Source organism: Prauserella rugosa (genome assembly GCF_000719975.1).
In the GTDB taxonomy this organism is placed as follows: domain Bacteria; phylum Actinomycetota; class Actinomycetes; order Mycobacteriales; family Pseudonocardiaceae; genus Prauserella; species Prauserella rugosa.
Window position 1 is genome coordinate 288,358 of sequence record NZ_JOIJ01000004.1, and the last position, 54,995, is coordinate 343,352.

58 protein-coding genes and 2 pseudogenes (1 of these 60 running past the window's edge) are annotated in these 54,995 nt (G+C 69.8%); 35 read left to right on the forward strand and 25 right to left on the reverse strand.

From position 1 onward, the window contains the following. Positions 1-216 precede the first annotated feature (216 nt). The 4 genes from IF64_RS0108075 (at position 217) to IF64_RS0108090 (ending at position 3,239) form a co-directional block, all read left to right on the forward strand. Positions 217-957, forward strand: coding sequence for a class I SAM-dependent methyltransferase (locus IF64_RS0108075; protein WP_030531406.1), 741 nt, complete (start codon positions 217-219; stop codon positions 955-957). Between the two features lie 210 nt (positions 958-1,167). After that, positions 1,168-2,493, forward strand: coding sequence for an MBL fold metallo-hydrolase (locus IF64_RS0108080; protein WP_030531407.1), 1,326 nt, complete (start codon positions 1,168-1,170; stop codon positions 2,491-2,493). Between the two features lie 117 nt (positions 2,494-2,610). Then, entirely contained in the window at positions 2,611-2,886 is a 276-nt protein-coding gene (locus tag IF64_RS0108085; protein ID WP_051757557.1) for a hypothetical protein, read from the forward strand. Positions 2,887-2,891: 5 nt separating this feature from the next. Continuing rightward, a complete protein-coding gene (locus IF64_RS0108090) occupies positions 2,892-3,239 on the forward strand; it encodes a type II toxin-antitoxin system PemK/MazF family toxin (protein WP_030531409.1) in 348 nt (115 codons plus the stop codon). 15 nt (positions 3,240-3,254) lie between these two features. Here the strand turns inward: IF64_RS0108090 and IF64_RS27650 are convergent, their stop codons facing one another. Then, entirely contained in the window at positions 3,255-3,767 is a 513-nt protein-coding gene (locus tag IF64_RS27650; protein WP_211252541.1) for a hypothetical protein, read from the reverse strand. 206 nt (positions 3,768-3,973) lie between these two features. Here IF64_RS27650 and IF64_RS0108100 point away from each other — a divergent pair, with 206 nt between their 5' ends. Next, the gene (locus tag IF64_RS0108100; protein WP_051757558.1) at positions 3,974-5,410 is read left to right on the forward strand and encodes an MFS transporter; all 1,437 of its coding nucleotides are present in this window, start codon (positions 3,974-3,976) and stop codon (positions 5,408-5,410) included. A gap of 33 nt (positions 5,411-5,443) precedes the next feature. Here the strand turns inward: IF64_RS0108100 and IF64_RS0108105 are convergent, their stop codons facing one another. Then, positions 5,444-6,013 (reverse strand): TetR/AcrR family transcriptional regulator, encoded by a 570-nt coding sequence (locus tag IF64_RS0108105; RefSeq protein WP_030531412.1) that lies wholly within the window; start codon positions 6,011-6,013, stop codon positions 5,444-5,446. Between the two features lie 137 nt (positions 6,014-6,150). Between IF64_RS0108105 and IF64_RS0108110 the strand changes: the two genes are divergently transcribed. Further along, complete coding sequence (locus tag IF64_RS0108110) at positions 6,151-7,662, forward strand: MFS transporter (protein WP_036875970.1); 1,512 nt, start codon at positions 6,151-6,153, stop codon at positions 7,660-7,662. A gap of 75 nt (positions 7,663-7,737) precedes the next feature. On the opposite strand, the gene katG is transcribed toward IF64_RS0108110, so the two are convergent. Both katG and IF64_RS0108120 read right to left on the reverse strand, forming a co-directional pair. Continuing rightward, positions 7,738-9,942 (reverse strand): catalase/peroxidase HPI, encoded by a 2,205-nt coding sequence (gene katG / locus IF64_RS0108115; RefSeq protein WP_030531414.1) that lies wholly within the window; start codon positions 9,940-9,942, stop codon positions 7,738-7,740. Positions 9,943-9,972: 30 nt separating this feature from the next. Beyond that, the gene (locus IF64_RS0108120) at positions 9,973-10,401 is read right to left on the reverse strand and encodes a Fur family transcriptional regulator (protein ID WP_030531415.1); all 429 of its coding nucleotides are present in this window, start codon (positions 10,399-10,401) and stop codon (positions 9,973-9,975) included. Between the two features lie 225 nt (positions 10,402-10,626). Here IF64_RS0108120 and IF64_RS0108125 point away from each other — a divergent pair, with 225 nt between their 5' ends. The 6 genes and pseudogenes from IF64_RS0108125 to IF64_RS0108145 all read left to right on the forward strand — a co-directional run bounded on the left by IF64_RS0108125 (position 10,627) and on the right by IF64_RS0108145 (position 15,894). Next, positions 10,627-11,649: an iron-siderophore ABC transporter substrate-binding protein gene (locus IF64_RS0108125; protein WP_030531416.1), complete on the forward strand. Its 1,023-nt coding sequence runs from the start codon at positions 10,627-10,629 to the stop codon at positions 11,647-11,649. A 3-nt stretch (positions 11,650-11,652) separates the two neighbouring features. After that, positions 11,653-12,669, forward strand: a complete 1,017-nt coding sequence (locus IF64_RS0108130; RefSeq protein ID WP_425468466.1) for a FecCD family ABC transporter permease — start codon at positions 11,653-11,655, stop codon at positions 12,667-12,669. Between the two features lie 122 nt (positions 12,670-12,791). Beyond that, complete coding sequence (locus tag IF64_RS0108135) at positions 12,792-13,805, forward strand: FecCD family ABC transporter permease (RefSeq protein ID WP_030531418.1); 1,014 nt, start codon at positions 12,792-12,794, stop codon at positions 13,803-13,805. Between the two features lie 125 nt (positions 13,806-13,930). Next, positions 13,931-14,824: pseudogene (locus IF64_RS27885) on the forward strand (ABC transporter ATP-binding protein); the annotation flags it as partial. 87 nt (positions 14,825-14,911) lie between these two features. Then, positions 14,912-15,454 (forward strand): annotated as a pseudogene (locus IF64_RS27890) (MSMEG_1061 family FMN-dependent PPOX-type flavoprotein); the annotation flags it as partial. 107 nt (positions 15,455-15,561) lie between these two features. Continuing rightward, the gene (locus IF64_RS0108145) at positions 15,562-15,894 is read left to right on the forward strand and encodes a hypothetical protein (RefSeq protein WP_030531420.1); all 333 of its coding nucleotides are present in this window, start codon (positions 15,562-15,564) and stop codon (positions 15,892-15,894) included. Positions 15,895-15,990: 96 nt separating this feature from the next. Here the strand turns inward: IF64_RS0108145 and IF64_RS0108150 are convergent, their stop codons facing one another. After that, the gene (locus IF64_RS0108150) at positions 15,991-16,710 is read right to left on the reverse strand and encodes an ABC transporter permease (RefSeq protein WP_030531421.1); all 720 of its coding nucleotides are present in this window, start codon (positions 16,708-16,710) and stop codon (positions 15,991-15,993) included. Between the two features lie 45 nt (positions 16,711-16,755). After that, complete coding sequence (locus tag IF64_RS0108155; protein WP_030531422.1) at positions 16,756-17,655, reverse strand: ABC transporter ATP-binding protein; 900 nt, start codon at positions 17,653-17,655, stop codon at positions 16,756-16,758. Positions 17,656-17,817: 162 nt separating this feature from the next. On the opposite strand from IF64_RS0108155, the gene IF64_RS0108160 reads away from it, so the two are divergent. The 3 genes from IF64_RS0108160 (at position 17,818) to IF64_RS0108170 (ending at position 20,177) form a co-directional block, all read left to right on the forward strand. Further along, a complete protein-coding gene (locus IF64_RS0108160) occupies positions 17,818-19,020 on the forward strand; it encodes a sensor histidine kinase (RefSeq protein ID WP_036875973.1) in 1,203 nt (400 codons plus the stop codon). Next, positions 19,017-19,619 carry a response regulator transcription factor gene (locus IF64_RS0108165; RefSeq protein WP_030531424.1) on the forward strand — a complete coding sequence of 201 codons (603 nt, stop codon included), beginning with the start codon at positions 19,017-19,019 and terminating at the stop codon, positions 19,617-19,619. The genes IF64_RS0108160 and IF64_RS0108165 overlap by 4 nt, the downstream gene beginning before the upstream one ends. A 129-nt stretch (positions 19,620-19,748) precedes the next feature. Further along, a complete protein-coding gene (locus tag IF64_RS0108170) occupies positions 19,749-20,177 on the forward strand; it encodes an HIT family protein (protein ID WP_030531425.1) in 429 nt (142 codons plus the stop codon). Positions 20,178-20,258: 81 nt separating this feature from the next. Here the strand turns inward: IF64_RS0108170 and IF64_RS0108175 are convergent, their stop codons facing one another. Beyond that, positions 20,259-20,747: a DinB family protein gene (locus tag IF64_RS0108175; protein WP_030531426.1), complete on the reverse strand. Its 489-nt coding sequence runs from the start codon at positions 20,745-20,747 to the stop codon at positions 20,259-20,261. A gap of 97 nt (positions 20,748-20,844) precedes the next feature. Continuing rightward, complete coding sequence (locus tag IF64_RS0108180; RefSeq protein WP_030531427.1) at positions 20,845-21,471, reverse strand: class I SAM-dependent methyltransferase; 627 nt, start codon at positions 21,469-21,471, stop codon at positions 20,845-20,847. Between the two features lie 120 nt (positions 21,472-21,591). Here IF64_RS0108180 and IF64_RS0108185 point away from each other — a divergent pair, with 120 nt between their 5' ends. After that, entirely contained in the window at positions 21,592-22,173 is a 582-nt protein-coding gene (locus IF64_RS0108185; RefSeq protein WP_030531428.1) for a helix-turn-helix domain-containing protein, read from the forward strand. A gap of 3 nt (positions 22,174-22,176) precedes the next feature. Here the strand turns inward: IF64_RS0108185 and IF64_RS0108190 are convergent, their stop codons facing one another. Continuing rightward, the gene (locus IF64_RS0108190) at positions 22,177-23,037 is read right to left on the reverse strand and encodes a LysR family transcriptional regulator (RefSeq protein WP_030531429.1); all 861 of its coding nucleotides are present in this window, start codon (positions 23,035-23,037) and stop codon (positions 22,177-22,179) included. A 100-nt stretch (positions 23,038-23,137) separates the two neighbouring features. On the opposite strand from IF64_RS0108190, the gene IF64_RS0108195 reads away from it, so the two are divergent. Together IF64_RS0108195 and IF64_RS0108200 are read left to right on the forward strand one after the other, a co-directional pair. After that, positions 23,138-24,316 (forward strand): YbfB/YjiJ family MFS transporter, encoded by a 1,179-nt coding sequence (locus IF64_RS0108195; protein WP_030531430.1) that lies wholly within the window; start codon positions 23,138-23,140, stop codon positions 24,314-24,316. A 29-nt stretch (positions 24,317-24,345) separates the two neighbouring features. After that, positions 24,346-25,365 carry a nitronate monooxygenase gene (locus tag IF64_RS0108200; protein WP_048808179.1) on the forward strand — a complete coding sequence of 340 codons (1,020 nt, stop codon included), beginning with the start codon at positions 24,346-24,348 and terminating at the stop codon, positions 25,363-25,365. 25 nt (positions 25,366-25,390) lie between these two features. Here IF64_RS0108200 and IF64_RS0108205 read toward each other — a convergent pair whose 3' ends face one another. From IF64_RS0108205 to IF64_RS0108240, 8 genes are all read right to left on the reverse strand, one after another. After that, positions 25,391-26,269, reverse strand: a complete 879-nt coding sequence (locus IF64_RS0108205) for an ABC transporter permease (protein ID WP_030531431.1) — start codon at positions 26,267-26,269, stop codon at positions 25,391-25,393. Then, positions 26,250-27,047, reverse strand: a complete 798-nt coding sequence (locus IF64_RS0108210; protein ID WP_030531432.1) for an ABC transporter ATP-binding protein — start codon at positions 27,045-27,047, stop codon at positions 26,250-26,252. Before IF64_RS0108210 ends, IF64_RS0108205 begins: the two co-directional genes overlap by 20 nt. 19 nt (positions 27,048-27,066) lie before the next feature. Beyond that, positions 27,067-28,086, reverse strand: a complete 1,020-nt coding sequence (locus IF64_RS0108215; RefSeq protein ID WP_048808178.1) for an ABC transporter substrate-binding protein — start codon at positions 28,084-28,086, stop codon at positions 27,067-27,069. 434 nt (positions 28,087-28,520) lie between these two features. Continuing rightward, entirely contained in the window at positions 28,521-29,447 is a 927-nt protein-coding gene (locus IF64_RS0108220) for a dioxygenase family protein (protein WP_246134852.1), read from the reverse strand. A gap of 10 nt (positions 29,448-29,457) precedes the next feature. Then, positions 29,458-30,567 (reverse strand): maleylacetate reductase, encoded by a 1,110-nt coding sequence (locus IF64_RS0108225; RefSeq protein WP_030531435.1) that lies wholly within the window; start codon positions 30,565-30,567, stop codon positions 29,458-29,460. Beyond that, entirely contained in the window at positions 30,564-32,375 is a 1,812-nt protein-coding gene (locus tag IF64_RS0108230) for an FAD-dependent oxidoreductase (protein ID WP_030531436.1), read from the reverse strand. The genes IF64_RS0108225 and IF64_RS0108230 overlap by 4 nt, the downstream gene beginning before the upstream one ends. Positions 32,376-32,528: 153 nt before the next feature. Then, positions 32,529-33,461, reverse strand: a complete 933-nt coding sequence (locus IF64_RS0108235; RefSeq protein WP_084705734.1) for a helix-turn-helix domain-containing protein — start codon at positions 33,459-33,461, stop codon at positions 32,529-32,531. Continuing rightward, complete coding sequence (locus IF64_RS0108240) at positions 33,458-34,498, reverse strand: AraC-like ligand-binding domain-containing protein (RefSeq protein ID WP_345968962.1); 1,041 nt, start codon at positions 34,496-34,498, stop codon at positions 33,458-33,460. Before IF64_RS0108240 ends, IF64_RS0108235 begins: the two co-directional genes overlap by 4 nt. A 239-nt stretch (positions 34,499-34,737) precedes the next feature. Between IF64_RS0108240 and IF64_RS0108245 the strand changes: the two genes are divergently transcribed. The 5 genes from IF64_RS0108245 to IF64_RS0108265 all read left to right on the forward strand — a co-directional run bounded on the left by IF64_RS0108245 (position 34,738) and on the right by IF64_RS0108265 (position 39,194). Beyond that, on the forward strand, positions 34,738-35,691 hold the full coding sequence (locus tag IF64_RS0108245; RefSeq protein WP_030531439.1) for a VOC family protein: 954 nt from the start codon (positions 34,738-34,740) through the stop codon (positions 35,689-35,691). Positions 35,692-35,705: 14 nt separating this feature from the next. Continuing rightward, complete coding sequence (locus IF64_RS0108250; protein ID WP_036876050.1) at positions 35,706-36,695, forward strand: alpha/beta fold hydrolase; 990 nt, start codon at positions 35,706-35,708, stop codon at positions 36,693-36,695. Positions 36,696-36,853: 158 nt separating this feature from the next. Beyond that, positions 36,854-38,032 carry an acyl-CoA dehydrogenase family protein gene (locus IF64_RS0108255; RefSeq protein ID WP_030531441.1) on the forward strand — a complete coding sequence of 393 codons (1,179 nt, stop codon included), beginning with the start codon at positions 36,854-36,856 and terminating at the stop codon, positions 38,030-38,032. Then, complete coding sequence (locus IF64_RS0108260) at positions 38,032-38,541, forward strand: flavin reductase family protein (protein ID WP_030531442.1); 510 nt, start codon at positions 38,032-38,034, stop codon at positions 38,539-38,541. Before IF64_RS0108255 ends, IF64_RS0108260 begins: the two co-directional genes overlap by 1 nt. After that, positions 38,538-39,194 (forward strand): alpha/beta hydrolase, encoded by a 657-nt coding sequence (locus tag IF64_RS0108265; RefSeq protein ID WP_246134851.1) that lies wholly within the window; start codon positions 38,538-38,540, stop codon positions 39,192-39,194. The genes IF64_RS0108260 and IF64_RS0108265 overlap by 4 nt, the downstream gene beginning before the upstream one ends. Here the strand turns inward: IF64_RS0108265 and IF64_RS0108270 are convergent. The 4 genes from IF64_RS0108270 to IF64_RS0108285 form a co-directional block, all read right to left on the reverse strand. Then, positions 39,191-39,703 carry a GNAT family N-acetyltransferase gene (locus IF64_RS0108270; RefSeq protein WP_030531444.1) on the reverse strand — a complete coding sequence of 171 codons (513 nt, stop codon included), beginning with the start codon at positions 39,701-39,703 and terminating at the stop codon, positions 39,191-39,193. The genes IF64_RS0108265 and IF64_RS0108270 overlap by 4 nt on opposite strands. 61 nt (positions 39,704-39,764) lie before the next feature. After that, positions 39,765-40,949: an acyl-CoA dehydrogenase family protein gene (locus tag IF64_RS0108275; protein ID WP_030531445.1), complete on the reverse strand. Its 1,185-nt coding sequence runs from the start codon at positions 40,947-40,949 to the stop codon at positions 39,765-39,767. A gap of 13 nt (positions 40,950-40,962) precedes the next feature. After that, entirely contained in the window at positions 40,963-42,135 is a 1,173-nt protein-coding gene (locus IF64_RS0108280) for an acyl-CoA dehydrogenase family protein (protein WP_030531446.1), read from the reverse strand. 25 nt (positions 42,136-42,160) lie between these two features. Continuing rightward, complete coding sequence (locus IF64_RS0108285) at positions 42,161-43,354, reverse strand: CaiB/BaiF CoA transferase family protein (RefSeq protein ID WP_048808174.1); 1,194 nt, start codon at positions 43,352-43,354, stop codon at positions 42,161-42,163. A 131-nt stretch (positions 43,355-43,485) separates the two neighbouring features. On the opposite strand from IF64_RS0108285, the gene IF64_RS0108290 reads away from it, so the two are divergent. The 3 genes from IF64_RS0108290 to IF64_RS0108300 all read left to right on the forward strand — a co-directional run bounded on the left by IF64_RS0108290 (position 43,486) and on the right by IF64_RS0108300 (position 45,406). Beyond that, the gene (locus IF64_RS0108290) at positions 43,486-44,346 is read left to right on the forward strand and encodes a LysR family transcriptional regulator (RefSeq protein WP_048808173.1); all 861 of its coding nucleotides are present in this window, start codon (positions 43,486-43,488) and stop codon (positions 44,344-44,346) included. Positions 44,347-44,499: 153 nt separating this feature from the next. Next, complete coding sequence (locus IF64_RS0108295; protein WP_030531449.1) at positions 44,500-44,961, forward strand: hypothetical protein; 462 nt, start codon at positions 44,500-44,502, stop codon at positions 44,959-44,961. A 7-nt stretch (positions 44,962-44,968) separates the two neighbouring features. Next, the gene (locus tag IF64_RS0108300) at positions 44,969-45,406 is read left to right on the forward strand and encodes a hypothetical protein (protein WP_048808172.1); all 438 of its coding nucleotides are present in this window, start codon (positions 44,969-44,971) and stop codon (positions 45,404-45,406) included. Between the two features lie 58 nt (positions 45,407-45,464). On the opposite strand, the gene IF64_RS0108305 is transcribed toward IF64_RS0108300, so the two are convergent. Both IF64_RS0108305 and IF64_RS0108310 read right to left on the reverse strand, forming a co-directional pair. Further along, positions 45,465-45,668 carry a hypothetical protein gene (locus IF64_RS0108305; protein WP_030531451.1) on the reverse strand — a complete coding sequence of 68 codons (204 nt, stop codon included), beginning with the start codon at positions 45,666-45,668 and terminating at the stop codon, positions 45,465-45,467. 92 nt (positions 45,669-45,760) lie between these two features. Next, positions 45,761-46,192: an Hsp20/alpha crystallin family protein gene (locus IF64_RS0108310; RefSeq protein ID WP_030531452.1), complete on the reverse strand. Its 432-nt coding sequence runs from the start codon at positions 46,190-46,192 to the stop codon at positions 45,761-45,763. 648 nt (positions 46,193-46,840) lie between these two features. Between IF64_RS0108310 and IF64_RS25310 the strand changes: the two genes are divergently transcribed. The 4 genes from IF64_RS25310 (at position 46,841) to IF64_RS0108330 (ending at position 50,142) form a co-directional block, all read left to right on the forward strand. Then, positions 46,841-47,380, forward strand: a complete 540-nt coding sequence (locus IF64_RS25310) for a class I SAM-dependent methyltransferase (protein ID WP_051757560.1) — start codon at positions 46,841-46,843, stop codon at positions 47,378-47,380. A 127-nt stretch (positions 47,381-47,507) separates the two neighbouring features. Next, entirely contained in the window at positions 47,508-48,839 is a 1,332-nt protein-coding gene (locus IF64_RS0108320) for an MFS transporter (protein WP_051757561.1), read from the forward strand. 17 nt (positions 48,840-48,856) lie between these two features. Then, entirely contained in the window at positions 48,857-49,255 is a 399-nt protein-coding gene (locus tag IF64_RS0108325) for a carboxymuconolactone decarboxylase family protein (protein WP_030531454.1), read from the forward strand. Next, positions 49,252-50,142: an NAD(P)-dependent oxidoreductase gene (locus IF64_RS0108330; protein WP_030531455.1), complete on the forward strand. Its 891-nt coding sequence runs from the start codon at positions 49,252-49,254 to the stop codon at positions 50,140-50,142. Before IF64_RS0108325 ends, IF64_RS0108330 begins: the two co-directional genes overlap by 4 nt. Here the strand turns inward: IF64_RS0108330 and IF64_RS0108335 are convergent. Beyond that, positions 50,121-51,077 (reverse strand): AraC-like ligand-binding domain-containing protein, encoded by a 957-nt coding sequence (locus IF64_RS0108335; RefSeq protein WP_030531456.1) that lies wholly within the window; start codon positions 51,075-51,077, stop codon positions 50,121-50,123. The two genes, IF64_RS0108330 and IF64_RS0108335, sit on opposite strands and share 22 nt — an antisense overlap. Before the next feature lie 376 nt (positions 51,078-51,453). Between IF64_RS0108335 and IF64_RS0108345 the strand changes: the two genes are divergently transcribed. Beyond that, positions 51,454-52,041, forward strand: a complete 588-nt coding sequence (locus IF64_RS0108345; protein WP_030531457.1) for an alpha/beta fold hydrolase — start codon at positions 51,454-51,456, stop codon at positions 52,039-52,041. Positions 52,042-52,076: 35 nt separating this feature from the next. Here the strand turns inward: IF64_RS0108345 and IF64_RS0108350 are convergent, their stop codons facing one another. Then, a complete protein-coding gene (locus IF64_RS0108350; protein ID WP_030531458.1) occupies positions 52,077-52,661 on the reverse strand; it encodes a TetR/AcrR family transcriptional regulator in 585 nt (194 codons plus the stop codon). 83 nt (positions 52,662-52,744) lie between these two features. On the opposite strand from IF64_RS0108350, the gene IF64_RS27070 reads away from it, so the two are divergent. From IF64_RS27070 to IF64_RS0108370, 4 genes are all read left to right on the forward strand, one after another. Then, entirely contained in the window at positions 52,745-52,912 is a 168-nt protein-coding gene (locus IF64_RS27070; protein WP_157575504.1) for a hypothetical protein, read from the forward strand. Positions 52,913-52,919: 7 nt separating this feature from the next. After that, positions 52,920-54,338, forward strand: coding sequence for an amidohydrolase family protein (locus tag IF64_RS0108360; protein WP_030531459.1), 1,419 nt, complete (start codon positions 52,920-52,922; stop codon positions 54,336-54,338). Between the two features lie 64 nt (positions 54,339-54,402). Further along, positions 54,403-54,819, forward strand: coding sequence for an SRPBCC family protein (locus IF64_RS0108365; protein WP_084705725.1), 417 nt, complete (start codon positions 54,403-54,405; stop codon positions 54,817-54,819). A gap of 73 nt (positions 54,820-54,892) precedes the next feature. Further along, positions 54,893-54,995, forward strand: partial view of a hypothetical protein gene (locus IF64_RS0108370; RefSeq protein WP_030531461.1) — the start only. 413 nt of this gene lie beyond the right edge of the window; 103 of the gene's 516 nt are visible here — the first part of the coding sequence; the start codon lies at positions 54,893-54,895; the stop codon falls past the right edge of the window.

Consider the following 54,995-nt stretch of genomic DNA (forward strand, 5'->3'; position numbering starts at 1 on the left):
CACGGCGCCGTGTGGCTATTCATAACAGGTACGCATCAACCTGGGTGATGTTCGATAACTGAGGTGCCTTACGGTGGGGAACCCGAACAGGCACAACGCGTGAAATAAAGCCCAGGCACTGGGGTCGGATGCGCTGAAGGTGTCGCTCTGCGGCGTTGTCACCTGATCAGTCGCACAAGCCCACCCCCGGGGTCCGGCATACCGGAAGGGGCACGTTTGACACAGCAGGTCACGACACAGGACGGCCAGGGCGCGTTCGCCGCGGCGACGGGTCGCAGCCTCGAGAGCGACAACGCCAAGCCCCGGTACATGGAGTACCAGCGCGAACTGATCCGGCCGTACGCCGGACGCTCGGTGCTCGAGATCGGCGCGGGCGACGGAGAGTTCGTCTCCGGTTACCACGACGCCGAGCGCTACGTGGTCACCGACGTCGACCCCGAAGCCGTGCAGCAGATGAAGGCCCGGTTCGCCGACCGCAAGGACGTCGAGGTCCAGCAGTTCGACGGCGACGGCAGCGGCCGCCTCGACGAGCCCGTCGAGACGCTGCTGGCGATCAACGTGCTCGAGCACATCGAGGACGACGCGGGTGCGCTGCGCAGCCTGTCCCGCTCGGTGACCCCCGGCGGCAAGATCATCCTGTTCGTGCCCGCCTACATGCAGCTGTACGGCGAGTTCGACCGCATGGTCGGGCACTTCCGCCGCTACACCCCGCGTACCGCGGCCGAGGCCGCACGCCGCGCGGGACTGTCCGTGGAGGTCTCCAAGCCGGTCAACTTCCTGGGCGCGTTCGCCTGGTGGGCCGCGGTGCGCAAGGGCGGCACGGGTTCGCCGAACCCGAAGCTGGTCTCGCTCTACGACCGCTACGTCGTGCCCGTCACGAAGGCCATCGAGAAGAACGTGCGCGTGCCGTTCGGCCAGTCGGTCCTGCTCGTGGCTCGGACGCCGACGGAGTCGTGACGCGGCACCGGCCGCTCCGGTCTCGCGACCCGGCGCTTCACGGCGCCTTTGTTTCACCGCGAGACAACAGAATTCACGGGATTCACTGCGACGCGGGCGGATTCGGCGGATCGGTTCTCGCCCCTCCCCGGCCGCTCCCGCTGCTACCGTTCGTGGAGTACCGCCCGGCTCTGCCGGCGCATCGAACGGGAGCGGAGGGGCACACCGCCGATGGAGATCATCACCATCGACACGCCGTCGCTGGGCGATCGCAGTTACCTCGTGCACGACGGGCGGGTGGCGTTCGCGGTCGACCCACAACGCGACATCGACCGAGTACTCGCGTTGTTGGAGGACCGCGGCGTCCGCCTGTCGCACGTGTTCGAGACGCACATCCACAACGACTACGTGACGGGCGGCCTGGCCCTGGCGCGGCTCACCGGGGCCGCCTACCACGTCAACGCCGACGATCCCGTCGGCTTCGAACGCACCCCCATCTCCGACGGCGACGTCGTCGAGGTCGGCTCGATGCGCGTCCGCGCGCTCGCCACGCCGGGGCACACCTTCACGCACCTGTCGTATGCGGCGACAGCCGACGGGGCGACACCGGTGGTGTTCACCGGCGGATCGCTGCTCTACGGCTCGACGGGCAGGCCGGATCTGCTGGGGCCAGAGCACACCGAGGACCTGGCACACGCCCAGCACGCCTCCGCGCGCAGGCTCGCCGAGGAACTGCCCGACGACACCCGGATCATGCCCACGCACGGTTTCGGCAGCTTCTGCTCGGCGACGCCGACGTCCGGGGACTCCTCGACGATCGGCAGGGAGAAGCAGGTCAACCCGGCCCTGACCGTGGACGAGGAGTCGTACGTCGAGTCGCTCATCGCGGGCCTCGACGTCTACCCGGCCTACTACGCACACATGGCGCCCGCCAACCTGGCCGGCCCCTCGGAGCCGGACCTGACCCTGCCCGACCGGGCGGACGCCGCCGAGCTGCGCAGGCGCATCGACGCCGGCGAATGGGTGGTCGATCTGCGCACCCGCACGGCGTTCGCGGCGGGACACGTGGCCGGCACGCTGAACTTCGGCATCGACGGTGGGTTCGCGACGTACCTCGGCTGGCTGCTGCCGTGGGGTACGCCGTTGACCCTACTGGGCGAGACCGTCGAGCAGGTGGCCGAGGCCCAGCGGGAGCTGGTGCGGATCGGCGTGGACCGACTGGAGGCCGCCGCGACCGGCAACGTGCGCGAGTGGGCGTTCGGCGGTGAGCTGCGCAGTTTCGAGACCGCGTGCTTCGCCGACCTCGCCCAGGTGCGTCACCACCGGCCCGTCGTCGTGCTCGACGTGCGGCGCCGTTCGGAGTGGGACGAGGGGCATCTCGACGACGCGGTGCACATCCCGCTACACGAGTTGCTGGACCGGATGGACGAGATCCCGGACGGCGAGGTGTGGGTGCACTGCAAGTCCGGCTATCGCGCGGGTATCGCGGCGTCCCTGCTGGACGCGGCGGGCCGGCGGGTCGTGTCGATCAACGACGACTTCGCCGCCGCTGCCTGAGCGTCGTCGAGGGCCACCGAGGCCACCAAGGCCACCGAGACCGTCGAGGCCACCGTGGTGGCACAGCAGGCGACGGGTGGATTGCCACCCGCATCCCACCCGGAGTAGGATGACGGTATGACCACCAGGGCTGCCGAGCGTGAGGACCGCGAGCAGCGCACGTCGCGCACCACGAAGGTGAGCGTCAGCCTGCCCACGGTCGACATCGCGTTCGTGGACCGCTACGCCGCCGAGTTCGAGATCGGTTCACGGTCCGCGGTGCTGCACAAGGCCATCGAGCTGCTCCGCGCGTCCCAGTTGTCCGATGCGTACGCGGACGCCTGGGACGAGTGGGAGTCCTCGGACGAGGCCGAGATCTGGGAGTCGTCCACCGCCGACGGCCTCGCGCACTGACGCCCATGCGGCGCGGTGACGTCTACCTGGCCGATTTCGAGCCTGTCCGCGGCACCGAGGCGAACAAGCGCAGGCCGGTGATCGTCGTGAGCAACGACGGTGCGAACGACACGGCCGCGCGGCTCGGTCGCGGCGTGCTCACGGTCGTACCGGTCACGTCGAACACGAAGCGGGTCTACCCGTTCCAGGTGTTGCTGCCCGCCGGGGAATGCGGTTTGCAGACCGATTCGAAAGCGCAGGCCGAACAGGTCCGGTCGATCGCGGTGGAGCGCTTCGGCGCCCGCCTCGGAAGGCTGACGCCGAAGCTGCTGCAACAGGTGGACGAGGCGCTGCGCGTCCACCTCGGACTGTGACGCGCCTCCGCGTGCCTACGCGGCTGCCGCGCCCGCCGTACCCCAGGCAGCGGCGTTCGAGGCAGACGTGACCGCGGCGGCTTCCGGCGCGGGCGACTTCCCGTCGGGGAGTTCGAGGAACGCCGCGCAGGAGACCGCGACGTACGCGCGTTCGGGAGCGCGGTAGGCGACCTCGGCCCACCGGTTGTCGGTGACCTGTTCACCGTCGGAACCGACACAGCTGTAGGTGCCGCCGACGACGTAGGGCGCGCACGGCTCCGAGCCGGACTGCACACAGGTGGTGTAGTTGTCGCAGGTCAGGGTCGTCAGTGCCGACGCGCCGACCTCCGGTCCGGTGCGCACGTTCAACCGGCACTCGTTCACCTCGGCGGCGTGGACCAGTGCGGGCCGGGCGCTCTCGTCCCGCTCGACGGCGGACGCGCTCTCCTGTGCGGATGCCGCGGTCGCCCCCGTGGCGGCGATGGTGGCCACACCTGCCAGCAGGACGGCGAGTCGCGACGGTCTTCTCCTCACCTGGATGCCTCTCACCTGGATACCTCCTCGTCGGCGTGCGAGGGTCGGCGGACATCGCGATCCGCCTCGCCCCGCGCGTGATCAACTGTCATGGTGGGTATCGGATGTGGTGGGGTTCCCCTCGATCGCCGAACCGGCTGGTTCGCCGGTTTCCCTCCGACGACCGAGGGGTACGCGCCAACGCCCGAGCCGACCGTCGACCACGAGAGCAGGAAACCGACTTGTCCTCCCGAACCGCCGAGTCCTCCGGACATGCCGACGCCGACGAGCCGGCGGAGGAGTCCGTGACCAACGGACCCGACGACCCGGCCGGCGAGCCCGACACACGCTCGGATCGGACGATCGTGCTCGGGCTCATCGCCGATCCCGACATGCCGGAGGCGATCGCCGATCACCTGGCCGAGACACTCCCCGACGAGCTCGGCGAGGGCTGGCGGATCGAGGTGGACGCCGACCCGGTCACGGCGTCGTTGAAGGGCACATCCGAGATCCTCGAGCAGACGGCGCATCTGTGCGATTCGCACGGCTGGACCTACGCCATCTGCATCACCGACCTGCCGGTGCGTTCGGAGGACGGCCCGGTCGTGGCGGACGTCGACCACGACCGCGGGGTCGCGGTCATGTCCGTACCGGGGATCGGCGGATTCCAGACCCGCAGGCGGATCCATCGCGTGGTGCGGCAGGTGCTGGACGACCTGCACGAGGACTACGGCGAGCGGCACGAGCCGGGCGAGTCGCACGTGGAGCACCGGCACGGCTTGAGCAGCGGCGTCATCCGCGGCATCGCGCCGATCCGGCGGAAGGTGGCGACGCTCGAGGACAGTCACCTCGACGTGCGGTACGTGACTCCGGGCAAACGCGGCGTACTGCGCCTGCTGTCGGGGATGGTGCGCACGAACCGGCCGTGGCGGCTCGTGTTCGGACTGTCGCGCGCGCTGGCGGCCGCGGTCGCGACGAGTGCGTTCGGACTGTCGTCGAGCACGATCTGGATGGTCGGCGACCAGTTGGACATCGGCTTCAAGATACTCACCACGTTCACGGCGATCGCGGCGTTGGTGATCTGGCTGATCGCCGCCCACGATCTGTGGGAGAAGCGCGACAACACCAGATCGGATCCGGAGCTGGCGCGGCTGTACAACGCCTCCACCCTGCTCACCCTCATCATCGGCGTGGTGGTGCTGCAGGTGATCCTGTTCGCCGTCAACTTCGCGCTGGCCGGGCTGATCCTTCCGGCCTCCCTGCTGACGAGCATGCTCGGCAGCGAGGCGACCGTCGGCACGTATCTGGCGGTGGCGTGGGCGTTCACCACGCTCGGCGGGATCGCCGGGGCACTCGGCTCGAGTCTGGAGTCCGACCAGGCGGTCCGTCAGGCGGCCTACGGCTATCGCGAGAGCCAGCGCCGCGCGGAGCACCAGGAACGCGAGCAGCAACGCGAGCGCGACGAGGAAGCGGGCGAAGAGGCGGCGAGACAAGCCGTCCGCGACCAGGCCACCGACGAGGAAAACACTGACGAGAAGAACGGTGACGGGGAACGCGCCGCCGAGGAGAACACCGCAGCGGAGAGCGCCGCACAGGAAAACACCGGCGATTCCGGCGAGCGAGCACGCGACGACGCGGCGGCCGATTCGTCGGACGGTCGGCAGCGCGAGGCGGGCTGACCGCACCCGCCGGGCGCGTGCTCCGTCGCAGGCCTACGCGTCGCCAGCGAGTCGGGTGATGGCCGCGGCGACCTGATCGCCGTCGGGGATCGTCGTGGGCGTGAGCACGAACTGCACGGCCAGGCCCACGATCATCGAGTAAACCACCGCGCCGAGCCCGTCGGCGGTGGCGGCATCGATCTCGCCGGCGTCGCGGTTGAGCACCATCGCGGCGAGTTCCACCCTGGCCTGTCTTCCTGCGTCCGCGAGGGCGTCCCGGATGTCCTCGTCGAACTCTGCCTGCCCGTACGCCTGCACGGTGGCGATCACCAGTTCACGATGCTCCGGCAACGACGCCAGCAGTTCCCGCATCGCCACCCGGAGCCGCTGCACCGGGTCAGCTCCGGCCGTCGCCCGCACGGCGCGTTCGATCATGTCGCCCCACTCGTTCTGCGCCTCGAGTGCGGCGAGGTTCATGAGCGCGTCCTTGGAGCCGAAGTGGTAGCCGATGGACGCGAGGTGCGAACCGGCCGCCGTGGCGATGTCGCGCGCGGTCGTGCGCGAGTACCCCTTCTCGACGAGGCAGCGCCGCGCGCCGGCCAGAAGATCCTCACGTTGGCTCATGGCGTACCACTATGCCGCCTCCGACCGGGGCTTCGACGAGGCGGCTCCGGGCTCCACGGCAATTGATGGCCTTGACCTGCTCGTTTTTACGTACGTACATCTTGCGCTCGATTTTGACGTACGTACAATCAAATGGCATGCGCACCGACTCCACCACCGCCCGCAGCTGGTGCGGCCTCGTGGTCCTGCTGCTGCCCGCATTGCTGACGTCGATGGACATCTCGGTGCTGTTCGTGGCGGCACCCGCGATCACCGAGGCGCTCGAGCCGACGTCGGGGCAATGGCTGTGGGCGATGGATATCTACGGCTTCGTGATGGCCGGACTGCTCGTCACGATGGGCGGGCTCGGCGACCGGTTCGGACGGAAACGCCTCCTGCTCGCAGGCGCCGCGTTGTTCGGTGTGGCGTCGGCGATCGTGGCCTACGCGCCGAACGCCGAGCTGCTCATCGTCGGCCGGGCCATGCTCGCGATCGGCGGCGCGACGCTCGCACCGTCCACCCTGGCGCTCATCCGCACCATGTTCACCGACGAGCGGCCACGCCGGATCGCGGTCGGCGCCTGGACCGTCGCGTTCTCCGGAGGATCGGTCGCGGGGCCGATCGTCGGCGGGATGCTGCTCGACCAGTTCTGGTGGGGAGCGGTGTTCCTCATCAACGTGCCGGTGATGGTGCTGTTGCTCGTGGCGGGGCCCGTGTTGCTGCCCGAATCACGCAACCCCACCCCGGCACCGTTCGACCTCGCCGGCGCGGCCCTGTCCCTGACGACCGCGCTGGCCGCGGTGTACGCGCTCAAACGGGTCGCCGACGGCGGGGCCGATCTCTTGGCCGCCGCGGCGGCCCTGCTCGCGCTCGCAGCCGGCGCCGGCTTCACCGCGCACTCCCGGCGCGCCGCCCACCCGCTGTTCGACGTCGGACTGCTGCGCAAGCCCCCGTTCGCGACGGCGATCGGTGCGAACACCGTCGTCGCACTGGCGACCACCGGTCTGGGTGCGCTGGCGTTCACATTCCTGCAGCTGGTGCACGGTCTGTCCGCATTGGAGTCGGCGCTGTGGGCGCTTCCCACCTTCGCGGGCGCGATCGCGGGCTCGGCGGCGTCTGCCGCGCTCGCGGGCCGGATGCCCCCACCGGTTCTCCTCGCGACCGGACTCACGGTCACCGCCGCCGGACTCGGCGTCGTCGCGTTCGGCGAGCCCGCCACATCACTGGGGGTGTTCCTCGCCGGCTACACGGTGCTGACGACGGGGGTCGGCATGACGGCCACCGCGGCGAACTCGCTCGTGCTGACGACGGCTCCACCGCAACGAGCCGGCGCGGCCTCCGCGCTCTCGGAGACGAGCACGGAATTCGGTGGTGCACTGGGGATCGCGACGTTCGGCACCGTCGCGAGCGCCGTCTACGCGTCGGGGATCGCGGACGCGGCGGCCGGCAGGGTTCCCGCGCACGCCTCCGACACGGTCGCCGCCACGCTCACCGCCGCAGGAGGTCTCGACGAGCCGCACCGCACCCTCCTCCGCGAGGAGGCGCTGGCCGCCTACACCGACGGGCTCACGGCCGCCGCGACGGCGGGGCTGTTCGCCGCGGCACTCGCCGCCGCGGGTGCGCTCACCGCCGGCCTGCGACAGCGAGAACCCTCCGGCGTCGCGCGCTGAGCGGCCTGCGACGCGAAACGGCCCGCCGCCGGGAATCCCCGGACGACGGGCCGTTTCGCGTGTGTCAGGCCGGGATCAGGCCTTGACGTCGAACCGGTCGAGGTTCATGACCTTGTCCCACGCCGCGACGAAGTCCTTGACGAACTTCTCGTTCGCGTCGTCGGCGGCGTACACCTCGGCCACCGCGCGCAGCTCCGAGTTCGAGCCGAACAGCAGGTCCACGCGGCTGGCGGTCCACTTGGCCTCGCCGGTCGCGCGGTCCTTGCCGACGAACTCGTCGGAGGCCTCGGTGGTGGGCTCCCACTCGGTGCCCATGTCGAGCAGGTTGACGAAGAAGTCGTTCGTCAACGTCTCCGGGTTGGCCGTGAACACACCGTTCTTCGAGTCCTGGTAGTTCACGCCCAGCACCCGCAGGCCACCGAGCAGCACCGTCATCTCCGGCGCGGTCAGCGTCAGCAGGTTCGCCTTGTCGATCAGCGCGTACTCGGCGGGCAGCGGGTTGCCCTTGCCGTAGTAGTTGCGGAAGCCGTCGTTGCGCGGCTCCAGGTGCGAGAACGACTCGACGTCGGTCTGCTCGGCCGTGGCGTCACCGCGGCCCGGCGTGAACGGCACCGTGATGTCGAAGCCCGCGGCCTTGGCGGCCTTCTCGACACCGACGACACCGGCCAGCACGACCACGTCGGCGAAGGACACCGGCTTGGCGAAGGACGTCTGGATCTCCTCCAGCTTCGCCAGCACCGGCTTCAGCTTCTCCGGCTCGTTGGCCTCGAAGTCGATCTGCGGCTGCAGGCGGATGCGGCCACCGTTGGCGCCGCCCCGCTTGTCGCTGCCGCGGAACGTCGACGCGGCCGCCCACGCGGTGGACACCAGCTGCGCCACCGTCAGACCCGAGTCGGCGATCGTCGCCTTCAGCTCGGCGACGTCGGCCTCGCTCGGCACGTAGTCCGGCTTCGGGATCGGGTCCTGCCACAGCAGGTCCTCGGCCGGGACCTCCGGACCGACGTAGCGGTCCTTCGGGCCCATGTCGCGGTGGGTCAGCTTGAACCACGCACGCGCGAAGGCGTCGGCGAACTCCTCCGGGTTCTCCATGAACCGGCGGGAGATCGGCTCGTAGATCGGGTCGAACCGCAGCGCCAGGTCCGTGGTGAGCATGCTCGGGTGGCGGTTGAGCTCACCGGTCTCCGGGTCGGGCACCGTGTTGTTGGCGATGCCGCCGGCCGGACGCCACTGCCAGGCACCGCCCGGGCCCTGGTAGACCTCCCACTCGTAGGCGAACAGGTTGTGGAAGAACCAGCCGCTCCACTGGGTGGGCGTGGGGCTCCAGGTCACCTCGAGACCACTGGTGATGGCGTCGCGGCCGACACCGGTGCCGTGACCGTTCTTCCAGCCGAGGCCCTGCGCCTCGAGCGGAGCGGCCTCCGGGTCGGGGCCGTTGTTGGAGTCGGGGGCGGCACCGTGGGTCTTGCCGAAGGTGTGCCCACCGGCGATCAGGGCGACGGTCTCCTCGTCGTTCATCGCCATGCGGCCGAACGTCTCGCGGATGTCGCGCGCGGCGGCCACCGGGTCCGGCTTGCCCTCCGGGCCCTCCGGGTTCACGTAGATGAGGCCCATGTGGGTCGCACCGAGCGGCTGCTCGAGCTCCCGCTTGTCCTCACCGCCGGAGATGCGCTTGTCGCTGCCGAGCCACGTGGTCTCGGAGCCCCAGTAGACGTCGTTGTCCGGCTCCCACGCGTCGACGCGGCCGCCCGCGAAACCGAACGTCTTCAGGCCCATCGTCTCGAGCGCGACGTTGCCCGTCAGGACCATCAGGTCGGCCCACGAGATCTTCTTGCCGTACTTCTTCTTCACCGGCCACAGCAGACGACGCGCCTTGTCCAGGCTGACGTTGTCCGGCCAGCTGTTGAGCGGGGCGAAGCGCTGCTGACCACCGTCGGCACCGCCGCGGCCGTCGCTGACCCGGTAGGTGCCCGCGCTGTGCCAGGCCATGCGGATCATCAGCGGGCCGTAGTTGCCGAAGTCGGCGGGCCACCAGTCCTGCGAGGTGGTCAGAACGTCGGCGATGTCCTTCTTGACCTCGGCGAGGTCGAGGGACTCGAACTCCTTGGCGTAGTCGAAGTCCTCGCCCATCGGGTCGGAGGCGGGCTGGTTCTTCGAGAGGATCTTGAGGTTGAGCCTGTTCGGCCACCAAACCGTGTTGCTGTCACCCTGCGTCGGGTGCGGCAGTCCCTGGTCGTGCAGGACGGGGCAGCCGCCCGCGGCCGCTTCGTTGCTCTCGGACAATGGAAATCCCTTCAGGTGGATCAGCGTTGATCAGGAACTAACTGCGGAACAGCCGGGGCACAGGCCCCAGTAGATGATCTCGGCCTCGTCGATGACGAAGCCGTGGTCGTCGGAGGCGTCCAGGCACGGTGCCTCGCCGACGGCGCAGTCGACGTCGGCGATGGCCCCGCAGGATCGGCACACGACGTGGTGGTGGTTGTCCGCGACCCGCGTCTCGTAACGCGCGACCGATCCCATCGGCTGGATACGCCGGACCAGGCCGGAGGCTGTCAACGCACGCAGCACGTCGTACACAGCTTGATGGGAGACCTCACCGAGTTCCGCACGCACCAGCCCGATGATCGAGTCGGTGTCGGCGTGCGGATGTTCGTGCACCACGGACAGCACCGCCACCCGCGGGCGGGTGACGCGCAGGGACACCCCGCGCAGCAGCTGTTCGAAATCCGTGGCTGTCGACACGGCCGGAAGTCTGCCGCAAAATCTTGAATCAATCAAGAATGACTCCCCGTGCGTCACCCCGCGGAACGAACCGCCGGCAACGGGTGCCGCCGTCGCGGCAGCGAAACCCAGCGATCCCCACCGATCCCCCGTGGTGGCGCCCGACACGCGGGACTGGCGTTCCCCTGCACGACTGCCGAAGTTAGGGTAGGCACAGTTAACGACTGTCCCCCGAAAGGCCTACTCATGCGTCGTGCCGTCAGCCCCCTGCGGGCTCTGCTCGCCGTGCTGCTCACCGGTGCCCTCGTGGCACTGACCGGCTGTACGACCACCGGCGACGAGTCGGCCGACTCGGGCGGTGCGAACCTCAACCCCTCCGCAGACGCAGGCCAGTTCCCGGTCACCATCCCCACCAAGTTCGGCGACGTGACCGTCGAGAAGCCTCCGCAGCGCGTCGTGGCACTGGGCTGGACCGACGCCGAGGTGGCGATGGCACTGGGCGTGCAGCCCGTCGGGGTCGCCGACTGGCTCGAGGTGGGCGGCAACGGACTCGGGCCGTGGTCACCGCAGAAGTACGAGCGGGCACCCGAGAAGCTCGGCACGCTCGAGGTCAACATGGAGAAGGTCGCGGCGCTCAATCCCGATCTGATCCTCGACACGCGTTCGAGCGGTGAGCGCTCGCGGCACGACAAGCTCAGTGAGATCGGCGTCCCCGTCGTCAGCCTCCCGAAGAACGCCGACGACTACCTCACCACGTGGCAGCAGCAGCTCGACATGATCGGCAAGGCGCTCGGCAGGCAGGACAAGGCCGAGCAGCTGCGCGACGACCTCGAGGCGAAGTTCGACCGCGTCGCGAGTGAGCACCCGGAGTTCAAGGGCAAGGAGATGGTGCTGGCCTCGCGTCTGCCGGACGCGTGGGGCGCCTACCTCGAAGGCGACGGCCGCGTCGAGTTCATGGAGCGGCTCGGGTTCGTCAACTCCCCGCGCGTGGAGCGCCAGCCGGGCGGTCGCGGGTTCTCCGTGCCGATCTCCGACGAGCGGCTCGACCTGCTGGACGCCGACCTGACCGCCGTGTTCCTCATCGGCGCCAAGCCCGAGGACGTCACCGGCGACCCGCTCTACCAGGCCGTCCCGTCGGTCGAGAAGGGCAACGACCTGGTGCTGAGCGATCAGGACATCTCCCTGGCGTTCTCCAGCAACTCGGTCGTCGGCCTGTCGTGGGCACTCGACGAGGTGGTGCCGATGCTCGCCAAGACCCTCGGCGACTGACCCGTGACACAGCTGCGCGTGCGGAACCCGGCGACGGCCGGGAAGGTCCTGGGCATCGGCGCGCTGCTGGTGGCGGCGTGTGTGCTGAGCCTCGCGGTCGGCACCAAGGACATCTCGCTCTCCACCGTGGTCGACGCGCTGACCTCGTTCGACCCGGAGAACACCGACCACCTGATCGTCGCCGAACGGCGCATCCCGCGGACGCTCGCCGGTCTGCTCGTCGGCGCCGCACTGGGGCTGGCGGGCGCGCTGATCCAGGGCGTCACGCGGAATCCGCTCGCCGATCCGGGCATCTTCGGCGTCAACGCCGGTGCCGCCCTGTTCGTGGTGATCGGCATCGCCGTGTTCGGCGTGACGAGCCTGACCGGCTACGTCTGGTTCGGATTCGCCGGGGCCGCAGCAGCGTCCGCGGTGGTGTACGCGATCGGCTCCCTGGGCCGCGGCGGCGCGTCGCCGTTGAAACTGGCGCTCACCGGTGCTGCGCTGACGGCCGCGCTGAGTTCGCTGCAAAGCGCCGTACTGCTCACCGACCCGGCGACCCACGACCGGTTCCGCTTCTGGCAGGTCGGCACGCTCGCCGGCCGCGACATGACGATCGTCTGGCAGGCGCTGCCGTTCCTGGCCGTCGGCATCGTCGGGGCGCTGCTGCTCGGGAAGGTCCTCAACGGACTGTCCCTCGGCGACGACGTCGCCCGCTCCTTCGGCCGCAACACGACGACCGACCGCGTGCTGTGCGGGGTGGCCGTGGTCGTGCTCGCCGGAGCCGCGACCGCACTCGCAGGCCCGATCACGTTCCTCGGGCTCGCGGTGCCGCACGTGGCGCGCATGGTCGCCGGGCCGGACTACCGCCGGATCCTGCCGCTGTCGATGCTGATCGCACCCATCCTGTTGCTGCTGGCCGACGTGCTGGGCCGCATCGTGGCCAGACCCGGCGAGGTGCAGGCCGGGGTCGTGACGGCGCTGCTCGGCGCACCGGTGCTCGTGCTGCTCGTCCGGCGGAGGAAGCTGGCTCGCCTATGACCCCGCCCGCGACGCCGCATCGGACATCACCGGGAACGCCACCGAGCACACCGGCATCTGTTCCGCCCGCTCCGTCCGGCGCCGAGTCCGCGAAGCCGGTACCGGCGGCCGACGTCGCACGCGTGGCTCGCGCCCGCGGACGCGAACGCCGACGCGCCCACCTCGTGACGGCCGCGTTGCTGGCCGCGCTTGTGGTCGTGTTCCTGGGATCGCTCTCGGTCGGCGACTTCCAGATCGGTATCCCCGATCTGCTCGCCGCGTTCGCCGGGGACAGCCTGCCGCGCATCGACTACGTGCTGTTCGACCTGCGACTCCCCCGCGCGATCACCGGCACGCTGGTGGGGCTGGCCTTCGGACTGGCGGGGTCGCTGTTCCAACGACTGCTGCGCAATCCACTGGCCAGTCCGGACGTGCTCGGCATCTCGGCGGGCGCGAGTGCCGCCGCCGTGCTGTGCATCGTCGCGTTCGGTGCGAGCGGGTTCGTCGTGTCGGCGGGCGCGTTCACCGGCTCGATCGCCGCGGCGGCGCTGATCTACGCGCTCGCCTGGCAGCGGGGCATCAACGGCTACCGGCTCGTGCTGATCGGCATCGGCGTCAACGCGGCCCTGTTGAGCGTCGTGTCGTTCCTGATGACACGCGCCGACATGACCGACGCCGAACAGGCGCTGCTGTGGCGCACCGGCAGCCTCTACGACAGCACCTGGGAGAAGCTCCTCCCGCTGGCAGGCTCGCTCGCGGTGCTGGTGCCGCTGGCGCTGGTGCTGGCCAGAGCACTGCCGACTCTGCAGCTCGGCGACGATTCGGCGCGCGGACTGGGACTTCCGGTCGAACGCTCGCGGATCGCGCTCCTGCTCACCGCGACCGGGCTCATCGGGGTCGGCACCGCGGCCGCGGGCCCGATCTCGTTCGTGGCGTTCCTGTCCGGGCCGATCGCCGCGCGACTGCTCGGCGGGGCCCGTCCGGGAGTCGTGCCGGCCTCGCTCGTGGGTGCGCTCGTCGTGCTGTGTTCGGATTTCGCGGCGCAGCATCTGCTCGGCACGCAGCAGTTCCCCGTCGGGGTGGTCACCGGCGCCGTCGGGGCCCCCTATCTGCTGTGGCTGCTGGCCAAGAACAATCGCGCGGGACGCGGAGCGTGACGGATGCCGCGCAGAACCGGTGACAGTGCAGCAGACGGGCACGGCAGCATGCGGACAGTGCAACACGCGGGCACGGCACCGCGCGGACAAGGCGGCACGCGGGTAGTGCAGGACAGGGGACAAAGATGAGTGAGAGCAGCGTGGCGACGGACAGTGCCCCCGACAGCGCGCACGGCAGCGCCCGGGACACCGCCGGCGACCGCGACGAGGCGGTGTCGCGCGCTGCGCATGCCACCACCGTGCACACCGAGGACATCACCCTCGGCTACGGCGATCGCACGGTGGTGGACGCGCTCTCGGTGACCGTGCCGCCCGGCGGGTTCACCGTCGTCGTCGGCCCCAACGCGTGCGGCAAGTCGACGTTGCTGCGCGGCATGGCACGGCTGCTGCGCCCGACGTCCGGCGCCGCGTACCTGGACGGCAAGAGCATCCACACGCTGCCCAGCCGCGAGGTCGCGGTCAAGCTGGGCGTACTGCCGCAGTCACCCACCGCCCCGGAGGGCATCACGGTGACCGACCTCGTCGGACGCGGCCGGTCTCCGCACCAGGGTTGGTTCGGCCGGTGGTCGGATGCCGACGAGAAGGCCGTCGCCGACGCGATGCGGGCGACCGACACACTCGAACTCGCCGACCGTTCCGTCGACGAGCTGTCCGGCGGTCAGCGCCAGCGCGTGTGGATCGCCATGGCGCTTGCGCAACGTACCGACGTGCTGCTCCTGGACGAGCCGACGACGTTCCTCGACGTGACCCACCAGGTCGAGGTGCTCGATCTGCTGGCCGACCTCAACCGCACCGAGGGCACCACGATCGTTGCCGTGCTGCACGATCTGAACCTCGCCGCTCGCTACGCCGACCACCTGGTCGTCCTGTCCGAGGGCAGGCTCGTCGCCGAAGGGGCGCCGCGCTCGGTCGTGACCGAGGACCTGGTGCGCGAGGTCTTCGCGATGCCGTGCCGCGTGATCGACGACCCGGTGTCGCTGACCCCGCTCGTGGTCCCCATCGGGCGCAATCATGTCGCGAGCGAGAGCCGAACGACCGGCCCCGCGGACGGCGACGTCCCGTCGCCCGCTGAGTCGACCGTCACCTCGGAATCCGAGCTGCGCGAGATCGTCGAGGAACCGGTCGCGGTGATCAGCGACAAGGCCGCGCCCGCGATCGACGCCGAGACACGGCGGTTCCTCGAGGCCTCACCGCTGTTCCTGTTGGCCTCGGGCGCACCGGACGGCACCGTCGAGGTCTCCCCTCGCGGCGACGAGTCCTGCAGTGCGCTGATCCTGGACGAGCAGACGATCGCATTCGCCGACCGGCCAGGCAACCGCCGGGTCGACAGCATGCGCAACATCCTGCGCAATCCGCACGTCGGCATGCTGTTCCTCGTTCCGGGTACCGAGCACACGGTGCGGGTGAACGGTACGGCCGCCATCAGCCGCGACGCCGAGCTGCGGGACCGATTCGCCGTGAAGGGAACGCCGCCGGAACTCGCGATCGTGGTCACCGTGACCGAAGTTTTCGTCCACTGTGGACGCGCGTTCAGTCGGTCGAAGCTGTGGGACACGGCGACGTGGCCATCGCCCGAGAGCCTTCCCACCGCCGGAACGCTGCTGAAGGCACACGCGGCACTTCGCGACGCGCGCCGCGCCGAGTCCTGACCCGGCTTACGGGAACCACGCGGATTGCACCTCATCGCCACAGCACCACGCGAGGCTGGTGTCGTCTGCCCACCCAGGGCCGGCGACACAGAAGAAGGGGTTCATCCATGCTCAAGAAGACCGCACTGACCGTCGGCGCCGCGGCGCTGCTCGCAGGCTTCACGGGCGGTACGGCCGCCGCCGCGCCCGAGGCCGAATCCTCCGCGGCCGGTACGCCCTCGGCCGCAGGGTGCACGGCGCGCTGGCACGGCGAGTTCACCGGCGGCCTGCACCAGCGGGTGCACCTGACCGCAACGGGCTGCGGAGTGACCGACGGGGTCATGGCCAGGATGGACCTGAGCAACGGCATGTCGACCGAATGCAAGCCGATGAACGCCGACGGTTACGTGTTCTTCGACGTTCCGTCCTTCGTGGACGCCACCGCGACGCACTGGTGCTGACACCGTCGGATCCGCAGAGCGCGTGCACCGAGCACGTACTCTGCGGATCCGGGAATCGCCGGAGACCTCGCGGCCGCGGCGGCACTCACGCCATGCTCAGCGCCGGGGCTCCCAACGGAACATCTTCGCCGCCAGGTTCGCGGCCACGAACACCCACGCGAGGGTCGGCGCGAGCAGGATCAGCGAGTCCGACAGCGCCGCGCCACCGTTCCAGGCGTTGAGGATGAGCTCGGTGGCCGCACCGCCGGGAAGCAGCCGCTTGACCAGCTCCATGTCCTCGGTGCCGGTGATCCCGATCCAGCTCGCCACGACGATGACGCCGATCGCCACGGGCAGCGTCGTGACCTGGGCGTGGTCGGGCGAGTTGGTCAGACCCGCCGTCGCCAGTGCGAAGCCGACCAGCATCGCGAGCGTCGCGACGACGGCCACGGCGAGGAGGACGACGTTCGCCGGTCCGCCTGCCACGATGCCGAAGACGATCAGCACTCCCGCGACCTGCACGGCCGCGAGTGCGGTGACCGGCAGCAGCAGTCCGCCGAGGATGCCGGCGTCGCCGATCGCCGTCGACCGGAGCCGTTTGAGGAACAGGTTCTGCCTGCGTGAGGCGAGCGTGGTCACCGACGTCGTGTACAGGCCGAAGGCTCCCACGGTGAACACCACGATCGCGGCGATGTAGCCGAGGCTGCCGAGGTCGGCGAAGATCTCGTGCCGGTAGATGAAGAACGCGCTGACCGCGATCGGCATGATGAAGCTGGTGACCAGCACCAGACGGTTACGGAAGAGCTGGACGAGTTCGCCGTAGGCGATGCCGAGCATGGAAGTACTCCTCGGTGAGATGGTCTGGACAGGCGTGGGGGGTGCTCAGTCGATGGCGCGGAAGACGTCGTCGAGGCGCGTCGGGCCTGCTTCGAGTCCGATGAGGTCGATGCCGTGGTCCTCGGCCCAACCCAGCAGCGTGTACAGGTCCTTCTGGATGCGGTGTGTCTCGACCCGGAAGGTTCCGTCGCCCTGCCGCTGCACGTGCAGCGGCAGGGCGGGAACGCCACCGAGCGGACGGGACGGAAGGCCGAAGCTGATCACCCCGGGCAACGTGCCCGTCAGTTCGGCGACCGTGCCCTCCCGGTGGAACACGCCCTGGTGCATCAGGCCGATCCGGTCGGCGCGCTGCTGCGCTTCCTCGAGGTAATGGGTGGTGAGCACGACCGTCGTGCCGTGCTCGCGCATCCGGTCGACCGCGTCCCAGAGCTCGTCCCGGGACTGGATGTCCAGACCGGTGGTCGGCTCGTCGAGCACGATCAGCTCGGGGGTGCCGTACACGGCCGTGGCGAAGTCGAGCCTGCGCTTCTCGCCGCCGGAGAGCTGGGAGACCTTCGTGCGGGCCTTTCGGCCGAGCCCGACGAGATCGACGACGCGGTCGACGTCGTCCTCCCGCCGGGTCAGCGAACCGATGATGCGCACCGACTCGGCCACCGTCAGGTCCGGGGAGAACCCGCTTTCCTGCAGCATGATGCCCATGCGCGGCCGCACGGCAGCACGATCGCGCGGGCTGTGGCCGAACACCCGCACGGTGCCTGATGCGGGTGCGCGATGGCCCTCGATGACCTCGAGCGTCGAGGTCTTGCCTGCACCGTTGGTGCCGAGCAGCGCGTAGAACTCGCCGCGCCGCACCTGGAAGGTGAGGTTCCGGACCGCGTGGAACTCGCCGTAGACGAGGTTCATACGTTCGACGTCGATGACGGGTGTGTCGCCTGTGGTGTTCATGGCTCCGAGTCCACTGCATGTCGCGGCGTGCGGGCAGTGCCGCGGTGTCATGACCTACCCGTGACATTTCCCAGTACGCACCCATGACGTGGCGTCACTGGCGGTGGCGTCCGCCGCACGAGATGCTGAACCCCAACCCGGCCCTGCGACCGACGAGGACACGTGACGAGTACCGACGACCGCAGTGACGCACAGACCAGGTTGCGCAAGCTCAACCTCACCGTGTTGATGCCACCGGTCGTGGGCGTCGGCATCCTGCTCATGATCGTCGACACCGAGACGTGGCTCGACCGCATCGTGTGCGGTGTCGGCGTCGCGGTGGCGGCGTACGCGTTCGTGCGCTGGGCCCACGGCGACATCCTGCGGGTGGCGGTGCCGTGCCTGGCCCTGACGACGGGTGTGTGGCTCTACGGCGCAGTGGTCTCCGACGCCCGGACGGCGTTCTTCTCGCTGCTCGTCGTCGGCCCGTTCGTCGCCTCCCGCATGCCCCGGCATCGGGTCGCCGCGACGGTGCTGCTGGCCCTCGGCGGCGCGGCGATCGGAGCGCTCCGACTGCTGGTGACGACCGAGGACGTGACGGGCACGCTGCTGGCCTACGTGGCCATCCCCGGAGGACTGCTGGCGCTGGCGACGCTGGCCGAGTTCCCCAACCAGCGGTTCTACGACGTCGTCGACGACCTGGAACGCGCACGCTATCGGGAAGCGGAACTCGCCGTCGCTGGCGAACGCATGCGCTTCGCCAGCGATCTGCACGACATCCAGGGTCACACGCTGCACGTCGTCAAGTTGAAAGCGGCGCTGGCCCGTAAGCTCGTTGCCACCGATCCGCAGCGTGCGGAAGCGGAGTTGCAGGAGATTCACGACCTGGTGGGAGAGACGATCACCCGCACGAAGGAGCTCGCCTACGCTCAGCGGCGGCTGAATCTGACGGCCGAACTGGAGAACGCGAAGAACCTCTTCGAGGCAGCGGGCATCGGGGTCGACGTCGACCGCGGCGAGGAACCCGCCCCCGCCGTGGGCGAACTACTCGGCCAGGTCCTGCGCGAGACGACCACCAACATCCTGCGGCACGCGCAGGCCGAACGAGTCCGCATCACGCTGTCGGCGGCGGGGATCACCATCGTCAACGACGGGGCTCAGGACACCCGGCCCGTGCTCAGTGGACTGGCGACCCTCACCGAGCGCATCGCCGACGCCGGCGGCATGCTGACGGTGCAGCAGCGGGACGGGCGGTTCGTCACGGCCGCAGAGTTCCCCACCGCACCGGAAGTGGCGGCCACGCCGGAGATCGGCACCTCCGCCGCGGCAGGCAGCGTCCGAACAGGCAGTCCTGGAACAGGCACCGGTGAGGAGGAACCGGCGTGACCACCGTGGTACTGGCCGACGACGAGGCGCTGCTGCGCAAGGCGATGGCGGCGCTGTTGCCGTTGGAGGGTGACATCACCGTGCTCACCGAGGCCGACGACGGCGAGTCGGCCGTGCGGGAGACCCTGCGACACCGGCCGGACGTGCTCGTCATCGACCTCGAGATGCCGGGCATGGACGGGCTGGGCGCGGTCGCGCGGATCCGCGAGGAGCTTGCCGACCAGGTGATCCTCATGCTCACGCGGCACGCACGGCCCGGAGTGCTGCGGAAGGCACTCAAGCTGGGCGTGCAGGGATTCGTCAGCAAATCGGCCGAGCCGGCGCACATCGCGTCGGTGATCACGACGCTGCACGGCGGCAAGCGGTGGATCGACCCGGACGTCTCCGCGCTCGCCGTGGTGGACGACTGTCCGCTGACCGACCGGGAGATCGACGTGCTGCGGGCCACGAGCGAGGGCTACTCGGTGGCCGACATCGCGGCACAGCTGCACCTCGCGGAGGGCACCGTGCGCAACTACCTGTCCACCACGATGCAGAAGACCCAGACCCGCACCCGGCACGACGCAGCGCGATACGCACGCAGGCGCGACTGGCTGTGATCCGCCACGTCCGTCACGGAACGGGTGTGACGGAACGGGATTCGCCCGCGCCCAGGACGGCCCGCCTCGGCGCATCACGGTTCGCGACTCGTCACCACCGGCGCCTGCGCACCACTACAGTCGGGCGGCATGAGTGATCAGTGCGTGTTCTGCGGCATCGTGGCCGGTACCGCGCCCGCGGTGAAGGTGACCGAGGACGAGACGACCTGCGCCTTCATGGACATCCACCCCGCGTCCGACGGCCATCTGCTGGTGGTGCCGAAGCGGCACAGCAGGGACCTGCTGGACATCCCCGACGACGACCTGTCGGCGACGGCCCGCACCGCAAAGCGCGTCGCGACGGCCGTCGTCGACGAACTCGGCGCCGACGGGGTGAACCTGCTGAACTGTTGTGGCGCCGACGCCTGGCAGACGGTCTTCCACTTCCACCTGCACGTGATCCCTCGCTATGTCGACAAGTCGAAGGACGGTCTGAGCCTGCCGTGGAAGCCGGGGGTTCCCGGCGACCGGCAGCTCCTCGACGACCTCGGCGGCAGGCTCGCCGCTGCACTGTCCTGAGGAGCACTGTCCTGAGGAGCACTGTCCTGACGAGGACTGTCCTGAACCGCTCCCCCGCGACGGCCGGCTCACCGTCCCAGCTCACCGTCCCGTGACACCGTCGATGAGTTCCCGGACGATGTCCGCGTGGCCGGCATGGCGGCCGGTCTCCTCGATCATGTGCGTGAGAGCCCACCGCACGCTCGGACCCTGCCGTGTCGCCTGTGGACGGGCAAGGGGCGCCGCGAGGTCGGTGCAGCCGTCGAGCACGGTGTTGGCCTGCGCCACGGTGGCCCGGTACCGCGCCACCACGTCGGCCACGGTGTCCTGCGGTGCCGCCGTGAACGTGGCCTGCCAGTCGTCCGGGGGCTGCCCCAGGAATGTCGCCCGTTCGACCCAGGCCAGGTGGTTGAGCAGTCCCACGAGGTTGGTTCCGGACGGCACGACGGCCGTGCGAGCGGCCGGTTCGGGCGCGCCGTCGACCTTCGCGGCGACCGACGTGCGCAGGTAATCGAGGAAGCCGCGCAGCACGTCGGCCTCGGACGAAGCGGTCCGTGGCGGCGGCGTGTCGCGGCGAGTGCGGGGCGACATGGCTCTCCTCAGGCGGGTGGCGGAACGGGACGACGCAACAGGCCGACAGCAGGACGGGGCAACGGCACGGCGGAGGACGGGGTGATGAGACGTCCCGTCATCGCGTGCGGCGCACGATCAGGACGTGGTCGGTCACCTCGGCGGTCACGCCACCGGGCCCGGTGGCGATCCGGGTCGGGGCGTCGGCGCGTTCGACCGTCCACTGTGCTGGGTCGAGTTCGAGACCCGCCGCGATCTCCCGCGGGGGCGGGAAATACACGTCGGAATCCCGGTTCCACGACCACGGTGCGGCCGAGCCGTGGTCGACGACGAGCAGCCGCCCACCCGGTCGCAGGCGGAAGGCGGCCGCCTGCAGCACGGCCGCGCGGTCGAGGTCGAACGGTGTGTGCAAGTAGTGCGCGCTGACCAGGTCGAACCGCCCACCCGGCACCCCGGTCCGCAGGTCGTGGCGTTCCGCCGTGACGCTCCGGTGCAGGTGGCGGTCGGCGGCGAGCTTGGTGAGCCGTTCGACGGCCACGGCGGAGATGTCGACCGCGGTCACGTGCCATCCCTGCCGGGCGAGCCAGATCGCGTCGCCGCCGGCGCCGCAGCCGAGGTCCAACGCGTCGCCGGGTTCGAATCCCGGGACGATCTCGGTGAGGCGGACGTTCGGCCGCGGCTGGGTGGTCCCGGCGTGCTGGGCGTGGATCTCGTTCCAGAAGGTCGTCTCGTCGGCGGCGGTCATGGGTACTCCTCTCGTCTCCTGCCGACGAGTCTCGGCACGCTCCCACGGGAGAAGCACGGGATCTTGCGGTTTCGGCAAGAATGCGCGGCCGGGTGCCACGCTGCGCCCTAGGCTTCGGTCATGGACGCCGAGACAGGCGAGGTACTCGAAGCCGTCGGGCCGCGGCTGCGCGCGCTGCGCCGACGTCGTGGGATCACCCTGGCCGATCTCGCCGTGCGGACCGGCGTGTCGGAGAGCACGCTGTCGCGCCTGGAGAGCGGACAACGCCGCGCGACCCTGGAACTGCTGCTTCCTCTGGCTCGTGCCTACGGTGTTCCGCTCGACGACCTCGTGGGCGCGCCGCGTACGGGCGATCCTCGCATCCACTTCACGCCCGTCCACCGGTTCGGCATGACGTTCGTTCCGCTCACGCGCAGGCCCGGCGGAGTGCAGGCGTTCAAGATGCTGATCCCCGCGGAGGCCGAACCGCCCGCGCCCGAACCGCAGGTCCACGAAGGATTCGAGTGGCTGTATGTCCTGAACGGACGGTTGCGGCTGGTGCTCGGCGACCGGGACCTGGTCCTGCCGGCCGGGGAGGTGGCCGAGTTCAGCACGGCGGCGCCGCACTGGCTCGGCACGGCGGACGGCAGGCCGGTGGAACTGCTCGTCCTGTTCGACCCGGACGGCAGGCGCACGCACGTCCACGCCGACCGCGACCGCTGACGGTCAGCGTGTGGACTGCGCCGCCGCGACGGCCGCCTGTACGAACCGGTCCATCAGTCGGTCGCCCGCCGCGGCCAGATGGACGATGTGTACCGCACTCGGCGGCGCACCGGTCAGCGGGAGGAACCGCACCGCCCGGTGGCTGGTGCGGCGCTGCGCGACCTCGGGCACGATCCCGATACCCCGGTCCGCCGCGACGGATTCGAGCCACTCGTCGAAGTTCGCCGTTTCCACGACGTGGCGCGGCCCCTCCCCGGACGGGAACGACCATGGTCCCGTGGTGCCACTGCGGGTGTTGACCACGAGCGGCCACGACGGCACGTCGGCCCAGTCAAGTTCGTCCCGCTGTGCCAACGGATTGCGTTCCGAGCACAGGGCCACCCGCGTCTCGTCGTACAGGTACACGGTCTGCGATCCCGCAGGGGCGCGCCGGACCTGACCACGAACCAGCGCGACGTCCACCGCGTGGTGCTGGAGCTCCTCCAGCGGGTCGTCGCACCGGACAAGCGTGACGGAGGCACCGGTCTCGTCCTCGAACCGGCGCATCGCGTCCTGGGCCCACGGATCGGGGAGCAGCCAACTGAAGCCGAGACGGAGGGTGCCGCCCTTGCGCGCCACCGCGAGCCCCTGCGCCAGCTCGCGCATGACGTTCTCGGCGTACGGGAGGAGATCCGCACCGGCCTCGGTGAGCCCGACCTGCCGGGTGGAGCGGTCGATGAGCCGCACCCCGACGATCCGCTCCAACTGCGCGACCGTGCGGCTGAGTGCGGGCTGGGTGATCCCCAGCTCCTCGGCGGCACGGCTGAACGACGCCCGCCGCGCCACGGCCAGCAGCGCGCGAACGTGACGTAGCTCTACCTCCACGTCGACCGCCCACCCCTCACGCTGCAGTCATGCATGTCAGACATAAAACCAGCACAGCAGGCATTTCACAACACGAGCGCCGCTTCATAGCGTCGATCATGTGAACACCGAGACCGACCGGCTCCCCACCACCGAAGCCCCGTGGATCATCACCCTGCGCGCCGCGGCGGCCCTCGCGGCCGCGATGGGCGTCGGCAGGTTCGCCTACACCCCGATCCTGCCGCTCATGGAGGCGCAGGCCGGGCTGAGTGCGAGCGCAGGAGCGTCGGTGGCCACCGCCAACTACGTCGGATATCTCGCCGGTGCCCTGGTCGGCATCGTCGCACCGGCCTTGTTGCGGTCCCGAACGGTGCTGCGCGGATCGTTGGTCGCACTCGTGGCGAGCCTGGCGCTGATGCCGGTCCTCACCGGCACCGTTGCGTGGGCGATTCTCCGCCTGGTCGCGGGCGTGGCGAGCGCGCTGGTGTTCGTCGTCGCGGCAGGCGGAGCGTTGGCGCGCTTGCGTGCGCATGCCCGTCACCTCGGTGGCTGGGTCTTCGGCGGCGTCGGCGGCGGTATCGCGCTGTCCGGCATGCTCGTCCTGGCGCTGCGCACCACCGGCGACTGGCAGCACGCCTGGTGGGCCTGCGCCGGGGTCACCGCGGTCCTCGGAACCGTTGCCTGGCGGCTGGCACCCGAGCCCGCACCCGCGGCGTCCCTGCCACAGGCAGCCTCCCCTTCGCCGTCCCGAACCCGGTGGTTCGTTCCGTTGTGGACGGCCTACACGCTCGAGGGCATCGGTTACATCATCGCGGGCACCTTCCTCGTGGCTGCGATCGAGGACGGCGTACCCGGCCCGCTCGGTGCGGGAGCGTGGATCCTCGTCGGACTCGCCGCACTTCCCTCGTGCGCCGTGTGGGCCCGTCTCTCCCACCGGTGGTCCGGACCCACCATGCTCTGCGCAGCTCTGCTGGCGCAATCGGTCGGCATCGCGCTGCCGGCCTTCGCCAGAGGGCCAGGACCGGCGCTGATCGCGGCCGTGTTGTTCGGTGCGACGTTCATGGGTGTCACCACGCTCACGCTGGCCGCAGGCCGGCACCTGAGCGGCCCCCGCGCCGTCGCCGTGCTGACCGCGGGCTACAGCACGGGACAGATCCTGGGTCCCGCGCTGGCGGCGCCCCTGCTCGACGGCGGCTACGGCGGCGCACTGCTGCTCGCGGGTGCACTCGTACTGGCCGCCGCCGTGAGCGCCGCCGCGGGCGCCCTCCGGTTCCCTCGCCTTGCCCACCCCTCCGCCTGACGACCGCCTTCGGAAAGGACCCGACGATCGTGCTCACCGACCTCGGCATCACCGTGCCCGTCCTCGCCGCCCCGATGGCCGGAGGCCCGACCACTCCCGAACTCGTCGTGGCCGCGGGTCGCGCAGGGTCGATGGGCTTCGTCGCGGGCGGCTATCGAACTCCACAGGCGCTCGCCGAGCAGATCACGCGCGTGCGCGGCGCAGGCGTCCCGTTCGGGGTCAACCTGTTCGTACCCGACCGGCGCCCTGTGTCCATTGAGGACTTCGATGCGTACCGCACCGCACTGACCCGTGAGGCCGCTCGCTACGGCGTCACGCTTCCCGACGCGCCGACCACCGACGACGACCACTGGGCCGACAAGATCGCACTGCTGCTCGACGATCCGGTTCCGGTCGTGTCCTTCACGTTCGGCCTGCCCGACCGCGCAACGGTCGACGCGTTGCGGGCGAAGGGCACCCTCGTCGTGCAGACCGTCACCTCACCGCACGAGGCGCGCCTCGCCGAGGAGTCCGGCGCACAGGCACTCGTCGTGCAGTCCTCGGCCGCCGGTGGACACTCCGCGACGTTCACCCCCAGCCGGACGCCACCCCCGCTACCCCTGCCACGACTGGTTCGCGACGTCGCGCACGCGGTCGAGCTCCCCCTCGTGGCCGCGGGCGGCATTGCCGGCCCGGCGGACGTGACCGCTGCGCTCCGCGCCGGCGGGCAGGCCGTGGCGGTGGGCACCGTGCTTCTGCGCACCCACGAGAGCGGTGCATCCGCGCCGCACCGGGGCGCCCTCGTCGACGCGGCCTTCGACGACACCGTCGTGACGCGCGCGTTCACCGGGCGTCCCGCCAGGGCGCTGCGCAACGAGTTCACCGACCGCATGGGCCCGCTCGCTCCGAACGCCTACCCCGCGGTCCATCACCTCACCCGCCCGTTGCGTACGGCGGCGACCGAGGCGGGCGACACCCGAGCGATCCACCTATGGGCGGGGACCGGATATCGCCACGCCAGGGCCGAGCCGGTCGCCGACACGCTCGACCGCCTCGCAGGCCAGGAGTGAGCTTCCGAGATTCCTACGCCGACTCCTACAACGCCGACGTCAGACCGCGAGCCCGGAGTACGGACCGTTCCAGCGGGCGGAAGACGAGCAGGTCGATCCCGACACCCACGATCAGGATGAGGAAGATCGCGGCCAGCACCTTGGGCATGTCGTTGAAGTCCTGCCCGTGGCTCAGGTACGCGCCGAGTCCCATGCCGAGCTGCGGCGAGATCGCGATCAGCTCGGCGGCCATCAGGGAGCGCCACGAGAACGCCCAGCCCTGTTTGAGCCCGGCGAGGTAGCCCGGCAGCGCGGCGGGCAGAAGGATGAACCGCGCGGCGTCGATCCTGCCCGCGCCCATCACCTTGCCCGCCCTCGGCAGCAGCGGCGGCACCTGATCGATGCCCGCCACGAGACCGTTCGCGATCGACGGCACCGAGCCGAGCAGCACGACGAAGTAGATCGCCGCGTCGTTGATGCCGAACCACAGGATCGCGGCGGGCACCCATGCGACCGACGGCAGGCTCTGCAGTCCGATGAGCAGTGGGCCGATGGCCGCGCGCACCACCGGCACGCGCGCGACGATCAGCCCCAGCGGCGTGCCGATGGCCACGCCTGCCAGGAAACCGAGCACGGCGCGGTGCACCGACGTCCACACGACGTCGAGCAGTTCGCCACTGCTGGCGGTGGTCCAGAACTCACCCCACACGTCCAGTGGGGCGGGAAGTTTGAACTCCGGCCACCAGGCGCTGGCCCACAGTGCCTGCCATACCGCGATCACGATCACGACCGTGACCAGCGGCGGCAGCAGCGACTTCGTCAGCCGCTTCCACAGCGGGGGACGGGTCGCCGCGGCCGGTGCGTCGAGCGCGTCGAGACCGGCGCTGACCGCGGCGAGGTCGGCGTCAGGCGGACTTGCGGGCATGGGTGCTGATCACCTCGCGCAGCTTCGCGTTGATCTCGTCGACGAGGTCGGGACTGTCCTCGTCCGGGGTGTCCTGCCATTCGCGCACGACGCGGCCGGGCCGCGACGACAGGAGCACGATGCGCTGGCCGAGGCGCACGGCCTCCCGCACGTCGTGGGTCACGAACAGCACAGAGGACTGCAGCTGAGCCTGGATGCGCAACAGCTCGCCCTGCATGACGTCCTTGGTCATGGCATCCAGCGCGGCGAACGGCTCGTCCATCAGCAACAGCGCGGGACGGTCCTCCGCACCCGTGCGGTGCGTGCTCGCCAGCGAGCGGGCCAGCGCGACACGCTGCCGCATGCCGCCGGACAGCTCGTGGGGACGCTTGCGTTCCTGCCCTTCCAGGCGGACGAGCTTCAGCAGTTCCGCGGCCTTCTCCCGCCTGCCGGTGCGCGGGAACCCCGCCAGCCGCAGGGCGAGCTCGACGTTGCGGCCCGCCGTCAGCCACGGCATCAGGGCCGGGTCCTGGAACATCACGGCGGGACGGGTGGTGTTGCGCGTGATCGTGCCGGTCGTGGGCGCGTCCAGCTCGGCCACGAGGTTCAGCATCGTCGACTTGCCGCAGCCGGAGGCGCCGAGGAGGCAGACGAACTCCCCCGGCGCCACGGTCAGGTCGACGTTCTCGAGCGCGGTGACGGCGTCGCGGCCGTGCCCGAACACCTTGGCCACGCCGGACAGCTGCACGGCGACGTCCGTCGACTGTGCCAGGTCCGGCTGGTCGAGTGTCACACTCATGCGGTTTCTCCCCTGCTGATCACTGCTCGGCCTGCAGACCGGCGGTCTCGATGGCTGGTTGCCCCTCGGCGTCGCGGAGTTCGTTGAGCAGGCGCAGATCGACGAAGCCCTTCAGATCCGCCTTCTCCTCGACGACGCCCGCGGTCACCGAGTCCTGCGCCAGTTGCGGGAAGGACGAGCTCACCGGGTCCGGCGAGAGGTCGAGGTTCGCGAACGCCCTGTCCATCACGGGCCCCGGCAGGTCGCTACCGGTGACCTTCTGGATTCCCTTGTCGACCACGTCCTGGGCCTGTTCGGTGTGCTCGCCCGCCCACGTCGTCGCCTGGAGCGAGCCCTTCACCAGCGCGCGGACCGTGTCGGGGTGCTGCTGGAGGAACTCGCTGCGCACCACCATCACGGTGGTCGGGAACTCGCCCCGGGGCCACAGGTCCTTCTCGTCGATGAGCACCTTGGCGCCCGCCTCCTCGACCAGGCGCGAGGACCACGGCTCGGGCAGCCAGCCCCCGTCGACCTCGCCGCTGCGGAAGGCGTCGAACGTCTGCGGGTTGTCGAGGTTGGCGACCTCCACGTCCCCGGTCAGGTTCTCGGAGTCGAGCCACTTCTTCAGCGCGACGTCCTGCGTGTTGCCCAGCGACGGGGTGGCGATCGTCTTGCCCTTGAGCTGGTCGGTGTCGGTGATCTCGGGGTCGACCACGAGCTGCGCGCCGCCGGAGACCGCGCCCGAGACGAGCTGGATCTGCCCCTCGGACTTGGTGAAGGCGTTGATCGCCGGACCCGAGCCGATGTAGCCGATGTCGAGCGAACCGCCGAGCAGCGCGTTGACCTCCTCGGTACCCGAGTTGAACGTCTGGGTGGTCAGTTCCGTGTCGCCGAGTTCGTCGGCGAAGTAACCCTGCTCGAGTCCGATGATCGCGGGCGCGTGCGTGACGTTGGGGAAGTACCCGAGCCGGACCTCCTCGGCGGGCCCCTGGTCCTCGGCCTGCGCGTCGGTGTTCTCGTCGGCACGCGTGCATCCGGTCACCACGACACATGCCGCCATTCCGGCGGCGACCGCGGACAGAAGACGGCGTTTCAGCGGCGAGCTCAACTTCTTCAGCCTTCCGATGGGGGACGGTGAGAGTGATAACGGCGACCGTGACAACAGCGGCGGGCCGTGTTTCTTTCGGCCTGCCACCGCAACGTTGACGGGCGTACCCGACGATCACGGCGACAACGACGAGCGTCGCATTTACTTTAACCGTTTTCCACAATCATCCGCGCCCCGGGACATGACTTGACCCGGGCGAAAAAATCGCGTAGTTGAGCGATTTCCGCCACCGAAGAAGTGAGCTTGGATTACTTTTAAATTATCGTAGAGAAATTAATTCCGGCCGCGCCGGGACCCACGCGGGGAACTGTGAACTCGGCCACGGACGGCCCGGGATTCGATGCCGGGCCCGATGCCGGATCCCATGCCTATGCCCGCGTCGGGGTTCACCGCGCGCCCGGTTCCGCGAGCCCCTCCGGTGCCAGGACGATGTCGAAGCGCGCTCTGGTCCACGTCGCCCCGCCCAGATCGCGGCCGTCCGGCGTCGGCGTCCCCGGCTGCTGCTCCTCGAACCGTTTCACCAGCGACTCCTTGACCCCGAACACCGAGTCGCCGATGTCCAGCTGCGGATCACCCTCGACGAAGATGTGCGTCACCAACGTGCGCAGCTTCTCCGCGGTCACCATGAAGTGCAGGTGGGCGGCGCGCACCGGGGAACGGCCCACCGCGTTCAGCAGCCGCCCGACCGGCCCGTCGTGCGGAATCGGGTACGGCGTCGGCGTCAGGCACCAGAACCGGAAACCGCCTTCGTCGTCCGAGAACAGGTGACCACGCCCGGCGACCCGCTCGTCGCCGTACTGAACGTCGTACAACCCGTCCTCGTCGGCCTCCCACACCTCGATCCGCGCGCCGGGCACGGGAGCGCCGTCGGTGTCGCGGACCGTGCCCTCCACCCAGCACGGCTGTCCGGGGGCACCACCCGCGATGTCCCCGCCCTGGCCGATGAACGGGGCGTCCTCCACGAAGAACGGGCCGAACACGGTCGCCTCGGTGGCGTCGCGGTAGGCCTCGTTGTTGACGGCAATCGTCTGCATGGATGCACCGAGCACATCGGACAGCAGGATGAACTCCTGGCGCTTGTCATCGGTGATGTGCCCGGTCTCGGTGAGGAACTCGATCGCCGCGCGCCACTCGTCCTCGGTGAGCCGTACATCGCGGATGAAGGCGTGCAGATGCCGCGTCAGCGAATCCATCACCTCGCGCATCCGCGCGTCCGGTGCGCCTGCGAACGAGGCCACGACCTCGTCGGTCAGCGCCTGCTCGATCCTGCTCTGGTCGGTCATCGGGTCGGGCTCCTCTCGGATCACGGTCACCGGCCGTCCGTCACGCCGCACCGGTGGTAGCCACGGACGTCGGGGGTCGGCCCGCCCACGCCGCGTCGAGGAGCGCGGTCAGCTCCTCCTCGCCGACGGGACGGGGGTTGCCGGGCGGTACGGCGGGCAGGATCAGCCGTGCTGCCTCGGCGACAGTGCCGGCTGCGGCCTCGGCCGAGTCGGCGGCGGCGAATCCGACGTCGCGCAACGCGTGCGAAGCGCCGAGCTCGGCGTACAGCTCGAGCAGCCCCACCACCGCGTCGTCGCTGCCCAGTGCCGCCGCGATCCGCTCGGACGCGTCCGGGGCGTAGGGACCGTTGAAGGCGAGCACGTACGGCAGCACCGCGGTGTGGGTCGCGGCGTGCGGAAGGTCGTAGGCCCCGCCGAGGACGTGGCAGATCTTGTGGTGCAGTCCGGAACCCGCCGAGGCGAACGCGACGGCGGCGAGGTAGGACCCGTACAGCATGCGCTCCCTGCCCGCCAGATCGCCCGGATCCGCGTGCACCGCACGCAGGCCGGCGGCGAGCGCACCGATGCCTTCCCCCGCGAGCACCCGGTCGACGGGGTCCACGCGCGGGGCCCACATCGCGTCGACGCAGTGGGCCAGCGCATTGCATCCCGAAGCCACCGACAGCGCGGACGGCAACGACAGCGTCAGTTCGGCGTCGTAGACGACGGTCGCGGGCAGCACGCGGTCGTCGCTGCCGGTCGTCTTGCGGGCCTGCTCGGTCAGACCCCACACGTTCGTCGCCTCGGAACCGGCGTAGGTGGTGGGCACGGCGAGGATCGGCAGTCCGGTCGTGAGCGCGACCGCCTTGGCCAACCCGGTCGCCGACCCGCCTCCGATGCTCACGATCAGGTCGGCGTCGACGTCGGAGGCCAGTTGCCGGGCCCGTTCGGCGTTCGCCACCGGCACGTGGGGCCGCACGTCGGAGCAGCGGGCGGCCACGTCCACCCCGGAGCTCACCCGCTGCGCGACCCGCTCGTCCCGGTCCGAGGCGACCAGCAGGACGCGCCGGGCGCCCAGTCGCGCGACCTCGGCGGCGACGTGCTCGGCGGCCCTGCCCGAGCCGAACAGGACCCGCTGGCCGAACGTGACGTGCTCGAAGTCGCCGATCATGCCTCGCCCTCGCGGCTCAGGATGCGGCCGAGCACCCGCACGAGTTCGCCGTCGGGGTCGTCGACGAGGTGCCGGCTGCGCCATCCGACGTGCTTGTCCGGCCGCACCAGGACCGCCCCGTCCTCGGCGACGCCGGCCAGCTCGGCCCAATCGAAGTACAGGTCGGTCACCTCCCTGCCGGGGCCGATCACCACCGCGTCCACCCGCACACCGAGCGCCTCACCCGCCTTCTGCGCGGCCGCGGCCCACGCCTCGCCCGTGATGCCCGTGAGCAGAGTGAAGCCCGTGTAGGACGCCAGATCGTGGGTGGAGAGCTTGCGCCTGCGATCGCCCACCCACGCGTGGGGAAGGCGGCCGCCGGGATACGTCGAGGGTTCATAGAACAGTTCGAGGTCCCGGGCCGGTTCGGGGCGCGCGGTGCCGTCGCCGACCACGGCCGTCGACGTGGCGGGGTCGTACCACTGCCCCATCTCGACGCCGTGGGCGTTGAACTCGTAGTTCTTCAGCTCCATCGCCTCGCGCACCGCGGCCCGCTTGGCAGCACCGTCTGCGGTGGCGTCCTTGCGCTCCTCGATCCGCGCGTGCATCTGCTCCGGTGTCTCGGCGGTGTCGAGTCCCAGCGCGGTGAACAGCGCACCGAACTCGCGTGCCGATCGGTTGGCTCGCACCACGATCTGCTTCGCGACCGGGGCCCGCTCGGCGGTGTAGGTCTCGAGCAGTCCCGGCCCGGCCTCCCCGCGCAGCACCGCGGCGAGTTTCCACGCCAGGTTGTAGGAGTCCTGAATGGATGTGTTGGAGCCCAGTCCGTTGCTCGGCGGGTGTTTGTGGACCGCATCGCCCGCGCAGAACACCCGGCCGCGCTGCAGCTGGGTGGCGTACTGCTCGTTGTTGCCCCACAACGAGATCCCGGTGATCTCGACGTCCAGGTCCGGGTCGCCGACGAGGTTGCGCACGATGCCGCGGGCGTCCTCCTCGGACACCTCGGTCGGCCCCTGCTCGATGTCGAAACCCCACACGATGAGCCACTCGTTCCACGGCCGCACCATGCGGACCAGGCCCGCCCCGATCCCGCCGACGTCGGCACCGGGCTGGATCACCCAGTACAGCACCGAAGGGCGGTGCCGGCACAGGTCGCCGAGATCGGCCTTGAACGTGATGTTCATCGACCCGGCGATGTCCATGCGCCCCTCGTAGGGCAGGTCGAGATCGGCTGCGACCGCCGACCGCGCCCCGTCGGCACCGAGCAGGTACTTCGCGCGGATCGTGTACTCCGAGCCGGTCAGCCGGTCGAGCACCCGCACGTCGACCCCGGAGGAGTCCTGGGTGTGACCGAGATACTCGGTGCTGAACCGCGTCTGCGTGCCGCGCATCGTCGCATTGCGGACCAGGATCGGCTCGAGATAGGTCTGCGGGATGTCGCAGTTCATCGACGGCGAGGCGAGTTCGTGGTCGGCGTGCCGGGCGGGGTGGTTGCCCCACGTGAGAATGCGGCCGATCTCCTCCCCCGCGATCGCCGTGCAGAACACCGTGTCGCCGATCAAGTGGTGCGGCGTGGCGTCGGCGAGCACCTCGTCCTCGATGCCCAGATCGCGGAAGATCTCCATCGTCCGCTGGTTGGTGATGTGCGCACGGGGCGTGTTCGCCGTCCAGCGGTACTTGGTGATCATCGTGTTCGACACGCCCAATGTGGACAGAAACAGGGCCGCCGAGGCGCCCGCCGGGCCCGAGCCGACGATCAGCACGTCCGTTTCGACCACCGCGGTGCTCGGCGGTGCGGTCTCGGCCAGTCCGTCGTTGAAGGTCACCATGGTCGCCGCCTTCGCTCTCGTCCTCCGGCCCCTTCGCCGGACGCTGCGCACCGACGGTGGCACGCCGCCGCCGCACACGGGCCGCGCAGAGCACACATGGCGGAAACGAGCAAAACCCGGGCCCGCCCGGTGTCCGCGTCTGCGCGGCACGGCTCATGCGGACGGCACGCGGCGCTCGGCCGACGGCGTGGTACCGAAGCGAGCGCGGTAACTGCGGGAGAAGTGCGCCGGGGAGCGGAATCCGTGCCTGCGGGCGATCTCGGCCAGCGACGTCCGGACGTGTGCCGGATCTCTCAGGAATCCGCGGGCTGCGTCGAGCCTGGCCGCCAGCACCGCCTGCGGCACGCTCTCCCCCGACCGCGCGAACAACCGCGACAACTGCCGTTCGGAAATGCCGACCGCACCGGCGATGCGGCCCGCCGACAACGCGGGATCGGCCAGCTGCGCCGCGATGAACGCGTGTGCGGCCGCGAGATGTCCCGCGTCGGACGGACGTCCGCCGAGGACCGCGGGCAGCAGGTCCAGCACGGCCGCCTCGAGCGTGTCCCACTCGGCCGAGCCGCGCAGGGCCGCCGCGACGGTCCTGACCAGCGCGTTCCCGTGCGGCGAGCCTGCACCGTCGCAGCCGAGGACCAGCGGATGCGCCAGGCCACGGCGGCCGGCGGACTCGCGCAGCACGTCCCGCGGCGCCTTCAGGACGAGTTCGGTCAGACCGTCGGCGAACGCGCGCCGGAACGGCTGGTCCGCGTCGCACACGAGCGCCTGTCCTGGTCCCACGTCCGCGCTGCCGTCGCGGTGTTCGAACCGGCCGTGGCCGGCGAGTGCGAAGTACACGACCACCCCGTCGGCCGGACTGGTCGCGATCCGCGCCGCGTCTCGCCCCACGACGTGGGGCGAACCGGTCACCCTCGCCAGCTGCAACCGCGGCAGGGTGAGGTTGACCTCGGCGCCCTCGAACCGGCCGTGACCGATCGGATCGGCACGCAGACCCACCAGCGAGCGTTCGTTGTGCTCCTCCCACGCGGCGAGCCTGCGCCCCTCGGGCACGTCACCGGTGTGGAACCGCGTCAGGCCGTGCACCCTCACCGGCGCCACCGCGCCACGACACCGCCGCCGCGGTCCGCGGCCTCGAGCCGCGCGGGCCGCTCGGCCAGCGCCTTCCTGCGGAACTGCGCCGGGGTCAGTCCGACCTCACGCTTGAACACCTGCCCGAAGTGCGACGCACCGGCGAAACCCCAGCGGGCGCCGACGGCCGAGGCGGGCACCTGGGCCAGGGCGGGATCGGCGAGGTCGATCCTGCAGCGTTCGATGCGGCGTTCGCGGATCCGCCGCGACACGGTCGTGCCCGTGCCCTCGAACAGGGCGTGCAGGGTGCGCGGGGACAGGAAGTGTGCGGCCGCGATGCGTCCGGGATCGAGGTCGGTGTCGCCGAGGTGGGCGTCGATGTAGTCGAGGACGCGCGCGAGCAGGTCCTCGTCGGCCGGGCGCGCGGGACGATACTGCCCGAGTTCGCCGAGCAGCATCGTGCTCACGAGCGTCATCAGCGAGCGCACCGTGGTGTAGCCGTGCACGCCGAGCGACTCGAGGTTGCGGTTCACGCCCAGCACCGTGCTCCACACCGTGTCGGTCAGACCGGGTGCGCACGCGAGCGGACGGGCCGTGATCTCGGCCAGCGGGTCGTCGCGCCGGGAGCTGATCGCGGATTTGGGGAACCGGATGCAGGTCGACCGGTAGTCCTTGCCCACCGTGAGGGTGGCGGGACGGCCGGAGTCGTAGAGGGCGAAACACCCGGGCCGCAGGAACGCCACACGATCGTCCTGCGCGATGCGGATATCGCCGCTGAGCTGCAACGTCATGACGTAGTAGCCGGCGTCCTCGTCGCGGATCGTGCTGCGGTCGCGGTACGCCGCGTGCGGGGCCGACGTCATGTCGATGAAGCTCACCCCGTGCAGCCTGCGATCACGGACGGTGCCGCTGAAACGGTCGGGCCGGTCGCAGTCGAACTCGAACCGCATGACACTGCGGCGGACCTGGTCGGTCCAGGACGGGAACGCGACGGGACTCGGTGACGGCCCTGATACTGCGAAACGGTCGGTGAGCGACGTAAATGACATCGTTGTCATCTCCACGGTCCAACGTGCGTCGTTGCGGTCACGGTACCCAGCAACGCCGCGACACACCATGACCGCTGACCGGCAGCGGTGCCACGCCGCCCTGCCGGGACTGGAGCGTGCTGCGCTCTCGCGACACCGCCGTGCACGCGCGCGCCAGACACCGGCGAACCCGCGTTCCTACAGTTCGGCTCATCGGATCGGGCAGGGGTCCGTATCCGGGTTCGGGTCTCAACGGTGAGGAGCCAGCCATGACGTACGTGCAGGGATCGCACCACGTGACACTGTCGGTGGCCGATGCCCAGGAGGACGTCGACTTCCACGTCAAGGTCCTCGGCATGCGGTTCATCAAACGCACCGTGCTGTTCGACGGCGCGCTGCCGATCTACCACCTCTACTACGCCAACGCCGCGGGCGATCCGTCGAGCGTCGTCACCACGTTCCCGTGGGCGCAGGCGGGTTTCTACGGTAAGCGCGGGACCAACCAGGCGCGTGAGGTGCTGCTGTCGGTGCCCGACCATTCCCTCGACTACTGGCACGACAGGCTGACCGGCCACGACATCGAGGTGACCAACGTCGAGCGCTTCGGCAAGCGCAGGCTCGCGTTCCACCATCCGTCGGGCATCGAGTACGTCATGGTCGGTAACAGCGGTGACGAGCGCATCGGTCACCCCGGCTACGGCGTTCCCCAGGAACACGCGATCCACGGCATCCACGGTGTGGGTGTGCACATGGCCACGCCCGACCGAATGGTCGAGTTCGCGGGCGAGTCGTTCTTCGCCCAGGACGGGCTCACCGAGGAGGGCTCGGTGATCGGGCTCCAGATCGGCGACGCCAAACACGGCAACCACCTGGAGATCACCGTCAACCGCAGTGACGACCAGGGCACGTGGGGTTACGGAGCGGGCACCTACCACCACTTCGCGTGGAACCTCGACACGCTCGACAACCAGGACGCCGTGAAGTTCGAGATCGAGGGCCGCGGCTACACCGACATCTCCGAGCTCAAGGACCGCAAGTACTTCAAGAGCGTCTACGTGCGCACGCCGAGTGGCGCGCTGTTCGAGCTCGCCGTCACACATCCCGACGGTGGATGGACCTGTGACGAGTCGCCGCACGAACTGGGCACCCGATTCCAGTTGCCCGAACAGTTCGAGCACCGCAGGGAGGAACTGCTGGGCCGGCTCGAACCGATCGACATCTGAGGCGGGTGAACCTCGTGACGGCACCACACGAGAAGGACGGACACGACGTCACCGTCCGGCGTGGACAGTTCTGGATCCCGGGTGAGCGGATCGGCACCGAGCACGGCACCGTTCAGCGCGCTCCGATGTTCGTCCAGTGGGAGGCGCCTGCCGGAGCGCCGGCGCATCCGGTTCCGCTCGTGCTCATCCACGGCGGCGGTGGTCAGGGCACCGACTGGACCGGAACCCCGGACGGGCGTCCCGGCTGGGCGACCCGGTTCGTGGAGGCCGGTTTCGCGGTGTACGTCGTCGACCGGTGCGGGCACGGCCGGTCGCCGTACCACCCGGACGTCGTCGGGCCGATGGGTCCACCGTTTCCCTACGAGGCGGCGCGGGCGCTGTTCCTTCCGGACGAGGCCCGCTCCGACCAGACACAGTGGACGTTCGGCCGCGAACTCGGTTCCGAGCACGTCGACCAGCTCGTCTCACCGATGGGACCGCTGCCGGCCGATCTGGCCGAGTCCCAACGGCTGGATGCCGACCGGCTGGCCGCGCTGCTCGATCTGCTCGGTGAGGCCGTGCTCGTGACGCATTCGGCGGGCGGTCCTGTCGGCTGGCTCACGGCGAACGCACGACCAGGCCGTGTGGCCGGCATCGCGGCGATCGAACCGATCGGCCCCGCGTTCGCGGAGTTCCCCGGACTCGGCACCCTCACGTGGGGCCTGACCAGTGCGGAGATCAGCTGCGATCCACCGGCCGAGCGCCCGGAGGACGTACCCGGCAGGTCGATTCCCGGCCTCGACGGCACGCCGGTCACGGTGGTGACCGGTGGGGCGTCGGCGTTCGCCGGGTTCGCCCCGCAGGTCGTCGACTTCCTGACCGGCGCGGGCGCCGGGGCGAGCCTGCTGCACCTGCCCGACGTCGGGGTCACCGGCAACGGTCACGGCCTCATTTTCGAAGCGAACTCCGACGAGACGGTCAAGCCCGTCATCGACTGGATCCTCGCCACGACGGCACGTTCCTGACCTCCGGCGGCCCTGTCCGGCCGCACGTCGGCCGCTCGCGTGCCGGCACACCCCGCTGTCTCCGCACGCCGCCGGCACCCATCCACGCTCACGGCACAGAAGCCCACGCACAGAAGCCCAGGGCAAAGACGCTCACGGCACAGACAAGGATCGACATCATGAATCGACTGCACGTCAGCGACGAGTTCGACGCACTGATGGACCGGCTCGACGCGATCACCCCGATCCTCCAGGAGAACGCCGAGCAGGGCGAGGAACTCGGCCGCGTCCCGGACGAGGCCGCGAAGGCCCTGCACGAGACGGGAGTGTTCAAGGTCGGCATCCCGAAGGAACTCGGCGGGTACGAGTTCTCGCCACGCCAGGTGATCGACACGATCGCCAAGGTGTCCTATGCGGACGCCTCGGCGGGGTGGGCGTTCATGGCACTGCAGATGATCACCGGCACCACGGCCGCATACCTCGGCCCCGAGGCCGCGGCCGACCTGTTCCCGGACGTCGACGGCGGTGACTACGCCCTCATCGCGGGACAGGGCACCAAGCTCGGCACGGCCGTTAGGACCGACGGCGGGTACCGCATCAGCGGCCACTGGCACTTCGCGTCCGGCATCTCGATGGCCAGCCACATCCACACCGCCGCCTTGTGCGAGGAGACGGGCGAGGCACTGGTGTTCACGCTGCCCAAGGAGCAGGCGACGCTGGTCGACAACTGGGACGTGATGGGCCTGCGTGCGACGAGCAGCCACGACTACGTGTGCGAGGACCTGTTCGTGCCCGACACCCACGTCTACGGCATCGCCACCACCGACATCCGCCACGGCGGCACGATCTACCGCATGGGGCTGGCGAACATGTCCGGCATCTGCCACACGGGGTGGGCGCTCGGCGTCGGCAGGCGCATGCTCGACGAGATGCGGTCGTTGGCCGCCGCGAAGAGCGGAGCCCCGAACGCCTCGGTCGACACGCAGCAGTTCTACGCCGAGTACGCCCAGGCCGAGGCGAAACTGCGCTCGGCACGCGCCTGGGCGATGGAGGTGTGGGCCGACAACGAGGCCACATTGGACGCGGGCGAGCTGCTCAGCACCGAGCAGGAGACCCTGACCCGGCTGATGCTGAACAACACGACGTGGTCGGTGCACGCCGTCGGCCAGACGGTCTACAAGTGGGCGGCGACGGCGGCCCTGCGTCGTGGAACCCTCCAGCGATACTTCCGCGATCTGCATGCGGGGACCCAGCACGTCACGTCCGGTCCGGTGGTGCTGCAGAACTGTGGCAAGTTGCTCAGCGGCCTCGCGCCGAACGCGCACTGGGTCTTCCTGGAGTTGCAGGAGGCGCAGTGATGGAAGCACCCGGGGACACGCTGGCCGACCGGTTCGCCGCGGCGTTCCGGTCGCACCCGGCAGGCGTCGCGATCATCACGGCCGACGACGGTGCCGGTCCCACCGGCCTGACTGCGACGTCGGTGATCTCGGTGAGCGCGCGACCCGCGCTGCTGGCGTTCTCGTTGTCGGCCCGGTCGTCGGCCGCCCCGCGCATCGCGGCGGCCGGGGCCGTGGTCGTCCACCTGCTCGGCGCGGGCCAGGTCGAACTGGCCAAACGGTTCGCGACCGGCGGGATCGACCGGTTCGCACCGCCGTGCCGCTGGCACCGGCTCCCGACCGGTGAGCCCGTACTGTCCGGTGTGGACACCTGGCTGCGCGGGCGGATCACCGAACAGCTCACCGTCGGCGGGTCGACACTGGTCGTGGTGGAGGTCGACCACGTGCGTCCCGGCCGTGACCAGGACGTCCCGTTGGTCTACCGTGACCGCACCTGGTACTCCCTCGACGAGCAGGCGGTGATGACGTGACCGCGGCGATGCACGAATGGGGTGCGGATCCCGACCGGGCGGCGCTGGCCGTTCTGACCGTCCACGGCCGTGGGCAGGATCCGTCGTTCATGGAGGAGACGGCACGCCGGTTCGGGCCCGTGCCGGTGCGATTCTTCGCGCCGGAGGCCGAGGGCAACACGTGGTATCCGCTGTCGTTCCTGGAACCGGCCGAGCGCAACGAACCCGCGCTGAGCCGGTCGCTGCGGGTGCTCGACTCGGCGGTGGACACGCTCGCACGGGCCGGGTTTCCCGCGGAGCGGGTGGCGCTGTGGGGTTTCTCCCAGGGCGCCTGCCTCGCCTCGCACCTGGCCCTGACCGCGCCACGCTCGTTCGCCGGTCTGGTGTTGTTCACCGGCGGCTACATCGGGACGTCCCCTCCTGCGGTCGCCGGGGACGGCCCGCTGCGTGGGGTCCCCACGGTGATGCGCAGCATCGAGCACGACCCGTGGGTGCCGCGGTATCGCGTCGACGAGACGGCGGATCTGCTGCGCCGTGCGGGCGCGCGGGTGGACCTGCGCGTGGACGAGGGCGACGAACACATCATCACCGACGAGGCATGCGCCGCGGCCACGACACTGCTGACGACCGTGGCGAACGGCTCGGCCGGCACGGCCGCCGGCCACGCGACCTAACAGACGCCGCCGAGTTCCTTGCCGTACCAGACCTCGGCGTACGGGCCCTGGTTGTAGGGCGAGATCTCGGTGTAACCGTGCTTGACGTACAGCCCGCGAGCCTCGACGAGGTCGACGCGGATGTCCAGCACGATACGGTCGGCGCCCATGCGCTCGGCCGCCCGGTCGGCTTCGCCGAGCAGCCGTCCGCCGCCCCCACTTCCCCGCCACAGTGGACGGACGAACACCTTCGTGAGTTCGGCGGTGTGCGAGCCGAGCACGCGCACGCCCGCGCATGCCGCGGGTTCGCCGTCGTACCTGCCGACGAGGAAGACGCCGCGCGGCGGCACGAGATCGTCGGTCGGCGTCTCGGCCAGTTCCCGTTCGATCTCGTCGGCCGTCGAACGGCGCCCCTCGTGGAGGAGGCGGTACCGGTCGGCGACCTCGACGTAGTACTCCCGAAGCAGCGCGGCCGCTTCGGGAGTGTCCACCGACTCGGGGGTGACGGCCCAGGGATCGTGCTCGGTCATCCCGGAATCCTCGCCGCCACCCCCGACAATTCCTGCACCGCCCGGTTACTGCGCCGTCCGGTTACTGTGCCGTGACGGCGTCCGCGTTGTTGACGAGCGCGCTCGGCGGCGTCAGCGCCGAACCGGAGGCCACGGCCCTGCGGCGGGCCGCGGCCACCCCGCCGAAGCTCTCGGTGATGGCCGTCAGCCGGGCGGCGTGGTGGGCGACCGTCGACTCGTAGGTCATGCCGATGCCGCCGTGCAGCTGCACGATCTCCTCGGCCGCCGTGGTCGCCGCGTCGCCGACGAACACGAACGCGTCGTCGGCCGCGGCCTCGATCGCGTCGAGCTCGGCGGGCACCTCGCGGCCGTAGTCGTCGTAGGTCTCGAGCACGGCCGTGGCCCACAACGCCATCGAGCGGGCCAGTTCCACCCTGGCGTACAGGTCGGAGGCGCGGTGCACGAGGGCCTGGAAGGTCGACAGCGGCACGCCGAACTGCTTGCGGGTCTTGAGGTACTCGACGGTGTGTGCGAGGCCGGACTCCATCAGCCCGACCGCCTCACCGAGCACGGCCACCCGCGCCCGCGCGGACACGGTGCGCAGCACCGCGTTCGCGGCCCCGTCGCCGAGCGGCGTGGCCGGCACGGAGCGCAGTTCGAGCTGCGAGGCCCGGCTCCAGTCCGCGCTGCGCCCGTCGGAGCGCGTGATCCCGTCGGCCGCGGCGTTCACGACGTACACGCGCGTCTGCTCGCCGTCGGCCGCGGTCACCAGCAGCGTCGCCGCCTGGTCCGCGTGCCGCACGGGTGCCTTGACCCCGGACAGCGTCACCGACCCGTCGTCGGCGCGCGCCGCGGTCACCGACGGCAGGGCGCTCCACGGTCTGCCCGGTTCGGCGTGCGCCACGGCGATCGTGGTGCCCTCGGCGAGGGCGGGCAGCAGTTCCGCGACCTGTTCGTCGCTGCCCAGGGAGGTGATCAGCCACGCGGGCAGGAACGCGCCGTCGAGCAGCGGTTCCGCGGCCGCGTGCTTGCCGATCGCCTCGAGGCTCGCGTAGACCTCGACCGGTCCGGCACCGGCGCCGCCGTGCTCCTCGGCGACGACGAGCCCGGGAATGCCCATCTCCGCGAGGGTCTTCCAGACCCCGTCGTTCCAGCCGCGCTCGGACTCCGTCGCCTCCGCGCGACCTCCCGCCGCGTACCCGCGGCCGACCGCCGAATCCACGGTCTCGAACAGAAGTTTCTGGTCTTCGCCCAGTTCCAGGTTCATAGCCGGTTCCCTCTCAGAGGCCGAGGATGGTCTTGGCGATCACGCCGCGCTGGATCTCGTTCGATCCGCCGAAGATCGACAGCTTGCGCTGGTTCAGGTACTGCGCCGCCGCGACGGTGGCGGCCTCGTCGGCCTCCAGCGCGGATTCGGTCTCCAGCAACAGGCCGTCGTGGCCAGCGGCCTGCTTCCTGAGCTTGGTCAGCTCCTGCAGTACCTGCGTGCCCTCCATCTTCAGCAGCGACGACACCGGGCTGGCCTGGCCGTTCTCCGAGGCGGCCGTCACCCGCAGCTGGGTCGCCTCGAGCGCCAGCAACGCGGTCTTCACGCCGTGCATGGAGGTGCGGAACTGCGGGTCGTCGGCGAGCGAGCCCGTCTCGGTGGGGATCGACGTGGACGCGGCAGCCAGGTCGGCGAAGATGCGCTGACCCGTACCGACCTGTGCGATGCCGTTGCGTTCGTTGCCGAGCAGGAACTTGGCATAGCTCCAGCCCTTGTTCTCCTCGCCGACGAGGTTCTCGGCGGGCACGCGCACGTTGTCGAAGAAGAACTCGTTGACCTCGACGCTGCCGTCGACGAGCTTGATCGGGCGGCGCTCGATGCCCGGCGTGGTCAGATCGAGCAGCAGGAACGACAGGCCCTGCTGCTTGCGCGGGGCGTCCGGGTCGGTCCTGGCGAGCACGAACATCCAGTCGCCGTACTGGCCGAGCGTGGTCCACGTCTTCTGCCCGTTGAGCACGTAGACGTCGCCCTCGCGGCGGGCCGTGGTGCGCAGCGAGGCCAGGTCGGAACCGGCCTCGGGTTCGGAGAAGCCCTGCGACCACCAGATGTCGAGGTTGGCCGTGGCCGGCAGGAAGGTGCGCTTCTGCTCCTCGCTGCCGAACTCGGCGATGATCGGGCCGACCATGCTCACGTTGAACGCCAACGGCTGCGGAACGCCGGCGCGCTGCAGCTCCGAGACGTAGATGTGCGACTGCGTCGGCGTCCAGTCCCTGCCGCCCCATTCGCTGGGCCAGTGCGGCACGGCCAGGCCGTGGGAGTTGAGGATGCGCTGGCTGGTGACGATGTCCTCGCGCGTGGTCCGGTTCAGCGCGCTGCGCCTGCGGATGTCCTCCGGAATCTCCCGGAGGAACACCTCCCGTAGGCCGTCCCGGAATTCGCGGTCCGCTTCGGACAGCTCCAGATCCATGACGTCGGTGTCCTTTCTACGGCTTTCAGCGGTCCGCGCGCAGGGCGGCGAGGACCTCGGTGGTGCTCTCTCCGGCTCGCTCGGCGTGCCGTCGGAACCCTACGGGCGTGGCGGAGAAGTGCAGCGGGCTCTCCACGACCCGGACGGTGCCTTCCGTGGGGTGCTCCCTCTCCTTGATCAACCCGACCTCCTGAACATAGGGGTCGCCGGGCAGGTCCGCGATATCGACCACCGTGGCGTAGGGCACGTCGTGGGCCGTGAGGTACTCCTCCCACTCGGCGGTCGTGCGGTTCGTCGAGTTGGCCAGCACCTTCTCGACACCCGCGGTGAACACCTCGCGGTCGATCACCGGCGAGTCCCACGCCGGGTCGGCGGCCTCCTCGTGCAGGCCCGCCCCGACGAGCAGCGTGCGGACGGCCTCGTTGGTGTAGGGCACCGCGGCGATGGCGCCACCGTCGGCGGTGCGCATGGCCGCGTGGGTGCCCGACAGCGACAACGGGTTGCCGACATCGCCTGCCGGCGGCACGAACACCTCACCGGCGAGGTGCTCGACGAGGTTGACCGCGATCATCGCGTCGGCCATGGCGAGCGTGAGGTGCTGGCCCTCGCCGGTGCGCTGACGGTGGTACAGCGCGGCCAGCACGCCGCTGAGCAGGTACAGCGCGGCGGTCTTGTCGGCGATCAGCGTCGGGACGAACTGCATGCTGCCCGCGGCCCGGTTCTGCAGGCTGACCAGGCCCGACGAGGCCTGGATGACCTCGTCGTAGGCGGGCCTGCCGCCGCGGGAGGAGTCGGCGGCGAAGCCCTGCGCGTGGGCGTAGACCAGGCCGGGGCACCGTTGCCGCACCTCTTCGTAGCCGAGACCGAGGCGTTCGAGCGCGCCCGCGCGCATATTGGTGACGAACACGTCGGCGTCGGCGAGCAACGCGAGCAGGTCCTCACGTCCCGCCGGATCCTTCAGGTCGAGGCTGACGCTGCGTTTGTTGCGGTTGACCTGCATGTACAGGGGCGCCATCCCCGGCGAGCGCCCGGTGTTCGCCGGGGAGTGCCTGGCGACGTCGCGCAGCGGCTCGACGCGGATCACGTCGGCGCCGAAGTCGCCCAGAATCTGGGTCGCGTACGGGCCCATGACGGCAGACGACAGGTCGACCACGGTCACACCGGCGAGCGGCCCCTCTCCGGTCACAGCCTCGGATTCCGGCGGTTCGGACGAGGTCATCGCGCTCCTTTCCTCCTCACGATCGGCTCACCGACGACGTTAGGTAGCGGAGCGTGACGAGGGAATGACCGTCTGCCTCACGCTGGTATGTCCGCGGTGATAACACCGCGGTTACGCTGCGGGGTGTGGAGATGCATCACCTGCGGTACTTCCTCGCGGTCGCGCGGGAGCTGAACTTCACGCGCGCCGCCCGGTCGCTGAACATGTCGGTGCCGCCGTTGAGCCAGCGCATCCGCGATCTGGAACGCGAACTCGGTGAACCGCTGTTCGACCGCTCCACCCACCACACCCGGCTGTCGGCGGCCGGGGAGGCGCTGCTGCCGCTGGCCGAGTCGGTCGTGGCGGACTTCGACGCCATCCCCGGGCTGATCAGTTCGCGCGATCAGCGATGCGACGTGCGGCTTGCCGTGCCCGACGTGCTCAATCCGACGCACCGGCGCAACCTCAGCGCGTCGATCAGGTCGCTGGAGGAGCGGTTCCGGTTCACGATCCGCCAGCTGCCGTCGCTGGAGATGGAGTCGGCGCTGCTCAGCCATTCGCTGGACCTGGCGATCTCGCACGTGGGCACGAGCGACGACCGCCTGGCGACGGTGGTGCTGTACCGCGAGCCGCTCGGCGCGGTCGTCGACGCGAGCCATTTTCCCGGCAGGACGTCACTGACCCTGGCGGATCTGCGCGGTTTCACCTACATCCAGGGGCCACGGCACTGGGATCTGGGATCGCACCGCGCCGACCGGCTGGCCGCACAGGGCGTGGTGGTGGACAAGGACGCCCAGTTCACCGACACCAGCGGGCTGCTGGTGTTTCTGCGCAGCACCAAGGGATTCAGTCTCGCTCCGGTGGAGTCGGCGACGGCGCTGGCGCTCGACCCGGAGTGCACGGTCCTGCCCGTCGAGGACCTGGGCGCGACACTCACGACGTACCTGGTGTGGCGTGCCGCCGACGCGCGGTTCGAGCCGGTCGTGCAGGTACTGCGCCGAGCCCGCGACTAGCGAGCTCCATCGGCGCGACACACACTCCACTCCCCCAAACGCGTGTCGTCCGTTCGTGGACACCACCGCCATGCCACCGCGGCACCACGCATGGAGTCCACTGTGGTCGCTGCGTGCGGCATCGGCGCCGCGCGCAGCGAAAGGAGGTTTGCCATGAGGCACAACGTGAAACGGATTCTGGTCGGCATGACCGGGGTCGTCCTGGTGACCGTCGCCGGTACCGGTGTCGCACAGGCCCAGCCGCAGGCTCCTGCCTTCCAGGAACCGCCGCAGACCAAGCAGCTCGGCGGTACCGGCTACGCACCGCCGGGAGGGGCGTGGGGTCCGGTGTCGCAGAGCACGGATTACGTCCTGGGCTACCCCGGGACCGTGATCGACTACAGCTATCAGTCGCAGTCGGATGCGAGCCCCATCCACGCGACGGCCAAGCACTACACCAACGCCCAGGGCAGCGATCCGGGACCCGAGGCGTGGAGCGAGTTCGGAGCGGGCACGACGGGGCGCAGCGGTCCGATGGTGTGGGGCAACGCCGGCGCGTATCCGGCGATGCGGTTCCAGTCGGTGAACGTGCTCGGCGCCCAGGTGACCTGGACCGCAGGCGCGGGTGTGCCGTGAGGTGACCATGCGTAACAGCATCCGCCTGGGTGCGCTCGCCCTCGGCGTCGCAGCGGTGACCGCCTGCGGCGCCGAGGGGCAGCCGAGCGAATCCGCGCAACAGAACGCCGACGAGGTCGTGCGCCACTACATCGAACTTCGCAACCAGGGCGACGTCGACGGAATGCTCGCCCGATCATGCGGCGACCTCTACTCGTGGGGACGGGACGTGGCAGGCAAATCCCGGCAGGAACGACAGCAGATCCTCGCGGCGATGCGCCAACATCCCGTGCGCGTCGAATCGGTGACGATCGACCACGCCGACGGCTACCGTCTCGACGGCACCGTCACCGGCTCGGCACACACCCCCGCCGGCCGCCGCACCGACACCCAACACGTCACCGTGCGCCAATACGACGACGGTTACCGCGTCTGCGCCCTCACCGCACCACGAAAACCACACTGACCACCGTCGTCCGACGCTCGGCGGACGCCGCATCCGTCCCGCGTCCGGCCGGGAGCGGTCAGCCGCGGTAGACCATCTCAGTGGGGACGCTGACGTGCTGGTCGAGCACGTCAGCGGGGTTTGCGTCGAATGCGGATTCGGCCGCAGCCGGCACCGCGTCGGACATCACGTCGGGCGTCACGTCGTCGGACGTGGGCTCGTCCAACTCGACCGGGATCAGCTGGGCCACCCGGTCACCGTCGGCGGCTTCGTGCTGCATCATGGCTTCCTCCGCAAACTGTTCGTCGAGGTTCCCTGACTTCGAGGAGTTGCGACGTCGAGGGATTCAGCGCGTGCCTGCGGTGATCCGCCGGATCACGCGCTGATCTCCTTGCGCTCCCCTCCGCCGGTGATGGCGATCTTGCGCGGTTTCGCCTGTTCGGCGACGGGGATGCGCACGGTCAACACGCCCGCGTCGTAGCTCGCCTGCACCCGGTCGACGTCGAGCGTGTCCCCGAGGAACAGTTGCCGGGAGAACGTCCCACGTGGACGTTCCCCGACCTGGACGTCGTCGCCGTCGCGGTAGTTCGCTTCGCGCTCGGCCTTGACGGTGAGCACGTTGCGCTCGACGTCCAGGTCGATCGAGTCGGCAGAGACACCCGGCAGGTCGAACTCGACGACGTACTCGTCCCCGGAACGGTAGGCGTCCATCGGAATCGCGGCGGGACGCGTCGACGTTCCGTTCTGTCCGAAGAGCTGCTGGGACATGCGGTCCAGCTCCCGGAACGGGTCGGTCCTCATCAGCATGACCACCACCTCCTGTCCAGTCGTTTCGCCTCATACACCGCCCGCGGCCGCCACTCGGGCAGCCGGGACGTCACAACCAGAACCAGCGTTCGGAACCGAGGAATCACGGAAAGCCACCCCGGAGGCCGCGTGCCTCTACGGGGGCGTGAGATGTCGCCTGCTGGGCAGAAGGTCCATCGCCGTCAGCATCGTGAATCACTCCGAAACCGTCTGTCGACCGACTCCAGGTCATTCACCGCTCTACAAATTTTGTATCGACGACTGCAAACTCTGTCAACCCCGCGATTCAGGTCGACGACGAGCACTTTCACCACCCAACCGTCGACCCGGCGCAGCCGGCCAGTCCCGATCTTGACATGCACCGACGAAGACCCGAGATAATAGAAACGATTTTCATTTCTGGTAGCACGGTGGAGACCGTCACCATCGAAGGGATCCCATGAACGACGAGTACTCCGAGTCCGCCGAGTTCATCGACCTGCTCATCGAACCGTTCTGGACGATGCTGCGCCCCGTGCTCACCGAGGCTCTCTCACCGACCTCCCCGACTTCCCCGACGACCGCGACCTCCCCGACGACCGCGGTCGACCTCGGCGCGGGAAGCGGCCACGGCACCCTGTTGCTCGCACAGACGTTGCCGGTGCGGACGTGGTCGCCGTCGAGCCGTCGCCGGGGCTGCGCAGCGCCCTGTTGGCGCGCGTGCACGGCGACGAGGACCTGCGCACCCGCGTCACCGTCCTGCCCTCGTCGTTCCCCGACGTCGAGTTGCCGGAACGGTTCTCCGCGCTCATCGCGATGAACGTGCTCGGTCACTTCGACACCGCGCAGCGGGGCGTGTTGTGGTCGCTGCTGGCCGAACGCCTCGACCGCGGAGGTGTCGCCGTGGTGAACCTCCAGCCGCCCGCCGAGCCGGTACCCGTGCCCGAGTCCGTTGCCTCGACGGCCCGGGTGGGCAGGCTGACCTATGAGGGGCGCGCGAAGGCGGAACCGACCGGCGACGGCACGCTGACGTGGTTCATGACCTACCGCACGCTCGACGGTGAAACCCAGCTCGACGAGCGCACCGTGAGCTACCGGTGGCACCTCGTCGACGCCGACGGCCTGCGCACCGAGACGGCCGCACACGGGCTGACGCTCGCACCGGCGGGCGACCCGGAACTCGGCGTGTACACGATCACCCACACCTGAGGCCGCGACGACTGACTGGGCGCCGCCTTTGCGCGTGCGGTCAAACTCTCTTCAGTTCCGGACAACCGTCAGTGCTCCCCGCGGGCCGACACTGCCTGCAGCGACCGGAATCGGAGGGAGTTCGACGGTGAACACGCCCAGTACACGAACCGGCCACGAGACAGCGACACCGCGGGCACGGCGGACGGCGGCGTGGGCAAGCTTCGTCGGCACCACCGTCGAGTGGTACGACTACCACGTCTACTCGATCGCCTCGGCGCTGCTCATCGGCGACCTGTTCTTTCCGTCGTCGTCCGCCGTCGGAGGCATGCTCGCCGCGTTCGCGACGTTCGCGGTCGGATTCGTCGCCCGCCCCCTCGGCGGAGTCATCGCCGGCCACCTCGGGGACCGGATCGGGCGTAAACGCGTCATGCTGGCCACGCTGCTGCTGATGGGCGCCTCGACCACGCTGATCGGGTTGCTGCCCACCTACGCGTCGATCGGCGCGGCAGCCCCGGCCCTGCTGGTCGTGCTCCGGCTGCTGCAGGGCCTGTCCGCCGGTGGCGAGTGGGGTGGCGCGTCGCTGCTCGCGGTCGAACACGCGCCGGCCCACAAGCGCGGCCTCTACGGCAACTTCACGCAGCTCGGCACGCCCGCAGGCATGTTCATCGCGAACGTCGTGCTGCTCGCCGCCACGTTCGCGCTGCCCGACGACGCGTTCCGCGAGTGGGGCTGGCGCATTCCGTTCCTGGCCAGTTTCGTCATGGTGCTCATCGGTTACTACATCCGGCGCAGGACCGAGGAGAGCCCCGTCTTCCGAGAACTGCGCCAGGCCAAGGAGACCGCACGGGTCCCACTGGTGGAACTGTTCCGCGATCACAAGAAGCGCATGGTGATCGCCATCGGATCGTTCGTCGGCAACAACGCGTGCGGCTACGTGTTCCTGGCGTTCGTCACCGCCTACGGCACGTCGGAACTGGGGCTCTCCCGCAACTTCATGCTCGACGTGTTGCTCGTCGGCTGCGCCACCTGGTTCGCCAGCATGATCGGCTTTGCGAAACTGTCCGATCGCTACGGTCGGCGCCCGGTGTACCTGGGCGGATACCTCGGTATCGTCGTGTGGGCCGTGCCGTTCTTCGCGCTGCTCAACACCGCGGAGCCGGTGCTGGTGTTCCTGGCCGTCGTGGTTCTGACGTTCGGGCTCGCCGCGACGTACGGGCCGCAGGCCGCCCTGTTCGCGGAGCTGTTCCCACCGCAGGTCCGCATGAGCGGCAGTTCCATCTCCTACGCGATCGGCGCCTGCCTCGCAGGCGGGTTCTCCCCGCTGATCGCGACGGCACTGTGGGGCGCGGCCGGCAGTGTCTTCGCCGTGTCGGCGTTCATGATCGTGTTCTGCCTGATCAGCGTGGCGTCGGTGCTGGGACTGCGCCGGTACTCGTCGTCCCTTCCCGAACCCGACGGTTCCCACCGCCGGTTGTGATCCGAGAAAGGAAGTTCATGCTGCGCGACGAAGAGTTCGAACTCGGCCGGGACCTGCGGCGCCGGATGTTCGGCACGGCCGGAGCCGACGACCAGATCGAGTCCACCACCGAACTCACCGACAAACTGCAGGAGATCGTCACCCGCAACGTCTTCGGGGACATCTGGCAACGCCCCGAGCTCGACACCCGGACCAGGAGCATGCTGACGCTCGCGATGCTCGTCGCACTCGGCCGCACGCACGAGGTGCGAATCCACCTGCGCGGAGCGTTGGCCAACGGCGTCACGCCCGAGGAGATCAGGGAGATCATGTTGCACTCGTCGCTCTACTGTGGAATTCCCGCCGCCGTCGACGGAATACGCACCGCGGGAGAGATCTTCGCCGAGGACGGCGTGACGTTCGGGAACGCGTCATGATCCGCGTGGCGTTCATCGGTCTCGGTACGATGGGCGGCCCGATGTCGCGCAACGTCGCGGAGGCGGGTTTTCCCTTGCTGTTGCACGATGCCGACACCGAGCTCGCGCGGAGGCTGGCCGACGAGTACGGCGCGAAGGCCGTGGAATCGTCCGAGGACTTCGCCGACATCGACTGTGTCGTGACGATGCTGCCGACCAGCGCGCACGTGGCCGCCGCACTGACCGGCAGCGAACACCGGCGGTCGATCGCCGAGGTTCTCCCGGACGGTGCCGTCGTCGTCGAGATGAGCTCGTCCAATCCACTCGAGACGGTCGAGCTGTCCACAACCCTCTCGCACCACGGAGTGCGTCTGGTGGACGCGCCCGTCTCGGGGGCCGTCGAGCGCGCCCGCAGCGGCACGTTGTCGATCATGCTCGGAGCCGACGACGAGGAGGCGGCGTCGGTGGCGTTGTCGGTGCTCGACGCTATGAGCGAACGCGTGTTCCGCACCGGGGGAATCGGTACCGGGCACACGATGAAGGCGCTCAACAACTTCGTCGCGGCCGCTGCGTACACGGCCGCGTCCGAAGCGCTCATCGCGGGCGCGCAACGTGGTCTGGACTCGCAGCTGATGGTCGACATCCTCGACGCCTCCACGGGGCAGAGTTTCGTCACGAGCAATGTGCTCGGCCCGCACGTGGTGCAGCAGCAGCACGCATCCGGGTTCTCACTGCCGTTGATGACGAAGGACGTCGGCATCGCGTTGGAGGTCACGCGGGATGCGCTCGGTGACGCGCCGGTGTGCGAGGCGGTGCAGGGACGGCTCGCCGATGCGCTCGAAGCGCTCGGTGCGGTCGACCACACCGAGGCGTTCGAGCACTGGCGTCAACGCGCGAGTTCGCGGTAACGAGCGGGCGGCACCCCGTAGCGGCTTTTGAAGGTGCGGCTGAAGTGCGCCGCGTCGGTGAAACCCCAGCGCCTGCCGATGGCCGCTACGGGTTCGGCCGCCCGTTCCGGGATGGCCAGCTCGCGTCGGCACCGTTCGAGCCGCCTGCCTCGGATCCACGCGCTCAGGGTGGTGCCGTCGTTGCTGAAGAGGTTCTGCACGTGGCGGGGCGAGACGAAGTGCGTGGCCGCGATCCGGCCGGGTGAGAGATCTTCGTCGGCGAGGTGCTGGTCGATCCAGTCCTTGATGTCGGCCAGCGTGGGCGCGCCGTGCGGCTCGACATCCGTGTCGAGTACGTCGACCAGCAGGGTGGTCACGAGGTCGAGCGCGTTGTGGGTGAACCGCATCGCCTGCGTCTCCGACAGTTCGAGCACTGTCGCCCCGAGTTCGCGCAGGAACGGCACGACGAGCCTGCCCGCGGGGTCGTTCCCGTGGACCGGGAGCGCGGTGACGGCACTCAGTTGCCGGTCGGTGAGGTCGATCGCCGACCGGGGGAACGCGAAGACGAGGCAGCGGATCGTTTCGTCGAACGCGAGGGTGTAGGGCCGTGCGGTGTCGTAGATCGCGGCGTCGCCGGGGTGCAGGGTGGCCTGTCTGCCGTCCTGGACCACGAGGCCGGTGCCGGTCAGCTGCACGCTGAGTTTGAGTACGGCGGGGTCGCGCGGTGAGATCTGGGAGGGCGCGCGGATGACGCGATGCGAGTCGGCGGTGATCTCGGCGACGGACACGTGCCGTAGTGCGCGTTCACGGAGGGTGCCGGAGAAGGTTTCGCCTTGGTCGCTGACGAGGCGCACGGGGACGAACCGGTGCCCGAGCATCGCTTTCCATTCGTCGAAGCCACGGGCGTGGTGGATACCGCTGTCGTCTCGGCTGACGGACCGTGTCGCGCTGGTCATGGCCGCTCCTCGTGGGGACTGGCGGGTGCGTCGTTGCACTCGCCCTGCGAGCTTCGACCAGGCTACGCCGCAAGTCCAGCCGTACCCCCGCGCGAGCGCCCACGCCCGGGCACAGGAGCGAACAACCAGGACCTGCTCCAGCACCGGGATACACCCGCGGACGCGAAACCACCGGCCCAGGAGCGAAGCGAGAAGTTCATCGACGCCGTCATGCCGGACATCCGGGCCGATGGCTAGGTCGGCTCTGCGCGGGCTCATGAAGGAGCACCGCATCGCCGTGGGCGGTCGTGCGCTCAACGTCGCGGAAGGTCCCGACAACAGTCCGCCCGTGGTGCTGCTACACGGGCAAGCGGCGCGTTGACAGGACTTCCGGCGCGTGCTGCCCACGCTCACGAAACAGCATCGCGTGATCGCGATCGACGTCCCCGGGCACGGCACGTCCGAGCACCTGGACCACGACGAGTACACGTGCGTCACCGTCGGCGAGCTCCTCGCCGGCGTCATCGAGACGCTCACCGACGAGGCCGTCCTTCTGGCGGGGCACTCGTCCGGTGGCGTGCTCGCGCTGCGGATCGCGGCGGAGTATCGCATCTGGTTCCTGCCGCGAGCGGTCGACGTCTGGTTCGAGGGAATGGTCACGTACGACCCCGCATTCGGGAGCTCCTGGAACACGGGACGCTGGCACGAGGGCTTCGACACCGGCGCCGCACTGGCCGCCGTCCGCGCACCGACGACGCTGATCCACACGCGGTGGTGGCACGACAAGCACGGCACCTCATACGACGAGAACGGCGTGCTCAAGGCGGCGATGGACGTCGACGATGCCTCGCGCGCACTCGAGCGGCTCGCCGCCGCGGAGCTCGTGCTGATCTCGGGCGGGCACCTTGTGTACTTCGAGCGGCCGCGGGACTACCTCACCGCGCTCGCCGGGCTGGAGGTGCGCAGCGCGCGGCACCGCGAGTGATCGCGTTCGGCCATCCGCCGCTCGGTGGGCCTCGGCTAACGGCTGCCACCGGGCCCGTTCGCCATGGCCAGCGCGCTCACGGCGGCGGTCAGGGCGGATGCCGACGGTGTCGCCTCCGGCTCGATGAGCCACTGCAACGCCGTGCCGATGATGACGGCAAGGACGAGGGATCCGAGCTGCCGGCCGGTCTCGTCTACGGCGGCAGGCTCGATGTCGAGCAGCATCGCGGCGATGCTCCGACGGTTGCGCTCATAGGTCGCGGCGAGCTGCTCCTGCACCTCGGGCGCGAACTCCGCTTCGGCGAATGCATGCACGCTCGCCACGAGCGTGGCCCGCTGCTCGACGGACCCGGCGAGGAAGCCCTCGAGGAACTGCTCTAAGCGCGCGAGCGGCTCGGCCGCCCCCCAACCGACGCGAGCCTGCTCGATCGCGGTGCCCCACTCATCGAACGACTCGAGGACCGCGGCGTTGAGCAGTGCCTCCTTCGAGCCGAAGTGGTAGCCGATCGCGGCGAGATTCGCGCCCGATACAGCGGTGATGTCACGCGCCGTCGTACGCGAGTACCCCTTCTCGGCGATACACCGCTTCGCCCCGGCAAGGAGATCCTGACGCTGTCCCATACACCCGATCCTAACTCGAAGCCGTACATCCGTCTTGTACGTCTGTCTTGTACATATGTATCAGACGTGTGTACGGTGATCCCATGCCCCTCACGACACCCCTCGCGCAACTGCAGGCCGTCGAGGCGGACACCCACGGCCTCAGCGTCGCCGCGGTCGTCGGAGCAGCCGTGCTCGCGCTCGCCGCGGTCGGCGCCGGGCTCGCACTGCGCACCGTGACGACCCCGCAGTTCACCCACACCAAGGGATAACAGCTCCATGAGCAACGACAGCATCCGAGTCCCGCGAGTTCAGGCCTACGTCGGCGCCACGGTCATCGACGCCACGGGAGCGCCGCCGCGACCAGACCAGACCGTGATCGTCATCGACCGCGTGATCACGGCAGTGGGTCCGGCGAGCCACGTCCCTCTCCCCCGAGGGGCCGTGGTCCGCGACATCCGCGGCAAGTACCTGATCCCCGGCCTCACCGACATGCACGTCCACAGCGAGTCGGAGACCGACGACCCACGCCACTTCGCCAACCTGTATGTCGCGAACGGCGTGACCGCTGTGCGCGAGATGTGGGGCCGGCCACGGCTACACCAGATCCGTCAGATGATCGAGTCCAGCGAACTGCTCGGGCCTCGTATGACCATCGCCAGCCCGCTGCTCGACGGCAGCCCCGCCCTGTGGTCCGACGTCCCGGACACTCCGGTCGTCACGGTCGACTCACGTGCACAGGCGCGGCGTGCCGTGGCGGAGGCGATCGACGGCGGAGCGGACTTCATCAAGGTGTACTCCCGCCTGGGGTCGGAAGCCTATCGGGCCGTCCTCGCTGAGGCACAGCTGCGCGGGACCACCGTCGCCGGCCATCGGTCGGATTATGTGCCGTTCCCCGAGCAGATCGAGTCGGGACAGCGGTCGTTCGAGCACCTCTTCGGTGGCATCTGGCCGGCCGCATCCTCGGACATGGATCGGCTCGAAGCGGCCATGTCTCGAATCCAGACGTACCCCGAGTTCCACCTGGGCAGCTGGATCAAGCAGGTCAGCCGGATCGAGTGGGAGGCCGTCGCGTCCTACCGCCCTGCGAGGGCGGCGTCCATCTTCGAACGACTCGTCGCTGCGGATGTCGCCTACACGCCGACCCTCGCGGTCCACACGGTGATCGACCGGCCCGAGTCGATCCGACTCGACGACGAGCGGATGGAGTACATGGCGCCCGGCACACCCGACTCCTGGGACTTCCTTCGTACGGAGATCTACTGCGGGGGTCACCGTTCCCCAGCGGAAGCCGAGCAGCACCGCGAATTGCACGATTGGCGCCTGGCGACCGTGGGTGCCATGGACGAGGCAGGCGTCAGGCTGCTCGCCGGCACCGACTTGGTCGGCCCCGGGCTCTATCCCGGGTTCAGCCTGCATGTCGAACTCGAACAGCTCGTTGCAGCGGGCCTGACCCCGATGCGCGCCCTCCAGTGCGCCACGCTGGAACCGGCCAGGTTCCTCGGGCGCGAGCAGTGGGCGGGAACGGTGGAGGCGGGCCGCGTGGCCGACCTAGTGATCCTAGATGCGGACCCGATGAGCGACATCCGCAACACCCAGTCCATTCATGCGGTCATGGTCGACGGCTATCACGTTGACCATGCCGAGCGTGGGGAACTGCTGACGACCGCGCGACGGATCGCGAAGGGCGACCGATGAACCTCCGTCCGACACGCTCAGCCCATCGAGACACCGCGTGGTTCCCCCGAGAGGGCCATCCGCTATGACCGGCGCATCCCGCGGCGCCATCATTGATGCCCCCGCAGCACGTGTGCACGACATCCTGCTCGCTACACCGGAGCTGCCCGACTGGAATCCTGCCTTCGTACGGGTCGACGGCCCGGCGCGCGCCACAATCGGCGTCGAGTATCGACTGGACGTCATCCGGGGGCTCCGCGGCACCCTCACCTACACCCACATCGACGCCGAGATGATCGTCATGTCGTGGACAGTGGCGTTCCTGAGCGAGACCGGTGCGTGGACCCTGGCACCACACGCAACGCCGCACCAGACTCGCGTCACGCATGAGGTCGAGCGCCGCGGTGCGCTGGCCGCGATCCTAGGGCGGTCCCTCGACAGCCTTCCGGGGCTGCGGCTTGAACGCCTCGCGGAGCGAGCCGCCGCACGACCTACGACATGATGGCAGCGGCCCTTCCATCGCCTCGCAGTCGCACGCTCGTGCCGCGAGGCTGCCACGCAAGGAGCGACGAACCGTGACCAACCGGTCAAGCCCCGTCGATCTGGCGGCCTGGTGCGCGTACGCAGCGATCGCGGTCGCCTTGCCGACCGCACTGTGGCGGCTTCCCCTGGCCATGG

Bases quoted from the DNA above. Each gene is read 5' to 3' on its own strand.
- IF64_RS0108080 (WP_030531407.1), top strand. From the start codon at position 1,168: ATGGAGATCATCACCATCGACACGCCGTCGCTGGGCGATCGCAGTTAC.
- IF64_RS0108085 (WP_051757557.1), top strand. From the start codon at position 2,611: ATGACCACCAGGGCTGCCGAGCGTGAGGACCGCGAGCAGCGCACGTCG.
- IF64_RS0108090 (WP_030531409.1), top strand. From the start codon at position 2,892: ATGCGGCGCGGTGACGTCTACCTGGCCGATTTCGAGCCTGTCCGCGGC.
- IF64_RS0108105 (WP_030531412.1), bottom strand. From the start codon at position 6,013: ATGAGCCAACGTGAGGATCTTCTGGCCGGCGCGCGGCGCTGCCTCGTC.
- IF64_RS0108110 (WP_036875970.1), top strand. From the start codon at position 6,151: ATGCGCACCGACTCCACCACCGCCCGCAGCTGGTGCGGCCTCGTGGTC.
- IF64_RS0108125 (WP_030531416.1), top strand. From the start codon at position 10,627: ATGCGTCGTGCCGTCAGCCCCCTGCGGGCTCTGCTCGCCGTGCTGCTC.
- IF64_RS0108145 (WP_030531420.1), top strand. From the start codon at position 15,562: ATGCTCAAGAAGACCGCACTGACCGTCGGCGCCGCGGCGCTGCTCGCA.
- IF64_RS0108150 (WP_030531421.1), bottom strand. From the start codon at position 16,710: ATGCTCGGCATCGCCTACGGCGAACTCGTCCAGCTCTTCCGTAACCGT.
- IF64_RS0108155 (WP_030531422.1), bottom strand. From the start codon at position 17,655: ATGAACACCACAGGCGACACACCCGTCATCGACGTCGAACGTATGAAC.
- IF64_RS0108170 (WP_030531425.1), top strand. From the start codon at position 19,749: ATGAGTGATCAGTGCGTGTTCTGCGGCATCGTGGCCGGTACCGCGCCC.
- IF64_RS0108175 (WP_030531426.1), bottom strand. From the start codon at position 20,747: ATGTCGCCCCGCACTCGCCGCGACACGCCGCCGCCACGGACCGCTTCG.
- IF64_RS0108180 (WP_030531427.1), bottom strand. From the start codon at position 21,471: ATGACCGCCGCCGACGAGACGACCTTCTGGAACGAGATCCACGCCCAG.
- IF64_RS0108185 (WP_030531428.1), top strand. From the start codon at position 21,592: ATGGACGCCGAGACAGGCGAGGTACTCGAAGCCGTCGGGCCGCGGCTG.
- IF64_RS0108205 (WP_030531431.1), bottom strand. From the start codon at position 26,269: ATGCCCGCAAGTCCGCCTGACGCCGACCTCGCCGCGGTCAGCGCCGGT.
- IF64_RS0108210 (WP_030531432.1), bottom strand. From the start codon at position 27,047: ATGAGTGTGACACTCGACCAGCCGGACCTGGCACAGTCGACGGACGTC.
- IF64_RS0108215 (WP_048808178.1), bottom strand. From the start codon at position 28,086: ATGGCGGCATGTGTCGTGGTGACCGGATGCACGCGTGCCGACGAGAAC.
- IF64_RS0108225 (WP_030531435.1), bottom strand. From the start codon at position 30,567: ATGATCGGCGACTTCGAGCACGTCACGTTCGGCCAGCGGGTCCTGTTC.
- IF64_RS0108230 (WP_030531436.1), bottom strand. From the start codon at position 32,375: ATGGTGACCTTCAACGACGGACTGGCCGAGACCGCACCGCCGAGCACC.
- IF64_RS0108240 (WP_345968962.1), bottom strand. From the start codon at position 34,498: ATGACAACGATGTCATTTACGTCGCTCACCGACCGTTTCGCAGTATCA.
- IF64_RS0108245 (WP_030531439.1), top strand. From the start codon at position 34,738: ATGACGTACGTGCAGGGATCGCACCACGTGACACTGTCGGTGGCCGAT.
- IF64_RS0108255 (WP_030531441.1), top strand. From the start codon at position 36,854: ATGAATCGACTGCACGTCAGCGACGAGTTCGACGCACTGATGGACCGG.
- IF64_RS0108260 (WP_030531442.1), top strand. From the start codon at position 38,032: ATGGAAGCACCCGGGGACACGCTGGCCGACCGGTTCGCCGCGGCGTTC.
- IF64_RS0108270 (WP_030531444.1), bottom strand. From the start codon at position 39,703: ATGACCGAGCACGATCCCTGGGCCGTCACCCCCGAGTCGGTGGACACT.
- IF64_RS0108275 (WP_030531445.1), bottom strand. From the start codon at position 40,949: ATGAACCTGGAACTGGGCGAAGACCAGAAACTTCTGTTCGAGACCGTG.
- IF64_RS0108280 (WP_030531446.1), bottom strand. From the start codon at position 42,135: ATGGATCTGGAGCTGTCCGAAGCGGACCGCGAATTCCGGGACGGCCTA.
- IF64_RS0108285 (WP_048808174.1), bottom strand. From the start codon at position 43,354: ATGACCTCGTCCGAACCGCCGGAATCCGAGGCTGTGACCGGAGAGGGG.
- IF64_RS0108290 (WP_048808173.1), top strand. From the start codon at position 43,486: ATGCATCACCTGCGGTACTTCCTCGCGGTCGCGCGGGAGCTGAACTTC.
- IF64_RS0108295 (WP_030531449.1), top strand. From the start codon at position 44,500: ATGAGGCACAACGTGAAACGGATTCTGGTCGGCATGACCGGGGTCGTC.
- IF64_RS0108300 (WP_048808172.1), top strand. From the start codon at position 44,969: ATGCGTAACAGCATCCGCCTGGGTGCGCTCGCCCTCGGCGTCGCAGCG.
- IF64_RS0108305 (WP_030531451.1), bottom strand. From the start codon at position 45,668: ATGATGCAGCACGAAGCCGCCGACGGTGACCGGGTGGCCCAGCTGATC.
- IF64_RS0108310 (WP_030531452.1), bottom strand. From the start codon at position 46,192: ATGCTGATGAGGACCGACCCGTTCCGGGAGCTGGACCGCATGTCCCAG.
- IF64_RS0108325 (WP_030531454.1), top strand. From the start codon at position 48,857: ATGCTGCGCGACGAAGAGTTCGAACTCGGCCGGGACCTGCGGCGCCGG.
- IF64_RS0108330 (WP_030531455.1), top strand. From the start codon at position 49,252: ATGATCCGCGTGGCGTTCATCGGTCTCGGTACGATGGGCGGCCCGATG.
- IF64_RS0108335 (WP_030531456.1), bottom strand. From the start codon at position 51,077: ATGACCAGCGCGACACGGTCCGTCAGCCGAGACGACAGCGGTATCCAC.
- IF64_RS0108350 (WP_030531458.1), bottom strand. From the start codon at position 52,661: ATGGGACAGCGTCAGGATCTCCTTGCCGGGGCGAAGCGGTGTATCGCC.
- IF64_RS27070 (WP_157575504.1), top strand. From the start codon at position 52,745: ATGCCCCTCACGACACCCCTCGCGCAACTGCAGGCCGTCGAGGCGGAC.
- IF64_RS0108360 (WP_030531459.1), top strand. From the start codon at position 52,920: ATGAGCAACGACAGCATCCGAGTCCCGCGAGTTCAGGCCTACGTCGGC.
- IF64_RS0108365 (WP_084705725.1), top strand. From the start codon at position 54,403: ATGACCGGCGCATCCCGCGGCGCCATCATTGATGCCCCCGCAGCACGT.